Origin of the sequence: Plantibacter sp. VKM Ac-2876, from assembly GCF_015350715.1 — a bacterium.
Taxonomy (GTDB): domain Bacteria; phylum Actinomycetota; class Actinomycetes; order Actinomycetales; family Microbacteriaceae; genus Plantibacter; species Plantibacter auratus.
Genome location: NZ_JADKSI010000002.1, coordinates 740642 through 795731 on the forward strand (window position 1 = coordinate 740642; position 55090 = coordinate 795731).

General features: G+C 65.5%; 60 protein-coding genes, 1 tRNA gene, 1 other RNA gene and 1 pseudogene (1 of these 63 only partly in view). 33 read left to right on the forward strand and 30 right to left on the reverse strand.

The features are described 5' to 3' along the window. The 4 genes in view from ITJ62_RS09855 to otsA are tightly spaced (at most 42 nt apart) and all read right to left on the reverse strand, a layout consistent with a single transcriptional unit that may run on beyond the window. Positions 1 to 1198, reverse strand: the 5' portion of a protein-coding gene (locus ITJ62_RS09855; protein ID WP_085510581.1) for an acetolactate synthase large subunit. The gene continues 608 nt to the left of window position 1, outside the view; the window shows 1198 of its 1806 coding nt (coding positions 1–1198); its start codon is at positions 1196 to 1198; its stop codon lies beyond the left edge, outside the window. Positions 1199 to 1240: 42 nt separating this feature from the next. Beyond that, positions 1241 to 2935 carry a dihydroxy-acid dehydratase gene (gene ilvD, locus ITJ62_RS09860; protein WP_194601480.1) on the reverse strand — a complete coding sequence of 565 codons (1695 nt, stop codon included), beginning with the start codon at positions 2933 to 2935 and terminating at the stop codon, positions 1241 to 1243. Position 2936: 1 nt separating this feature from the next. Continuing rightward, positions 2937 to 3758: a trehalose-phosphatase gene (otsB, locus tag ITJ62_RS09865; RefSeq protein WP_079705605.1), complete on the reverse strand. Its 822-nt coding sequence runs from the start codon at positions 3756 to 3758 to the stop codon at positions 2937 to 2939. Beyond that, positions 3755 to 5338 carry an alpha,alpha-trehalose-phosphate synthase (UDP-forming) gene (gene otsA / locus ITJ62_RS09870; RefSeq protein ID WP_194601483.1) on the reverse strand — a complete coding sequence of 528 codons (1584 nt, stop codon included), beginning with the start codon at positions 5336 to 5338 and terminating at the stop codon, positions 3755 to 3757. The genes otsB and otsA overlap by 4 nt, the downstream gene beginning before the upstream one ends. Before the next feature lie 57 nt (positions 5339 to 5395). Between otsA and ITJ62_RS09875 the strand changes: the two genes are divergently transcribed. The 3 genes from ITJ62_RS09875 (at position 5396) to ITJ62_RS09885 (ending at position 7140) form a co-directional block, all read left to right on the forward strand. Continuing rightward, entirely contained in the window at positions 5396 to 6229 is an 834-nt protein-coding gene (locus ITJ62_RS09875) for a sugar phosphate isomerase/epimerase (RefSeq protein WP_228498143.1), read from the forward strand. Between the two features lie 4 nt (positions 6230 to 6233). Beyond that, positions 6234 to 6422 carry a hypothetical protein gene (locus ITJ62_RS09880; protein WP_079705603.1) on the forward strand — a complete coding sequence of 63 codons (189 nt, stop codon included), beginning with the start codon at positions 6234 to 6236 and terminating at the stop codon, positions 6420 to 6422. 148 nt (positions 6423 to 6570) lie between these two features. Then, a complete protein-coding gene (locus tag ITJ62_RS09885) occupies positions 6571 to 7140 on the forward strand; it encodes a hypothetical protein (RefSeq protein WP_194601489.1) in 570 nt (189 codons plus the stop codon). A 383-nt stretch (positions 7141 to 7523) separates the two neighbouring features. Here ITJ62_RS09885 and ITJ62_RS09890 read toward each other — a convergent pair. Beyond that, positions 7524 to 7599, reverse strand: a tRNA-Lys gene (locus ITJ62_RS09890). 147 nt (positions 7600 to 7746) lie between these two features. On the opposite strand from ITJ62_RS09890, the gene ITJ62_RS09895 reads away from it, so the two are divergent. Continuing rightward, the gene (locus ITJ62_RS09895) at positions 7747 to 8550 is read left to right on the forward strand and encodes an inositol monophosphatase family protein (protein WP_370581886.1); all 804 of its coding nucleotides are present in this window, start codon (positions 7747 to 7749) and stop codon (positions 8548 to 8550) included. 63 nt (positions 8551 to 8613) lie between these two features. After that, positions 8614 to 9597 (forward strand): DNA topoisomerase IB, encoded by a 984-nt coding sequence (locus ITJ62_RS09900; protein WP_192018166.1) that lies wholly within the window; start codon positions 8614 to 8616, stop codon positions 9595 to 9597. On the opposite strand, the gene ITJ62_RS09905 is transcribed toward ITJ62_RS09900, so the two are convergent. The 12 genes from ITJ62_RS09905 to prfB form a co-directional block, all read right to left on the reverse strand. Beyond that, on the reverse strand, positions 9594 to 9962 hold the full coding sequence (locus ITJ62_RS09905) for a hypothetical protein (RefSeq protein WP_137241917.1): 369 nt from the start codon (positions 9960 to 9962) through the stop codon (positions 9594 to 9596). The genes ITJ62_RS09900 and ITJ62_RS09905 overlap by 4 nt on opposite strands. Before the next feature lie 15 nt (positions 9963 to 9977). Further along, entirely contained in the window at positions 9978 to 10355 is a 378-nt protein-coding gene (mnhG, locus tag ITJ62_RS09910) for a monovalent cation/H(+) antiporter subunit G (protein ID WP_064296238.1), read from the reverse strand. After that, entirely contained in the window at positions 10352 to 10615 is a 264-nt protein-coding gene (locus ITJ62_RS09915; RefSeq protein ID WP_064296237.1) for a monovalent cation/H+ antiporter complex subunit F, read from the reverse strand. The genes mnhG and ITJ62_RS09915 overlap by 4 nt, the downstream gene beginning before the upstream one ends. After that, entirely contained in the window at positions 10615 to 11184 is a 570-nt protein-coding gene (locus ITJ62_RS09920; protein WP_194601492.1) for a Na+/H+ antiporter subunit E, read from the reverse strand. Before ITJ62_RS09920 ends, ITJ62_RS09915 begins: the two co-directional genes overlap by 1 nt. Further along, complete coding sequence (locus ITJ62_RS09925; protein WP_079002188.1) at positions 11184 to 12752, reverse strand: Na+/H+ antiporter subunit D; 1569 nt, start codon at positions 12750 to 12752, stop codon at positions 11184 to 11186. Before ITJ62_RS09925 ends, ITJ62_RS09920 begins: the two co-directional genes overlap by 1 nt. Then, positions 12749 to 13228 carry an NADH-quinone oxidoreductase subunit K gene (locus ITJ62_RS09930; protein ID WP_137241919.1) on the reverse strand — a complete coding sequence of 160 codons (480 nt, stop codon included), beginning with the start codon at positions 13226 to 13228 and terminating at the stop codon, positions 12749 to 12751. Before ITJ62_RS09930 ends, ITJ62_RS09925 begins: the two co-directional genes overlap by 4 nt. Then, the gene (locus ITJ62_RS09935; RefSeq protein ID WP_194601495.1) at positions 13225 to 16155 is read right to left on the reverse strand and encodes a Na+/H+ antiporter subunit A; all 2931 of its coding nucleotides are present in this window, start codon (positions 16153 to 16155) and stop codon (positions 13225 to 13227) included. Before ITJ62_RS09935 ends, ITJ62_RS09930 begins: the two co-directional genes overlap by 4 nt. A gap of 137 nt (positions 16156 to 16292) precedes the next feature. Continuing rightward, positions 16293 to 16661: a transfer-messenger RNA gene (gene ssrA, locus ITJ62_RS09940) on the reverse strand. Positions 16662 to 16798: 137 nt separating this feature from the next. Further along, the gene (gene smpB, locus ITJ62_RS09945; protein WP_056007115.1) at positions 16799 to 17275 is read right to left on the reverse strand and encodes an SsrA-binding protein SmpB; all 477 of its coding nucleotides are present in this window, start codon (positions 17273 to 17275) and stop codon (positions 16799 to 16801) included. A 111-nt stretch (positions 17276 to 17386) separates the two neighbouring features. After that, positions 17387 to 18301 carry a permease-like cell division protein FtsX gene (gene ftsX, locus ITJ62_RS09950; protein WP_064296231.1) on the reverse strand — a complete coding sequence of 305 codons (915 nt, stop codon included), beginning with the start codon at positions 18299 to 18301 and terminating at the stop codon, positions 17387 to 17389. Further along, on the reverse strand, positions 18298 to 19608 hold the full coding sequence (ftsE, locus tag ITJ62_RS09955) for a cell division ATP-binding protein FtsE (protein ID WP_194601498.1): 1311 nt from the start codon (positions 19606 to 19608) through the stop codon (positions 18298 to 18300). Before ftsE ends, ftsX begins: the two co-directional genes overlap by 4 nt. Positions 19609 to 19707: 99 nt before the next feature. Further along, a complete protein-coding gene (prfB, locus tag ITJ62_RS09960) occupies positions 19708 to 20817 on the reverse strand; it encodes a peptide chain release factor 2 (protein ID WP_079705593.1) in 1110 nt (369 codons plus the stop codon). A 46-nt stretch (positions 20818 to 20863) separates the two neighbouring features. On the opposite strand from prfB, the gene ITJ62_RS09965 reads away from it, so the two are divergent. Next, a complete protein-coding gene (locus ITJ62_RS09965; protein WP_137241922.1) occupies positions 20864 to 22132 on the forward strand; it encodes an MFS transporter in 1269 nt (422 codons plus the stop codon). A gap of 22 nt (positions 22133 to 22154) precedes the next feature. Here the strand turns inward: ITJ62_RS09965 and ITJ62_RS09970 are convergent, their stop codons facing one another. The 7 genes and pseudogenes from ITJ62_RS09970 to ITJ62_RS10000 all read right to left on the reverse strand — a co-directional run. Beyond that, positions 22155 to 22559 (reverse strand): hypothetical protein, encoded by a 405-nt coding sequence (locus ITJ62_RS09970; RefSeq protein ID WP_194601501.1) that lies wholly within the window; start codon positions 22557 to 22559, stop codon positions 22155 to 22157. Positions 22560 to 22612: 53 nt separating this feature from the next. Further along, on the reverse strand, positions 22613 to 23101 hold the full coding sequence (locus tag ITJ62_RS09975; protein ID WP_194601504.1) for a TadE family protein: 489 nt from the start codon (positions 23099 to 23101) through the stop codon (positions 22613 to 22615). Beyond that, complete coding sequence (locus ITJ62_RS09980; protein ID WP_370581887.1) at positions 23076 to 23501, reverse strand: TadE family protein; 426 nt, start codon at positions 23499 to 23501, stop codon at positions 23076 to 23078. Before ITJ62_RS09980 ends, ITJ62_RS09975 begins: the two co-directional genes overlap by 26 nt. Next, positions 23485 to 23679 (reverse strand): hypothetical protein, encoded by a 195-nt coding sequence (locus tag ITJ62_RS09985; protein WP_194601507.1) that lies wholly within the window; start codon positions 23677 to 23679, stop codon positions 23485 to 23487. Before ITJ62_RS09985 ends, ITJ62_RS09980 begins: the two co-directional genes overlap by 17 nt. Positions 23680 to 23692: 13 nt before the next feature. Next, positions 23693 to 24631 (reverse strand): type II secretion system F family protein, encoded by a 939-nt coding sequence (locus ITJ62_RS09990; protein WP_194601511.1) that lies wholly within the window; start codon positions 24629 to 24631, stop codon positions 23693 to 23695. Then, a complete protein-coding gene (locus ITJ62_RS09995; RefSeq protein ID WP_159878302.1) occupies positions 24628 to 25497 on the reverse strand; it encodes a type II secretion system F family protein in 870 nt (289 codons plus the stop codon). Before ITJ62_RS09995 ends, ITJ62_RS09990 begins: the two co-directional genes overlap by 4 nt. After that, positions 25494 to 26456 (reverse strand): annotated as a pseudogene (locus tag ITJ62_RS10000) (CpaF family protein); the annotation flags it as partial. The gene ITJ62_RS09995 and the pseudogene ITJ62_RS10000, both read right to left, overlap by 4 nt. A gap of 48 nt (positions 26457 to 26504) precedes the next feature. On the opposite strand from ITJ62_RS10000, the gene ITJ62_RS10005 reads away from it, so the two are divergent. The 19 genes from ITJ62_RS10005 to ITJ62_RS10095 all read left to right on the forward strand — a co-directional run bounded on the left by ITJ62_RS10005 (position 26505) and on the right by ITJ62_RS10095 (position 42529). After that, positions 26505 to 27986, forward strand: coding sequence for a recombinase family protein (locus tag ITJ62_RS10005; RefSeq protein ID WP_194601516.1), 1482 nt, complete (start codon positions 26505 to 26507; stop codon positions 27984 to 27986). Between the two features lie 508 nt (positions 27987 to 28494). Continuing rightward, positions 28495 to 28773, forward strand: a complete 279-nt coding sequence (locus tag ITJ62_RS10010) for a hypothetical protein (protein ID WP_194601519.1) — start codon at positions 28495 to 28497, stop codon at positions 28771 to 28773. 61 nt (positions 28774 to 28834) lie between these two features. Beyond that, positions 28835 to 29101: a hypothetical protein gene (locus ITJ62_RS10015; RefSeq protein WP_194601522.1), complete on the forward strand. Its 267-nt coding sequence runs from the start codon at positions 28835 to 28837 to the stop codon at positions 29099 to 29101. Positions 29102 to 30125: 1024 nt separating this feature from the next. Next, positions 30126 to 31331: a hypothetical protein gene (locus tag ITJ62_RS10020; protein ID WP_228498146.1), complete on the forward strand. Its 1206-nt coding sequence runs from the start codon at positions 30126 to 30128 to the stop codon at positions 31329 to 31331. A 317-nt stretch (positions 31332 to 31648) separates the two neighbouring features. Next, positions 31649 to 32437, forward strand: a complete 789-nt coding sequence (locus tag ITJ62_RS10025) for a hypothetical protein (protein WP_194601527.1) — start codon at positions 31649 to 31651, stop codon at positions 32435 to 32437. Between the two features lie 5 nt (positions 32438 to 32442). Continuing rightward, positions 32443 to 32580: a hypothetical protein gene (locus ITJ62_RS10030; protein WP_194601530.1), complete on the forward strand. Its 138-nt coding sequence runs from the start codon at positions 32443 to 32445 to the stop codon at positions 32578 to 32580. Next, positions 32577 to 34181, forward strand: a complete 1605-nt coding sequence (locus tag ITJ62_RS10035) for a hypothetical protein (protein WP_194601533.1) — start codon at positions 32577 to 32579, stop codon at positions 34179 to 34181. The genes ITJ62_RS10030 and ITJ62_RS10035 overlap by 4 nt, the downstream gene beginning before the upstream one ends. An 89-nt stretch (positions 34182 to 34270) precedes the next feature. Then, a complete protein-coding gene (locus ITJ62_RS10040) occupies positions 34271 to 34915 on the forward strand; it encodes a hypothetical protein (protein ID WP_194601536.1) in 645 nt (214 codons plus the stop codon). After that, positions 34912 to 35286: a hypothetical protein gene (locus ITJ62_RS10045; protein ID WP_194601539.1), complete on the forward strand. Its 375-nt coding sequence runs from the start codon at positions 34912 to 34914 to the stop codon at positions 35284 to 35286. The genes ITJ62_RS10040 and ITJ62_RS10045 overlap by 4 nt, the downstream gene beginning before the upstream one ends. A gap of 50 nt (positions 35287 to 35336) precedes the next feature. Continuing rightward, a complete protein-coding gene (locus tag ITJ62_RS10050; RefSeq protein ID WP_194601542.1) occupies positions 35337 to 35960 on the forward strand; it encodes an IPT/TIG domain-containing protein in 624 nt (207 codons plus the stop codon). A gap of 68 nt (positions 35961 to 36028) precedes the next feature. Continuing rightward, entirely contained in the window at positions 36029 to 36532 is a 504-nt protein-coding gene (locus tag ITJ62_RS10055) for a hypothetical protein (RefSeq protein WP_194601545.1), read from the forward strand. A gap of 4 nt (positions 36533 to 36536) precedes the next feature. Beyond that, a complete protein-coding gene (locus tag ITJ62_RS10060; RefSeq protein ID WP_194601547.1) occupies positions 36537 to 38135 on the forward strand; it encodes a hypothetical protein in 1599 nt (532 codons plus the stop codon). After that, entirely contained in the window at positions 38132 to 38488 is a 357-nt protein-coding gene (locus ITJ62_RS10065) for a hypothetical protein (protein WP_194601550.1), read from the forward strand. The genes ITJ62_RS10060 and ITJ62_RS10065 overlap by 4 nt, the downstream gene beginning before the upstream one ends. Further along, positions 38485 to 40350 (forward strand): hypothetical protein, encoded by a 1866-nt coding sequence (locus ITJ62_RS10070; protein ID WP_194601553.1) that lies wholly within the window; start codon positions 38485 to 38487, stop codon positions 40348 to 40350. The genes ITJ62_RS10065 and ITJ62_RS10070 overlap by 4 nt, the downstream gene beginning before the upstream one ends. Positions 40351 to 40352: 2 nt before the next feature. Then, the gene (locus tag ITJ62_RS10075; protein WP_194601556.1) at positions 40353 to 40577 is read left to right on the forward strand and encodes a hypothetical protein; all 225 of its coding nucleotides are present in this window, start codon (positions 40353 to 40355) and stop codon (positions 40575 to 40577) included. Between the two features lie 2 nt (positions 40578 to 40579). After that, positions 40580 to 41431: a fibronectin type III domain-containing protein gene (locus tag ITJ62_RS10080; protein ID WP_194601559.1), complete on the forward strand. Its 852-nt coding sequence runs from the start codon at positions 40580 to 40582 to the stop codon at positions 41429 to 41431. Further along, the gene (locus ITJ62_RS10085; protein ID WP_194601562.1) at positions 41431 to 41997 is read left to right on the forward strand and encodes a hypothetical protein; all 567 of its coding nucleotides are present in this window, start codon (positions 41431 to 41433) and stop codon (positions 41995 to 41997) included. The genes ITJ62_RS10080 and ITJ62_RS10085 overlap by 1 nt, the downstream gene beginning before the upstream one ends. A 71-nt stretch (positions 41998 to 42068) precedes the next feature. After that, on the forward strand, positions 42069 to 42278 hold the full coding sequence (locus ITJ62_RS10090; RefSeq protein WP_194601565.1) for a hypothetical protein: 210 nt from the start codon (positions 42069 to 42071) through the stop codon (positions 42276 to 42278). Positions 42279 to 42280: 2 nt separating this feature from the next. Beyond that, positions 42281 to 42529: a hypothetical protein gene (locus ITJ62_RS10095; RefSeq protein ID WP_194601568.1), complete on the forward strand. Its 249-nt coding sequence runs from the start codon at positions 42281 to 42283 to the stop codon at positions 42527 to 42529. On the opposite strand, the gene ITJ62_RS10100 is transcribed toward ITJ62_RS10095, so the two are convergent. Further along, a complete protein-coding gene (locus ITJ62_RS10100) occupies positions 42526 to 43323 on the reverse strand; it encodes a hypothetical protein (protein WP_194601571.1) in 798 nt (265 codons plus the stop codon). The two genes, ITJ62_RS10095 and ITJ62_RS10100, sit on opposite strands and share 4 nt — an antisense overlap. Before the next feature lie 46 nt (positions 43324 to 43369). Continuing rightward, positions 43370 to 43645, reverse strand: coding sequence for a hypothetical protein (locus tag ITJ62_RS10105; RefSeq protein WP_194601574.1), 276 nt, complete (start codon positions 43643 to 43645; stop codon positions 43370 to 43372). A 387-nt stretch (positions 43646 to 44032) separates the two neighbouring features. On the opposite strand from ITJ62_RS10105, the gene ITJ62_RS10110 reads away from it, so the two are divergent. Next, entirely contained in the window at positions 44033 to 44863 is an 831-nt protein-coding gene (locus tag ITJ62_RS10110) for a hypothetical protein (protein ID WP_228498148.1), read from the forward strand. Between the two features lie 84 nt (positions 44864 to 44947). On the opposite strand, the gene ITJ62_RS10115 is transcribed toward ITJ62_RS10110, so the two are convergent. Both ITJ62_RS10115 and ITJ62_RS10120 read right to left on the reverse strand, forming a co-directional pair. Continuing rightward, entirely contained in the window at positions 44948 to 46090 is a 1143-nt protein-coding gene (locus tag ITJ62_RS10115) for a hypothetical protein (protein ID WP_194601580.1), read from the reverse strand. A gap of 278 nt (positions 46091 to 46368) precedes the next feature. Beyond that, entirely contained in the window at positions 46369 to 47130 is a 762-nt protein-coding gene (locus ITJ62_RS10120; protein WP_194601582.1) for a DUF4238 domain-containing protein, read from the reverse strand. Positions 47131 to 47593: 463 nt separating this feature from the next. Between ITJ62_RS10120 and ITJ62_RS10125 the strand changes: the two genes are divergently transcribed. From ITJ62_RS10125 to ITJ62_RS10150, 6 genes are all read left to right on the forward strand, one after another. Then, positions 47594 to 47872, forward strand: a complete 279-nt coding sequence (locus tag ITJ62_RS10125) for a hypothetical protein (protein ID WP_194601586.1) — start codon at positions 47594 to 47596, stop codon at positions 47870 to 47872. Between the two features lie 175 nt (positions 47873 to 48047). Continuing rightward, entirely contained in the window at positions 48048 to 49652 is a 1605-nt protein-coding gene (locus ITJ62_RS10130; protein WP_228498150.1) for an ATP-dependent endonuclease, read from the forward strand. Then, a complete protein-coding gene (locus ITJ62_RS10135; RefSeq protein ID WP_194601592.1) occupies positions 49649 to 51271 on the forward strand; it encodes a UvrD-helicase domain-containing protein in 1623 nt (540 codons plus the stop codon). Before ITJ62_RS10130 ends, ITJ62_RS10135 begins: the two co-directional genes overlap by 4 nt. A gap of 557 nt (positions 51272 to 51828) precedes the next feature. After that, positions 51829 to 51999: a hypothetical protein gene (locus ITJ62_RS10140; RefSeq protein WP_194601595.1), complete on the forward strand. Its 171-nt coding sequence runs from the start codon at positions 51829 to 51831 to the stop codon at positions 51997 to 51999. Between the two features lie 74 nt (positions 52000 to 52073). Further along, positions 52074 to 52271: a hypothetical protein gene (locus ITJ62_RS10145; protein ID WP_194601598.1), complete on the forward strand. Its 198-nt coding sequence runs from the start codon at positions 52074 to 52076 to the stop codon at positions 52269 to 52271. 464 nt (positions 52272 to 52735) lie between these two features. Next, positions 52736 to 53779, forward strand: a complete 1044-nt coding sequence (locus ITJ62_RS10150; RefSeq protein ID WP_194601602.1) for a hypothetical protein — start codon at positions 52736 to 52738, stop codon at positions 53777 to 53779. Between the two features lie 3 nt (positions 53780 to 53782). Here the strand turns inward: ITJ62_RS10150 and ITJ62_RS10155 are convergent, their stop codons facing one another. Together ITJ62_RS10155 and ITJ62_RS10160 are read right to left on the reverse strand one after the other, a co-directional pair. Beyond that, positions 53783 to 54118 (reverse strand): hypothetical protein, encoded by a 336-nt coding sequence (locus ITJ62_RS10155; protein ID WP_194601604.1) that lies wholly within the window; start codon positions 54116 to 54118, stop codon positions 53783 to 53785. Then, positions 54115 to 54576 carry a hypothetical protein gene (locus tag ITJ62_RS10160; RefSeq protein WP_194601607.1) on the reverse strand — a complete coding sequence of 154 codons (462 nt, stop codon included), beginning with the start codon at positions 54574 to 54576 and terminating at the stop codon, positions 54115 to 54117. The genes ITJ62_RS10155 and ITJ62_RS10160 overlap by 4 nt, the downstream gene beginning before the upstream one ends. 96 nt (positions 54577 to 54672) lie before the next feature. Between ITJ62_RS10160 and ITJ62_RS10165 the strand changes: the two genes are divergently transcribed. Next, positions 54673 to 55065, forward strand: a complete 393-nt coding sequence (locus ITJ62_RS10165; protein WP_194601610.1) for a ribonuclease inhibitor — start codon at positions 54673 to 54675, stop codon at positions 55063 to 55065. The last annotated feature ends 25 nt before the right edge of the window (positions 55066 to 55090 follow it).

Genomic DNA, 55090 nt, shown 5'->3' on the forward strand with positions numbered 1-55090 from the left:
CGCCGATGCGGGAGATCACGTGCTGTGGCGAGAGCAGACCGTCGGTCGGCTCGGCGTAGCCCAGCGGGAACTCCTCGCGGAGCCCGTCGAGGTAGGACCACCACTCGGCGATGTCGGGGGTGACCTCGCGGGCGGCTGCCTCGAACGCCGACTGGAGGTCGACGATGACGTCCTTCGCGTCGCCCACGATGGGGACGTCCGCGATGCGGATCTTCGAGATCTCGGCCGGGTCGACGTCCACGTGGACGACCTTGGCGTTCGGCGCGAAGAGCGAGGCCTTGCCGGTCACGCGGTCGTCGAACCGGGCACCGAGCGACACGAGCAGGTCGGCCTCCTGCAGCGCGAGCACCGCCGGGACCGTGCCGTGCATGCCGGGCATGCCGAGGTGCTGCGTGTGCGAGTCGGGGAACGCCCCGCGAGCCATGAGCGTCGTCACGACCGGAGCCCCGGTCGCCTCGGCCAGCGCGAGCAGTTCCTCGGAGGCCTTGGAGCGGATCACGCCGCCGCCGACGTACAGCACCGGCTTCTTGGCGTTGACGAGCAGCTGCGCAGCTGCCTGGATCTGCTTGCCGTGCGCCTTCGTCACCGGGCGGTAGCCGGGCAGGTCGACCTTCGGCGGCCAGATGAACGGCGCCTCGGCCTGCTGGGCGTCCTTCGTGATGTCGACCAGCACCGGTCCGGGACGGCCGGTACCTGCGATCTCGTAGGCCGCGGCGATGGCCGCCGGGACCTCCTCCGGGGTCTTGACGAGGAAGGAGTGCTTCGTGATCGGCATGGTGATGCCGACGATGTCCGCCTCCTGGAACGCGTCCGTGCCCATGAGGGTCGAGAACACCTGACCGGTGATCGCGACCATCGGCACCGAGTCCATGTAGGCGTCGGCGATGGCGGTGACGAGGTTCGTCGCGCCGGGGCCGGACGTCGCGATGCACACGCCGATCCCGCCACCGGCGGCGGCGTATCCTTCGGCGGCGTGGCCGGCGCCCTGCTCGTGTCGGACCAGGATGTGACGGAGCTTCGTCGAGTCCATCAGCGGGTCGTAGGTCGGCAGGATCGCTCCGCCGGGCAGACCGAATATGTCGGTGACCCCGAGGAGCTCGAGCGATCGGACGATCGCCTGGGCTCCCGTCAGGATCTCCGGTGCGGCCGGGGCCGCAGGTGTTCTGGGATGAGGCACGGGTTGGGATTCCGTGGGCATGATGATTCCTTCAGCGATGAGATGCACGAACGAGATGCTCGGTTATCCCGTGATCGCGCCCTCCGCGGCGGAGTGCACGAGACGAGAGTACTTTGCGAGAACGCCACGGGTATAGCGCGGGGGAAGAGGCGCCCAGCCGTCGCGGCGGGCTTCCAGCTCTGCTTCGTCGACGAGTAGGTCGAGCGAGCGGCCAGCGATATCGACCCGTATCAGATCACCATCGCGCACGAAGGCGATTGGACCTGCGTCCACCGCTTCGGGTGCTATGTGGCCGATGCACAGTCCGGTTGTGCCGCCTGAGAATCGACCGTCCGTCAACAGTAGTACATCCTTGCCGAGTCCGGCGCCCTTGATGGCGGCCGTGATCGCGAGCATCTCGCGCATCCCAGGCCCACCCTTCGGGCCCTCGTAGCGGATGATGACGACGTCGCCCTTGTTGATCTTGCCCTCGGTGAGCGCGTCCATGGCTCCGCGTTCACGTTCGAAGACCCGCGCGGGTCCTTCGAAGACCTCGGCGTCGAATCCGGCCGTCTTCACGACGGCGCCCTCGGGCGCGAACGAGCCCTTGAGGATCGTGATGCCGCCGGTCGCGTGGATCGGGTTGTCGAGCGTGCGGATGACCGTGCCGTCGATCGGGTCGGGGTTGATGTCGGCGAGGTTCTCGGCGACCGTCTTGCCGGTGACCGTGAGGCAGTCGCCGTGCAGCAGACCGGCGTCGAGCAGCGCCTTCATGACGACGGGGACGCCGCCGTGACGGTCGACGTCGTTCATGACGTACTGGCCGAACGGCTTCAGGTCGCCGATGTGCGGCACCTTGTCGCCGATGCGGTTGAAGTCGTCGAGTGTGAGGTCGACCTCGGCCTCGCGGGCGATCGCGAGCAGGTGCAGGACCACGTTCGTCGATCCGCCGAATGCCATCGCGACGGCGATGGCGTTCTCGAACGCCTCCTTCGTCAGGATGTCGCGCGCGGTGATGCCGAGTCGGAGCATGTTGACCACGGCTTCGCCCGAACGGTGCGCGAAGTAGTCGCGACGGCGGTCGGCCGAGGGCGGCGATGCCGAACCCGGGAGGCTCATGCCGAGCGCCTCGGCGACCGACGCCATCGTGTTGGCGGTGTACATCCCTCCGCAGGCGCCCTCGCCCGGGGCGATGGCGCACTCGATGCGCTTCAGGTCCTCTTCGCTCATGTTGCCGGCCTTGCAGGCCCCGACCGCCTCGAAGGAGTCGATGATCGTGACCTCCTTCTCGGTGCCGTCGGAGAGCTTGACCCAACCCGGCGCGATCGATCCGGCGTAGAGGAAGAGCGACGAGAGGTCGAGCCGCGCGGCGGCCATGAGCATGCCCGGCAGAGACTTGTCGCAGCCGGCGAGCAGGACCGTGCCGTCGAGGCGCTCGGCCATGACCACGGTCTCGACGCTGTCGGCGATGACCTCGCGCGAGACGAGCGAGAAGTGCATGCCCTCGTGGCCCATGGAGATGCCGTCGGAGACGGAGATGGTGCCGAACTGCAGCGGGTAGCCCCCACCCGAGTGCACGCCCTCCTTGGCCCCCTGTGCGAGGCGGTCGAGCGAGAGGTTGCAGGGCGTGATCTCGTTCCACGAGCTCGCGATGCCGATCTGGGGCTTGTCCCAGTCCTCGTCGCCCATGCCGACGGCGCGGAGCATGCCCCGCGAGGTGGTCGCCTCGATCCCGTCGGTGACGGCACGGCTGCGTGGTTTGATGTCGATCTCTGGCATTTTAAGAGTCTACGGCTTCCTTGTTGCTTCGATATTCCGCGAGCATGCCGAGGACGCGCGCGATCTCGGAGGGTCCTTCGACCCTGAAGTCGGCGGCGGTCACGCCGGTGCCGCTCTTCACCCCGAGGTCGCCGGGGCCGAGTGCGCCGAACGCGTCCTCGTCCGTGACGTCGTCGCCCGCGTAGAACACGGCATCTGCTTTGGTGTACCGCCGGAGGTGTTCGACGGCTTCGCCCTTGGTCGCGCTCCTGAGCGAGAACTCGAGGACGTTCTTGCCCTCTCGAACCGTCAGGGCGCCGAACTCGTCCTTGGTGTGGGCGAGTGCTTCGAGGTGGGCGATCCTGGAGTCTTCTTCACTGGCGAGCCTCGTGTGCAGGGCGAACCCTGCCGGCTTCCGCTCGATCCAAACATTATCGTAACCCTCCGCGACGTCCTGGAGGATCCGTTGGAGGGTCTCCCGCTGTTCGCGTTCCTCGTCGTCGAGGGCGAGGGCGTCGTCGGGGTTGTCGAGGCGGATCTCGACGCCGTGCGAGCCGGCGAACAGGGCGTGGTCGGGCAGCTCGGCCACGGCCACGAGACTGTCGATCGCCCGCCCGGACACGAGTGCGACGCGCGTCCCGGGCAGGTCCATCAGCGCCAACACGGCCTTGCGAGCCGCGGGCAGCGCGCGCGCCTGATCCGGGTCGTCGACCTCGGGTGCCAGCGTGCCGTCGAAGTCCAGGGCCACCAGGAGCTTCGGGACGTCGGCCAGGCGGCGGAGTTCCGCACGCAGTCCGAGGGGAAGCCCCCCGAGGGTGTCGGTGGGCTCGTCGGTGGTGCTCATGACTGGGTGGTGCTCCCCTGCTCGATGGTCGGTGACTGGTCGCGCACACGCTGCAACTCGTCGAGGAAGGACGCCGACCACCGCGCGACGTCGTACTCCATGACGCGCTTGCGCAGCGCCCGCATGCGACGACCACGCTCGGCCTTCGTCATGTGCACGGCCTGGAGGATCGCCGACTTCATCCCCTCGATGTCGTGCGGGTTGATCTTGAGTGCCTGCTTCAGTTCGTCGGACGCGCCGGCGAACTCGCTCAGGACGAGGACGCCGTCGTTGTCGTAGCGAGCGGCGACGTACTCCTTCGCGACGAGGTTCATGCCGTCGCGCAGGGCTGTGACGAGCATGACGTCGGCGGCGAGGTAGAGGGCAGCCATCTCCTCGCGGGGGTACCCGTGGTGCAGGTACTGGATCGCGGTGTGGCCGATGGTGCCGAAGTCGCCGTTGATCCGGCCGACCGTCTGTTCGATGTCGTCGCGGAGCTGACGGTACGTCTCGACGCGTTCGCGGCTGGGGCTGGCGACCTGGACGAGCGTGACGTCCTCGACCGCGAGCTTGCCCTGTGCGAGGAGTTCGCCGAAGGCCTTGAGTCGGTGCCCGATGCCCTTCGTGTAGTCGAGGCGGTCGACGCCGAGCATGATCGTCTCCGGGTTGCCGAGCTCCTCGCGGATCTGCTTGGCACGGGCAATGATGTCGGGGCGCTGCGCGAGGACCTGGTACCCCTTGCTGTCGATCGAGATCGGGAAGTGCCGGGCGATCACCGTGCGGTACGGGGCGCCGCGCTTCGACGCGACCGGTGCAGCGTCCGTCGTGACCGACACGAGTGCGGCATCGAGCGGGACCTGGATCGCGGCCCCCTTCGTCTCGTACCCGAACAGGCGGCGGACCGCCCGGGAGAAGTTGCCCGCGTCCGCGACGCGCTGGAAGCCGATGACGTCGGCGCCGAGCAGTCCCTCGATGATCTGGCGTCGCCATGGGAGCTGCGAGTAGATGCCGTAGGCCGGGAACGGGATGTGGTTGAAGAAGCCGATCGTGAGATCGGGTCGCAGCTCACGCAGGATCTTCGGCACGAGCTGCAGCTGGTAGTCCTGCACCCAGACCGTCGCGCCGTCGGACGCGGCCGCAGCGGCCGCCTCGGCGAACCGTCGGTTCACGGCGACGTAGGAGTCCCACCACTCGCGGTGGTAGCTCGGCGGAGCGATGACGTCGTGGTAGAGCGGCCAGATGGTGTCGTTCGAGAAGCCCTCGTAGTAGCGGGCGATCTCGTCCTCGGACAGCGGGACCGGGATGATCCACATGTCGTCGTTGTCGAACGGCTCGATCTCGAGGTCGGCGGAGCCGGCCCATCCGATCCAGGCGCCGTCGGCGCCGCGCATGACGGGTTCGAGGGCGGTCACGAGTCCACCGGGTGAGGTCCGCCAGCTCTCGGCGCCGTCTGCATCGACGACGCGGTCGACCGGCAGCCGGTTGGATACCACGATGAAGTCGAAGGTCGACGCTGATCCGCCGTCAGGCGCGGAATATCTGGTGATGATGGCCCTCCCGGGGTACTCGGGTTCGCTGTTCAGGCTAGCAGCGTTCCGCATGGCGAAACCGCGTGTTCAGACGGCGAGCATATGCTTGCGCTGATGATCCGCCATGGCATGAGCACGTCCTGCGTCTACCCGCTGGGAACCCGGCGCGCGTTCGAGTTGGCCGCCGAAGCCGGCTACGACGGCGTCGAGGTCATGGTCACCCAGGACCGCGTGACGCAGGACGCCGACGCCCTTCGCGCCCTCGCCGCCGAGACCGGGCTGGACATCCTCTCGATCCACGCGCCGGTCCTGACCCGGACCGCGTTCGTCTGGGGCCGCGACCATCGGGAGAAGCTCCGCCGCTCGGCGGAGCTCGCCGCCGCCGTCGGCGCGTCGACCGTCGTCGTCCACCCGCCGTTCCGCTGGCAGCGGCGCTACGCGAACGCCTTCGTCGACCTCGTCGCGGAACTGAGCGAGACGCACGGACTCGAGCTGGCCGTCGAGAACATGGCGTGCTTCCAGAGCCGCGGGCTCCGGGTGCAGCCGTTCGCCTTCGGCTACGACCCGGCCCCGCTCGCCTGCGCCGCCCTGACGCTCGACTTCTCCCACGCGGCCCTCGCGGGTGAGGACTCGCTCGAGATCGCGACCCGCTACGCCGGCCGACTGCGCCACGTGCACCTGTGCGACGGGACCGCCCCATCGCCGCGGGGTGCCTTCCTCGACGAGCATCTCCTCCCAGGCGATGGCGAGCAGCCGGTCGCCGAGGTCCTCGAGCTGCTGCGCGCGGCGGACTGGTCGGGAAGCATCGTCGCGGAGGTGCACCTGCCCGCGACCGGCGGCGACGCGCTCCGCCTCGCCCAGCTGCGGGCTTCGCTGGCCTTCGCGAAGCGTGCATTCGCTAGCACAGGCGAGAACCCGAAGGAAAGCCCGGATGCGGGGGACCTCCCCTACCGGCTAGCGTGAAGTCATGCGCAAATTCCTCTTCAACGGCAGCATGATCTCCACGGTCTTCGGTGGGATCTCCGCTCTCCAGGCGACCCGACAGGGACCGCGGGACTGGAAGCTGGCCCTCCTCTGGGTGAGCTGGGGCATCTCGCTCGCCCTCGCGATCAGCTCGGTGCTCGACGACAGCAAGCAGGCGGAGATCGGCCGCTGAGGTCGCGCCGCCCGCGCTACCACGACCGCCCGGAGAACCCGAGAATTGGGGCGCTCACCCGCGTGTCTCCGCGTCGTTCCGCGCCTCGTGATCGACAATGAAGGCAGTCCAGCCTCACGGATGATCCGCTTTCGATGAAGGGCCCGCCATGTTCGGTCGCCGACGCCACGCAGCACCAGTCTCCGCATCGAAGCTGACCGAGAAGCAGCTGTTCGACCTCGTCCACGCTCGACTGGCCAGCGAACTCGGTGCCAACGGCGCCTGGGTGCTGTCGCGCCGCACCCCGAGCTCCGGCGACGAGATCTTCCACGAGGTGTACGCCCAGCAGCTCGCTCACGAGATCGCGACGGACATCGACCTCGAGCAGGCAGCGGTGACGGTTCGTGCCGAGGCAGCTCCGGCACGTGGATGGCGCCTCTGGTCGCGCGGCCAGGAGGAATCCGCGGTCGACGCCGCCGACGATGTCGAGGCCGTCGAGGTCATCGAACCGACCGTCGACGAGGAACCTGCCGCCATCACCGAGACGATCGACGCGCCGTCCGAGGCGCAGGCCGGTGACGACCACCCCGAGGCGGCGGCAGACGACACCGAGCCGACGCTCGTCGAGCGGACCCTCCTCGAGCCGCAGCACTACCCCATCACCGTCTGGGCCGAACCCGAGTTCATCGACGCGAGCCTCGTCAACCCTGTGCCGGCGCGCCGCAGCTCGGTCGCCTGATCAGCGACACACGTCGACAACGGCCGTCCACTCCGGTGGGCGGCCGTTTCGTCGTACCGGGCCACTGAGCGGGCATGACGCCTCATCGAACCCGAATCGATGAGGCGTCACGGCGCTGGTGGGCACGAATGCCCGACCGTCGCTCTGCTCCGCACGGTGGGGTGACCACGCGGAGGCTTTCGTCGGCAAGGGCAGGACCCGATCCCGCCATGCTGCCGACCCTTCCAGGGTCTCATGCCTGCGCCCTGCTCGGTTCCGATGACGCGAATCGGACGGGAGCTGTCGCGAAACGTCCCCGGAGCGTTTCGTCGGGCCGCAGGCGCGCACGCGAGTCGAGCCGAAACGCAGAACGGCCCCGTCCGAAGACGAGGCCGTTGCTAGTGTGGTGCACCCCCCCGGACTTGAACCGGGAACCCACTGATTAAGAGTCAGTTGCTCTGCCAATTGAGCTAGAGGTGCGTGGTTTCGGAGTGTTCCGAACCGAGATATGACACTAGCACCCAACTGGCCCGGGTGCGAAATCGAGCCGGTCGGCGTGTCGCGGTGGCACGTCTCCAGCCCTTCGAGCGTCGTTCGATCAGGCCCGCGCGACCCTATCCTGGAGAGGTGACCGAACCCGTGACCGTCTCCCCCGCCGACCTCGATCTCGCGCTCCGGCTCGCCGACGCGGCCGACCACATCGCGATGGACCGCTTCGAGGCTCGCGACCTCGAGGTCTCCACCAAGCCGGACCGCTCGCACGTCACGGACGCCGACCTCGCCGTCGAACGCGCCATCCGCGGCATCCTCGAGACCGAGCGCCCGGACGACGGCGTGTTCGGCGAGGAGTACGGCGCGCAGGGCCCGACGGATCGACAGTGGATCATCGACCCGATCGACGGGACGGCGAACTTCCTCCGCGGTGTCTCGAACTGGGCGACGCTCATCTCCCTCGCCGTCGACGGCGTTCCGGTCGTCGGCGTCGTGAGCGCACCCGCCATGCACGCCCGCTGGTGGGGTGCCATCGGACACGGCGCGTGGGGCGTCCGGTTCGGCGAGACCACCCCACGCCGACTGTCCGTCTCGGGGGTCTCCGACCTCGCCGACGCGTCCTTCAGCTTCCAGAGCATCGCGCAGTGGGCCTCGGTCGGACGGATCCCCCAGCTGCTGGCCCTGTGCGGCTCGCTGTGGCGCGATCGGGCCATCGGTGACATGTGGCCCTACATGCTGCTCGCCGAAGGCTCGATCGACGCCGTGGCCGAATTCGGCGTGCAGGAGTACGACCTGGGCGCCCACGTGCCGATCGTCCTCGAGGCGGGCGGTCGCTTCACGGACATCGACGGCATCGAGACCATCTCCACGCGGAGCTCCCTCGCGACGAACGGGCGCCTGCACGACGCCTTCCTCGCCGAGCTGCCACCCGTCGGCTGACACGAGCGCACGGCACCGCGCAAGCCCGCCGAGCGGGATCCGGCCGCGTCGTACGCTGGGCGGATGGTACGACTGAGGCGCAGCGACGTGAACGGACAGGGCATCCGACGGGTTCGATCCGGGCGCGGCTTCAGCTATCGGTTGCCGGACGGTTCGCTCCTCGACGATCAGGAGATCCGGGCACGGATCGACGGCCTGGTGGTCCCTCCCGCGTGGAACGAGGTCTGGATCACCCCCTACGCGAACGGGCACATCCAGGCGACCGGCATCGACGCGGCCGGGCGACGACAGTACCTCTACCACCCGTCGTGGCGCGAGCGTCAGGACCGGAGCAAGTTCGACCGCGCCCTGGCCCTCGCCGAGGCCCTCCCGGCCGCGCGAGGTCGGGTCACCCGGGACCTCCGGCTCGAGGGGTACCCGCTTGCACGGGTGTCGGCCGGCGCGTTCCGCATGCTCGACACCGGCTCCCTGCGCGTGGGCGGCGAGCAGTACGCGGAGGCCAACGGCAGTCACGGCCTGTCGACCCTCGAGGGTGCGCACGCTCGCGTGAGCGGCGACACCGTCGCGCTGAAGTTCCCGGCGAAGAGCGGACAGCCTTGGGAGTCCGACATCGTCGACGCCGACCTGGCCTCGCTCATCCGCTCCCTGAAGCGCCGTGGACCGCACGCCCGCCTCCTGGCCTGGAAGGACGGGAACCGCTGGCGTCACCTCCAGGCGAGCCAGATCAACGACTACGTCCGGGCGCAGACGAACGGCGAGTTCACCGCGAAGGACTTCCGGACGCTGCACGGCACCGTCGCGGCCGCGGAGAGCCTGGCGAAGGCCGGACCCGTACAGAGTAAGACGGCACGCTCGAAGGTCCTCGCACAGGCCATGCGCGACGCCGCAGCGGTCCTTGGCAACACCCCGGCGATCGCGAAGTCCAGCTACGTCGACCCGCGGGTCGTCGATCGCTATACGCACGGCGAGACGATCCCACCGGACGGTCGCGGCTCACCGGAGACGGCGCTGCGCGTCCTGCTCGTGGGGACGGACGACCCGTCCTAGCCGTGATCCTGGTCGTGGGACTCGGTGCCCGCGTCGCGCGGCGCTCCGTTCCCCGCGAGGTACCCCTCGACATCGGACTCCGGGATGAGCTGCAGCCCTCGCGGGGTGTGCGATGAATCCGAGAGGACCTCGAGCCACGCGCGGTTGAGTTCCGGCGGGCGGCTCCCGAAGAAGCGGAACTGCAGCGGGATGCTCGGGGACAACCAGAGCGAGCGTCGTCCCGAACCGTGTTCGGGATCGTTCGCCCAGCTGAGGAAGAAACTCTCCTGGCGGCGCAGCTTCGCCCCGATGACGGCCTTCAGATGCGCGAGCGCGCGGTCTTCGATCTCGTACTCGTCGCCGGACCCGTAGATGAGCATTCCCATGGGGACATTCTGCCGCTATTCGGGCGTGTGGCCGGGATGTCGTTCCTCGCCGAGTTCTTCGCGTCCCGCGAGCTCGTCGCGGACGAGGACGGCCTCGTCGAAGTTGCCGCTGCGGTAAGCCGCCCGGGCGACCATGTGCGCGGAGATCGGCGCGGTGAGGCTCTGGAACACGATGATCGCGATCGCGATGGTGATGGTCCCGACCGTCGGGCTCGAGACGGCGACGTCCGCCATGATCGCGATGAGCCCGAGGATCTGCGGCTTGGTCGCCGCGTGCAGGCGGGACAGCACATCGGGGAAGCGCAGCAGGCCGACGCCGGCGGCGAAGCACATGATCGCCCCGACGAGCACGAGGGCCCCGGTGACGATGTCGCGGATCAGCTCGCCGGTCATGCGTCGTCCTGCTTCGACATGAAGCGGGCGACACTGACCGAGCCGACGATCGCGAACATCGCGAGCGCCAGGAGGACCGGCAGGCCGTCCGTGTGACGGTTGATCGCCATCTCGGCTCCGATCGCGCACATGACGGTGGCGACGAGCACGTCGGAGGCGATCACGCGGTCGAGGAGGCTCGGCCCGCGGATGATCCGGTAGACCGCTGCGAGGGCTGCGGCACCGAACAGCACGGAGACGATGATGATCACGACGAGCATCACTGCCCCCTTCCGATCGAGACAGGGTCAGGGTCGTGGCGGAGGGCGTCCGCCTCGGCGCGGGAACCGATCGCGAGGATGAGCCGTCGCTCCGTTCCGAGGACCTCGGCGACGACCGCGTCGATGTCGGCGTCGTCATGCACGTTGAGCGCGTGCAGGTAGAGCGTCGAGGCCGTGCGGTCGAGGTCGACCACGATCGAGCCTGGGACGATCGAGACCGCCTCGGCCGTCCAGCTCATGATGAGGTCGGAGGTCGTCCGCAGACGGACCGCGATCACCGCGTTACTGGACCGGAACCTCGGCTTGAGGACGAGCCACGCGATCTCCGCACTCGCCCGCACGATGTCGACGAGGAGCTTGCCCAGGAAGATCGCGGTCCGCCAGAGGTTGATGCGGCCGCTCAGCTCGACGGCCGGCAGGTAGAACAGGAACGACACCAGCAACGCGACCCCGAGGCCGGTCACGAGCGTGAGCAGGTCGAACATCCCCCAGAGGAGACACCAGAGCAGGATGAGACCGGCCAGGAGGAGGGCCTGGCTGAACAGCGCGCGACGACGTGACGGTTGCATTACTTCAGGTGCTCCGTTCCGTCGGGGAAGACCGCGGTGATGTAGTTGTCCGGGTCCTCGATGTTCTCCGCCGCGCGCGTGGCCAATCCGAAGAGGGGCCCCGCGAAGACCGTGAGGGCGAGGGTCAACGCGACCATGCCGGTCGTGGCACCGATCATCGGGCGCGAGATGGTCTTAGTGTCGACCGAGCCCGAGTCCTCGGGGCTCTCCGCGAGCTGGTCGAGCAACGGCGACGAGTATCCGGCGACCTCGTCCTTCCCACGCCAGAAGCCCATGTTCCACACGCGCGCCAACGCGTACAGGGTCAGGAGCGAGGTCGCGGCTCCGGCCGCGATCAGGATGTACGACAGCGGGTCGCCCAGGGCGACACCCGCCTGGAACAGCCCGATCTTGCCGAGGAAGCCGGAGAACGGCGGGATACCGCCGAGGTTCATCGCTCCGATGAAGAACAGCACACCGACGATCGGCGAGGCCTTCAGGATGCCGCCGAGCCGGGAGATGGAGGTCGTCCCACCGATCCGCTCGACGAGACCGGTGGTGAGGAACAGCGTGGTCTGGACGACGATGTGGTGGACGATGTAGTAGATCGTCGCGGCGGTCCCGGCGACCCCGCCGACGGCGATGCCGAAGATCATGTAGCCGATGTGGCTCACGAGCGTGAACGACAACAATCGTTTGATGTCGGCCTGGGCGACCGCGCCGAAGATGCCGATGAGCAGGGTCAGGAAGGCGATGACCATCAAGGGTGTCGCCAGCGGCACGTCCTTGAAGATGAGCGTGTCGGTCCGGATGATCGCGTACACACCCACCTTCGTCAGCAAGCCCGCGAACACCGCCGTGACCGGCGCCGGCGCGGTCGGGTAGGAGTCGGGCAACCAGAACGACAGCGGGAACACCGCAGCCTTCACCGCGAACCCGAGCAGGAGTGCGGCGCAGAGGATCGCCTGCACCTCCATCGGCAGGTCGCGCACGCGGTCGGCCACGAGGGCGATCGTCACGGTGCCCGTCGCGCCGTAGATGAGGGCGATCGCGGCGACGAAGAGCAGCGACGACATGAGGCTGATGACGATGTAGGTGACACCGGCGCGGATCCGCGCTCCCGTGCCGCCCAGGGTGAGGAGGACGTAACTGGAGGCGAGGAGCATCTCGAAACCGACGTACATGTTGAAGAGGTCGCCCGCGACGAAGGCGTCGAACAGCCCGGCCGCCAGGACCAGGTACGTCGGGTGGAAGATCGACACCGGCGTCTCGCGGTCGCCGTCGACGATGCCCTGGCCGATGGCGAAGATGAGGACGCCCAGCAGCATCAGGGCGGCGACGAGCAGCATGATCGCGGAAAGCCGGTCGACGACGAGCACGATGCCCCACGGCGGGGACCAGCCGCCCAGCTCCACGACGATCGTGCCGCTCTGGTCGACGGCCGCGAGCAGGATCGCACTGATCACGGTCACCGCGGTGAGCGCGATGACGCTGATCGCCACCTGCGTCTTGCGGCGGTTGCGGAACATGAGCGCGATCGCCGAGCCGATCAGCGGGATCATGACCACGAGCGGGACGAGTGCGTTCATTCGCCTGCCCCCTTCCTGGTCGTCTTGCGATCGTCGCCGTGCTCGTTGCTCTCGTCGAGGACCCGTTGGATGGCCTCGTCGTCCAGGTCGACCTGGTTGAAGACCGCCTCCGTCGCCGCCTCCGTGTCGTCGGCGTGCTCGTCGCTGAGGGTGTCGCCCTCGTCGCCGAGTTGTGCCAACCACCAGGTCCGGTAGATGAGCGCCAGGATGAAGGCGGTCACGCCGAAGTTGATGACGATGGCCGTGAGCATGAGCACCTGCGGCACCGGGTCGACCATGCGGTCGTCGGAGGCGGTGCCCGTGACGAGCGGTGCGGTGCCGCTCGGGCCGCTCATGATCAGGATGAGCAGGTTCGTCGCGTTGCCGACGAGCACGAACCCGATGAGGAACCTGGTGAGGCTCCGCTCGAGCATGACGTACACCCCGGTGCCGTACATGACGGCCATCAGGACGACGAGGGTCAGTGAGGCGCTCATCGTTCGGCCTCACTCGCCGAGAACTCGTCCGTACTCTGCTCGTCGATGTCGGCTTCCTCCTGTTGACGGTCGACTTCGGCCCCGAGACTGCGCAGGATGTCGAGCGCCAGTCCGACGACGACGAGGTAGACGCCGATGTCGAAGATGCTGGACGTGCCGAACGAGAGGTGTCCGAGGATCGGGACGTCGGCCGAGAAGTACGCGGACTGGAGCGCTTCACCGCCGAAGAACAGGGAACCGACCGCCGTCCCCACTGCGAGCAGCAGTCCGACGCCGAGCACCTTGCCCGCGTCGATCGGCACGGCTTCGCCGAGCTCGTAGCGTCCGCCGGCGAGATACCGCATCACGAGCGCGAGGCCGGCGAGCAGACCGCCGGCGAAGCCGCCGCCCGGCTCGTTGTGGCCGACGAAGAGCAGGAAGACGGAGACGACGATCGCCGGGTGGAAGAGGAGCCGCACGAGGACCTCGAGGAGGATTGAACGGTTCGCCTCGGCGATCGCCCGGCCACCGATGAGCCATGAGTGCCGCCCCACCGCGTCGCGAGGTGCTTCCATCTCGCTGTCCGCGAGGTGGGGGTCCGACACGACCTGGGATCGGAGGCCCGGGATACGTCGGCGCCGCGCACCGCTGAGGCGCGGGACCTCGGCGCCCCGCTGTGAGACGAAGAGCAGGCTCGCGATACCGGTGGCCACCACGACGAGCACGGAGATCTCACCCATGGTGTCCCAGGCTCGGATGTCGACGAGCATCACGTTGACGATGTTCTTGCCGTGGCCCTCCTCGACGGCGAGCCGGGGCAGCTCGGTCGCGATGCTCTCGGCCTGTCGCGCGCCCAGGGCGATGACCCCGATGAGCCCCATGACCAGGCCGGTCAGCGTCCCGATGACGACCCGACGGACACGGTGGACCGGGGCGTTGCGCTGGGCGATCTTGGCCGGCAGTCGACGGAGCACGAGGACGAACACCACGATCGTGATCGTCTCGACGAGGGCCTGGGTCAGCGCGAGGTCGGGAGCGCCGTGCAGGGCGAACAGAGCGACGAGCCCGAAGCCGGTGACGCCGACGAGGAGCACAGCGGCCATGCGCTGCTTCGCCCGGGCGGCCGCGATCGCCGCGGTCGCCATGATGAAGGCGATGGCCACCTGGGCGGGATAGTCCCACAGCCGGATCTCGCTCGGCCAAGCGCGCCCGAGGAGGGCGATCGTGCCGAGGGTGAGGACGAAGACCACGAGGATGGTGGACAGGTACTGGACGAGCCCGCCGCGCTGGGCGAACAGGGTGACCTTCGCGGAGAGCCGGTCGATGCCCTGGGTCGCCGCCCAGTAGCCCTTCGAGGAGTCGATGAGGGGTGGCAGGCGGTCCTGCAGACGCGCGACCGGGAGCCTCCAGCGGAAGAGCAGCAGACCGAGCAGCACCACGACGGCCGAGATGCCGAGCGCCGGCTCGAGGCCGTGCCAGAGCGCGAGGTGGTAGTCGCCCTCCCCCACGGAGTCCGCGTACGGCGCGAGCACCGTGTCGATGGGCTTCGTCGCGAAGCCGAGAGCGATGGTCGCGACGGCGAGGATGCCCGGCGCGATCATGATCGTTCCGGATTCGGCATGCAGTTCGGTCGGCGCGGCGCCGCGTCGGTCTCCGAAGGCGCCCCAGAGGAATCGGGCGCTGTACGCGACGGTCAGCACGGACCCGACGGCGGTCCCGATGATCGCGACCCAACCCCACACGTCGCCCTCGAGCGCGCCCTCCAGCAGTGAGGTGAAGACGGCCTCCTTCGCGACGAACCCGAAGAGCGGTGGGATACCGGCCATCGACGCGACCGCGATCGCCGCGATGACGGCGAGCACCGGCGTCTGGCGTCCCAGACCGGAGAGGTGCCGCCAGTCACGCGTCCCAGCACGGTGGTCGATGATGCCGACGACGAGGAAGAGTGCCGCCTTGTAGATGGCGTGGGCGAGCAGGAGTGCGACGGCGGCCAGGGCCGAATCACGGGTGCCGTACCCCGAGATGACCATGAGGAATCCGAGCTGGCTCACCGTCCCGTAGGCCAGGACCAGCTTGAGGTCGTACTGACGCAGCGACCGCCAGGCGCCGGCGACCATGGTGAGGACGCCCAGACCGACGAGCATCGCGTCCCAACCCGGGGTGTCGGCGTAACCGGGAGCGAGCCTCGCGACGAGGTAGATCCCGGCCTTCACCATGGCCGCGGCATGCAGGTATGCACTCACGGGCGTCGGTGCGGCCATCGCGGCGGGCAGCCAGAAGTGGAACGGCACGAGCGCGGACTTCGAGATGGCGCCGACGAGGATGAGGAGGATGGCGACCGTCGTCGCGGGGCCGGTCAGGCCCTGCTCGACGATCGAGGCGAGCGAGGTGCTCTGCGCCTGCACGGAGATCATGATGACGCCCACGAGCATGACGAGCCCGCCGAAGGTGGTCACCAGGAGCGCCTGGAGCGCGGCACCGCGACTCTCCTTGCGATCGGTGTAGTGCCCGATGAGCAGGTAGGAGAGCACACTCGTGATCTCCCAGAACATGAACATGACGATGATGTCGTCGGCGGTCACGAGGCCGAACATCGTGCCAGCGAAGGCGAAGAGGAGCGCGGCGAAGCGACCGAGGCCCGGCTCGGTCGACGAGAAGTAGCGGCCGCAGTAGAGCAGTACGAGGGCACCGACGCCGGTGACGACGAGGGACAGCAGCCAGGCGAGCGTGTCCATCCGGAACGAGAGCGCGATGCTCAGTTGCGGGATCCACTCGATCGTCTCGACGACCGTGCCACCGGCCGTGACCGTGCCGGTCTGGAGGAGCGTCCAGACGAATGCCGCCGCGGGCATACACGCGATGACGTAGAAGACCTTCGTCGACAGCACTCGAGTGAGTGTGGGCGTGGCGACGGCGATCGCAGCAAAAACAAGCAGGATTGTCGCCATGCAGGTCTCCCGGGTGGTGGCGGCCTCTGGACTCCCAGGTTAGCAGCCCGTCGGTACCCCTCCGACCCCAGGAACGACGACAGGCCCCCGCCGAAGCGAGGGCCTGTCGTCGACTCGGCAGCGTGTGACAACGTCCGGAGTGGAGATGGGGGGAATTGAACCCCCGTCCACTGCTGTGATTCTGCGCCTTCTACGGGCGTATCCCTTAACACGTTCTACTCGGCCCCGACCATTGACAAGGGCATCTTGGTCGACGGGCCCAGCCGAAGAAAAGTCCCGGATGACGTCGCGGCTCCGTCATCCAGCAAGTCCCCTAGATGACGCCAGGATCCGAGACGGGGACACGCTCGGTCTGACGGACTATCGGGCTCGCTTAAGCAGCGAGGGCGAAGTCAGTGCGCTTAGAGTTGGCACTTGTTGTTTTGCAGAGATCGTTAACGAGATAACCCTGCATCCTCGACCCGCTTCTCGCAGTTTCGCAGGCAATGTCGAAACCGATCATCCCCATGGACTCAGCGCCTCGGAGAACGAGGCGAAGAGGGTCGTTGTCACACGCTGTCGAGTTGTCAATCCACCGCGAACGGTGAACGAGCACCTTGCGGTGCAGCTTTCAAGTGTACCGCGCCCGAGGGGCACCTGTCACCTATTCGCCGAGCCGGTTCCTGGTGGCCATCGCACGCGCGGCCTCACGGGTGTCCTGCTTCTCGCGGAGGGCATGCCGCTTGTCGTATTCCTTCTTACCCTTCGCCACGGCGATCTCCACCTTGGCCTTGCCGTCCTTGAAGTAGATCTTCAACGGCACGAGGGTGAAGCCACCCGGGGCGATCTTGTGGGCGATCTTGTCGATCTGCTCGCGGTGCAGCAGCAGCTTGCGCTTGCGCCGTGGCGGGTGGTTCGTCCACGTGCCCTGACCGTACTCGGGGATGTGCACCGCGTCGAGCCACGCCTCACGGCGGTCGATGAAGGCGTACCCGTCGACGAGCGACGCCCGCCCGGCTCGCAGCGACTTCACCTCGGTACCCGTCAAGACCATGCCGGCCTCGTAGGTGTCCTCGATCGTGTAGTCGTGGCGGGCTTTGCGGTTCGTGGCCACGACGTTCTCGCCCCGTTCCCTCGGCACGGTGTACTCCTGACGTTCTGGTTCGGATCCATCGGAACGGACCGGCCGCGATCGCGGCAGCCTGTCAGTCTAACGCAGTGCGAGCGGTGCGGTGGCCGCACTGCCTCCCCGCTAGACCTTGAGGTACCGCGAGATCGCGAAGTTGGCCGAGATCGCCGCCAACAGCACGCCGACGAGCAGCAGGATCGGGAGGACCACGAAGGCGTCACCGAGATCGACGAAGTTGACGTACCGCATGCGGTCCGCCAGGTATCCCTGGACGAACACCTGGACGATGGTGATCACCGCCCCGGCCGCGAGGATGGAGCCGATGAGCGCGGCGAACACACCCTCGAGGATGAACGGTGTCTGGATGAACCGGTTCGATGCACCGACCAATCGCATGATGCCGAGTTCCCGGCGTCTCGAGTACGCCGACAATCGGATGGTCGTCGCGATCAGCAGGGCTGCGGCGACCAGCATGAGTGCTGCGATCCCGATCGCCGTGTAACTGGCGATGTTCAGGACTGAGAAGATCTGGTCGAGGTACTGGCGTTGATCCGTCACCTGCTCGACGCCCGCGACGCCGGAGAACGCCTCGACGAGCACGTCGGACTGCGAGGCGTCCTTCATGTTCACCCAGAAGGTCTCGGGCAGCTGGTCCGCGGTGACGAACTGTGCGATGTCGTTGCCCTTGAACTGCTCTTGGAAGTTCGTGAACGCCTGCGCCTGGTCCTCGAAGTAGAACTTGTCCACGAAGGGGGCGAGGGTCGACGACTCCAGGGCGCTCTGGACGGCGGCGCGCTGCTCCTCGGTTGCGGCGCCGGCGGCACAGGTGTCGCCCGCGCTGTCGGCGGTGCAGAGGTAGATCGCGACCTGCGCGCGGTCGTACCAGTAGTTCTTCATCTGGCCGATCTGCATCTGCAGTAGGACGGCCGTACCGACGAAGGTGAGCGAGATGAACGTCACGAGCACGACGGAGACGACCATCGAGACGTTGCGACGCAGGCCGTTCCAGACCTCGGACCAGATCAGTGCGAGTCTCACTTGGTCGGCCCCACGTTCTGCTCTCCGTCTTCAGTGCCGCGCGCCGCGGCACGCAGGCCGAGTCGCTCGGCGAGCGACAGGTGTTCGACCTCGATCGGGTCGATCTCGTTGCGTGCCGGGAGCCCGATGGGGCCCGTGGCGTTGCTCAGGCGTTGCGGAGGCGCGACCTCCGGGACCGCAGCCGCCGGCGGTACGGCGGGCTCCGCTTCCGGTGTCGTCGGCTCGGCCTCGGGCGCTTCCGGTGTCGATTCCTCGGCTCGCGTCGCCGGGGTCTCAGGCTCGGCGACGGGAGCCGCGGCCGATTCCTGGATCGGCGTCGCGCCGGACACCCGGGTGACGACCTCGTCGGTGTCGGCCTGTGGCGTGGTCTCACGTGAGACCGCGGCGGGCGCGGTCGGTGCGGCTGGAGCTGTCGGCGTGGCCGCGGTGGCGGCGACCGCGGCGGCGGCAACGGCACTCGTCGTGGGCTCGGTGCGGGCAGCGACGGATGAGGTCGTGGTCGTCACCGGGACCGATGAGGTCTCGACAGCGGGTGCGACCGGAGTCGAGGCCGTTGCGGGGGCCGTCTGTGCCGACGGAGCGGCGGCCTTCGAGGATCCTCTGACGAGACCCGGGATGGCCGCTGTCGTGCCGTATCCACCGTGGCGTTCGTCACGGACGATCTGACCGTCCTGCAGCTCGATCACCCGGCGCTGCATCTGATCGACGAAGCCGGCCTCGTGCGTGGCCATGACGACCGTCGTCCCACCCGCATTGATGCGCTCCAGCAATTGCATGATGCCGGCGCTGGTGGCGGGGTCGAGGTTACCGGTCGGTTCGTCGGCGAGCAGGATCTGCGGCTTGTTGACGATCGCGCGGGCGATGGCGACGCGCTGCTGCTCACCACCGGACAGCTCGTGCGGCAGGCGCTGCGCCTTGCCGTCGAGTCCGACCATCTTGAGGACGTCGGGCACGGCCTCCTGGACGAATCCGCGCGACTTGCCGATCACCTGGAGGGTGAAGGCGACGTTCTGGTAGACCGTCTTGCTCGGCAGCAGACGGAAGTCCTGGAACACGACCCCGAGGCTGCGCCGGAAGTACGGCACCTTGCGGTTCGAGATGGAACCGAGGTCGTGGCCGAGCACATGGATCTTGCCCTTGCTCGGCTTGTCCTCCTTGAGCATCAGGCGGAGGCAGCTCGACTTCCCCGACCCCGAGGCACCGACGAGGAAGATGAACTCTCCCCGCAGGATCTCGAAATCGACGTCGTTGAGCGCGGGACGCGAGGTTCCCGGATACTTCTTGGAGATGTGATCAAACCGAATCATGGCTCCTTGAGCTTAAGGAGCGACCTGCCGATTACGGGCAGGACACGCCCGCGATCCGTACCCTGTACGAGGGCTGGGCGAACACTATGCCGCGCCGCGCTACTCCGGCTTCGACATCGACCGCCAGCGGATGCCCGCGGCGATGAACCCGTCGAGATCGCCGTCGAACACCGCTGCGGGGTTCCCCTGCTCGTGCTCGGTCCGCAGGTCCTTCACCATCTGGTACGGCGCGAGCACGTAGGAGCGCATCTGGTCGCCCCAGCTCGCCGTGATGGTGCCGGCCAGCTCTTTCTTCGTCGCGGCCTCCTGCTCCTTCTGGATGAGGAGGAGTCGCGACTGGAGCACGCGCATCGCCGCGGCGCGGTTCTGGATCTGGCTCTTCTCGTTCTGCATCGAGACGACCGTGCCGGTCGGCAGGTGGGTGATGCGAACGGCGGAGTCGGTCGTATTGACCGACTGGCCACCGGGGCCGCTGGACCGGAAGACGTCGACACGGATGTCCGACTCGGGGATCTCGACGATCTCCGTCTCCTCCATGAGCGGGATGACCTCGACGGCGGCGAAGCTCGTCTGTCGCTTTCCGGCGGCACCGAAGGGGCTCATGCGCACCAGGCGGTGCGTGCCCGCCTCGACGCTCAAGGTGCCGAAGGCGTATGGCGCGTCGACCTCGAAGGTGGCCGACTTGATGCCGGCCTCCTCCGCGTAGCTCGTGTCCATGACGGTGACCGGGTACTTGTGCTGCTCGGCCCACCGCAGGTACATGCGGAACAGCATGTCGGCGAAGTCGGCGGCGTCCACACCGCCGGCACCGGCGCGGATGGTGACGACGGCGGGGCGCGGGTCGTACTCGCCGCTCAGCAGCGTCTGCACCTCGAGGTCGCCGAGCACCTTCTGCAGGCTGATGAGCTCCTGGCGGGCCTCTTCGGCCGACTCCTCGTCCTGGGCGTCGGTCGCGAGTTCGATGAGCACCTCGAGGTCGTCGAGCCGGTTCGCGATGCTGGTGATGCGGGCGAGCTCGGACTGACGGTGGCTGAGGGCGCTCGTCACCTTCTGCGCGTTCGTCGTGTCGTCCCAGAGATCCTGGGCACCCGCCTGCTCGCTCAGCGTCGCGATCTCGGCTTCGAGACGGTCGACGTCGACGACGGTGCGGATGTCGTCGAAGGTCGAGCGGAGGGTACTGATCTGTGTGGAGAGGTCCAAGTCAAACATTTGGCTTCAGCCTACCGCGCAGGGCCGCGGGCGTACGATCGAGGGGATGACTTCCGACGAACGCCCGTTCCAGCTGCGCTCCGTGGCCGTCTCGGTCTTCCTCCCCACACTGTTGTTCTCGATCGGTGAAGGCGCCATCATCCCGATCATCCCGGCCGTCGCCGGGAACCTGGGGGCGACGCTCGCCGTCGCCGGCGTCATCTCCTCGCTCATCATGCTCGGCGAACTCGTCGGCGACGTCCCGTCCGGGTGGATCGTCAGCCGGATCGGCGAACGCTTCGCGATGATGTGGGCGGCGCTGCTCGCGGTCGTCGGGGTCGCGACGGCCGCCATCTCCCCCAATCCGTTCGTCCTCGCCGTGGGCATCTTCTGTATCGGGCTCGCGACCGCCGTGTTCGGTCTGGCACGGCACGCGTTCATGACGACGTACGTGCCGATGCGGTACCGGGCGAGGGCGCTCTCCTCCCTCGGAGGTGTCTTCCGCGCCGGCACGTTCATCGGACCGTTCCTGGCCGCAGGCGTCATCCACCTCACCGGGACGTCGCAGGCGGCGTTCTGGGTGATGGTGATCTGCTGTGCCGGGTCGGCGGTCACCCTGCTCGTCCTCCCCGACCCGGCGGAGATGTTCGGACGACCGCCGTCGACGCGCACCGCCGACGGCGAGGAGCGGACCGAGGGTGAGGAGCTCGCGTCCGAGGAGTCGAGCGGTCTGATCGCTTCGATCCGAGCCCACGGCGCGGTGCTCACCAGGATGGGGACGACCGCTGCACTCGTCGGCGCCCTGCGCTCGTGCCGCGCGGTCCTGCTCCCGCTGTGGGCCGTCAGCATCGGCGTCTCGGAGACGGACACGGCGCTCATCATCGGCGTCGTCGGCGCGGTGGAGTTCGCTCTTTTCTACGCCAGCGGTCAGGTCATGGACCGCTGGGGGCGGATCTGGACCGCCGTCCCGTCGATGATCGGGCTGGGCTCCGGCTTCATCGTCCTGGCCTTCACGCACGACCTCGACGAGGCGCGGGTCTGGTTCATCGCCGTCGCGCTCGTGCTGGCACTGTCCAACGGCCTTGGCAGCGGCATCCTCATGACCCTCGGCTCCGACCTCGCGCCGCCGGACCGTCCCGCGCCGTTCCTCGGCGCCTATCGCTTCCTGGGCGACGCGGGCACCGCCGCCGCTCCCCTGGCGATGTCCGGGATCACCGCGGCTGCGTCGATCTCCCTCGCCGCCGGCACCATCGGCGGTGTCGGGCTCATCGGCGCGTTCCTCCTCTTCCGGTTCATCCCCCGGTTCATCGATCGCGGCACCCGCCCCTTCCCCTGATCGTCGGGAGGCCCGTCCGCCGTCACCAGAAGACACTTCGAGCACTCGCGGTCGCCTCGATCCGGAGGCCCTGCGGGACGAACAGCGTCAGCATAGGTGGCCGCCAATCCGACGCCAGCGAGACCTCCGCGCTCCGGCCGTCCGGGGTCCGCGCCGCGACGATCTCGACGCCGGTGAGCGCGCCCGCACCGCCGGTGCTGAGGTCGTCGCGTGCACTCGATCGGACCGAGTCGTCATCGAGGACGGGTCGGAAGGTCCCGTCGGGCTGGATCGCGACGTCGTCGATGGAGAAGGACTCCGCAGCGGTCGCGGCCAGGCGGTCGGCGAGGTCGAGGAGCCGCTTGTGCTCCACGTACAGGGACGTGGCGGCGCTCCCGACGAGGACCACGGCGAGCGCCACCACGGCGAATCCGATGGTCAGCAGCATGGTGGACCCGTCCTCTTCGCCGACGTCCAGATGTCGTCGTCCGCCCGGCACCCTCATTCCACCTCGCTGAACCGGTCGTCGAACCGGGAGATCGGGGCCGTGGCGGCGCCGGTCACGGGGACCGCGGCTTGGACGCCGAGGATCTCGGGCATCAACGGCAGGACGACGAGGATGTCGACGGTGACCGTGACGGCACCGCCGCGCTGCCCGCACGGGAAACCGGCTGGTGCGCAGTCGAGCGTGACGGACGACTGGGACCGGTCGAGCCCGAAGTCGTCGAGCGCGAGTGCGAGCGCGTCCTCGACGCGGTCGCGACCCGTGGCGTCGTCGTCGGCCCGCGCGTAAAGTTTCGCCGCCTGTGCCGCGGCCCCGCCGGCCGCGAGCACTGCGGCCTGCACCTCGGCGAGCGCGACGATGAGATAGACGATCGGCACGAGGAGGACCAGACCGACGGTGATGAACTCGAGGGAGGCCGATCCGTCGTCGTCCAGTGCGGTCGGTCGGTGACGCAGCTCATCACTCGAGTGTCTCGAGGACCGCATGACCTTCCACCTCCAAGACGCCGGGCAGTCCGATCAATCCCACGACCGGAAGCGGTGCGCGGACGGTCACGGTCACGATGCCGGCTCCGCGATGATCGGCCAGCGTGGCGCTGACGTCACCCGTGTAGCCCTCCCCCACGGCGACGGCGATGAGCTGGCGTGCTCGGTCGGCGCCGTCGAGCAGTTCGGTGTCGGCCAGCGCTCCGAACCGGGCTCCCTCCGCCGCCGCGTCGATGAGCGTGTTCCGGACGTGCAAGGCGAGCGCGAGCTGGACCACGGACATCATCAGGACGGTGAGGATCGCTCCGACGAACACGAACTCGGCGACGGCTGATCCGTCCTCGCCGCGCACGAGCCTCGTCCGCCATCCGCCGATCTCGGGCTCAGATGCCGGAGACACGGTCGATGGCCTGTTCGAACACCTGCGTGAGCGCCGGGCCCGCGACACCCCAGATGAGGAGGACGAGCCCGGCCGTCATGAGCGTGATGAGGACCCAGCCGGGGACGTCGCCGCGCTCCTCGGCGACGAGGGAACGACTCCGGTGAAGCGTGCGGTCGAGGAAGGAGGGGGAGGACATGTGGAACCTTTCGTCAGAAGCCGGTCCGGAGCACGAACACTCCGGGGAAGACGGCGATGATGATGGACAGGGGCAGGATCAGGAAGACGAGGGGCACGAGCATCGCAACCTCCTTCTTCCCGGCGGATTCGAGGAGACGGCGTTTGGCGGTGTCACGTCCGTCGTGTGCGTGGTCGAGGAGCACGGCTGCGACCGGTGTGCCGCGTTCGAGCGCGCCCAGGATCTGGTCGACGCATCGCGACAGCATCGGCATCGCGAGTCGGGCCTCGAACTGCCGGAGTGCGGTGGCGAACGGGATACCGGTGGAGACGTCCGCCATCACCCGGCGGAACTCCCTGCCGAGCTCCCCGCTGGACCCGATGCGCGCCACGCGGTCCATCGCGTCCGTGATCGCCTCGCCGGCCGCGAGACTCAGACTGAGGAACTCGAGCACCGTCGGCAGCTCCTCCTCGATCCGCGCGAGGCGGCGACTGGCGGCGAGTGCCAGCAGCTGGTCGCGGAGGACGATTCCGGCCACCGCCCCGACCGCGGGGAGCGGTGCTGCGAACGGGAGCGCCAGTCGTCCGTTGCTGAAGGAGAACACGGCGAGCGCCGCGGCGACCGCGAAGCCGCCGAGCCCCCACAGGAGTTGCAGCAGTCGGTACCGCTCGAGCGTCGGTCCCCCGGCTTGACCCAATCGACGGATGACGAGTTCCTGATCGGCGCCGACCAGGCCGAGCGACCATCGAACGGCGCGGAGGACCGGGACCAGCAGGGTGCCGAGGACCGGTAGCGGGTCGGTCGAGCGGCGCGCGGCTTGCGAGCGGGCGTCGCTGGAGAGGTCGGCGACGTAGGGGGCGATGCGGTCTCCGAGCCGCGGTCGTCCGAGTGCCGGCAGGAGCATCGCGAGCGCCCAGAGGCCGACCCCGAGGATCGCTCCGAGGCTGAGGGCCCACGCTCCGTCTGCACTCACCGGAACCACCGTCGTTCGGGCTGGAGCCGTCCGACACGGAGCATCGCCTGGTAGGCGAGAGCGGAGACCACGACGCCGGCGATGATCAGGACCGCTCCCTCACGGGAGTTGTAGGCGGCCGACGCCTCCGGCCGGGACGACAGGAGCAGGAGGATCGCCCAGGGTGCCGCGACGCCCAGCCTGGCGGCGTTCACCACCCAGGACTGCCGCGCCTCGGCCTCGGCTCGGATGGCCGACTCCTCGCGCAGCCCCGCGGACAGCGCTCGGAGCACCGCCGGCAGTTCCGTGCCTCCCACGTCGCGGGCCATGCGCACCGTCTCGAGGATGCGGTCGGCGACCGGGTCGGCGAGCGCGGTCTTCAGGTCGTCGATGCCGTCGGCGAAGCGGCCGGCAGCCCGGTAGTCGGCGCTGAACGCGGCGAACGCCGGGCGGAGCGGTGCGGGTCCGACGGTGTCGAGCGCGGCCACCGCATCCGGGAGCGAGAGCCCTGACCGGATCGCGGACAACAGGTGGTCCACGACATCCGGCCACAGTCCCCGCTGCAGGCGACGTCGAGAGGTGGCACGGGCTCGGAGCACGATCACCGGAGCGACGAGTCCGGCGACGGCGACGACGGCGCTCAACGGCAAGACCCGGCAGAGCGCCTGGACCACTGCGCCGGAGACCAGACCGGCGAGGACGGAGACCACGATGGCGGCCGCCCAGTACCGACCGGGCAGACCGGCCAGGATCAGGAGTTCGCGGAGCGCAGCGACCGGCCTCCACCGCTCCAGGGTGTCGCGCAGCGGCTCAGGGTCCGGCCACCACCAGGGTGCGACGGTGAGGAGGAGGCCTGCGGCGAGGACCGCTCCGACGACGAGACTCATCGCTCGCCGACGGCGAGGATCGATGCGAGCGAGATCCCGGCCGCACGATACTTCGCGTCGTTCAGCGGGAAGCGACCGGTGGCGCGGAGCTCTCCGTCGCGCTGCTCGAAGAGGGTGGAGGCCTCGATCGTATGGGACTCCCCGCTCCCGCCGACCGCGATGATCTCCGCCACCCGCCGGCGTCCGGACCGGTCGAGCTCACAGTGCACGACGAGGTCGACACATGATGCGACGGCCGGGCGAACGAACCCCGAGTCGATGTTCCGGCCCGCCAGCAGTGGCAGCGTGCAGAGCTTGCCGATCGCGTCGCGCGCGGAGTTCGCGTGGATACTGCAGAGCCCCGGCAACCCGCTGTTGAGGGCGATCAGGAGGTCGAGGCTCTCCGCCTCCCGGACCTCGCCGACGACGATGCGGTCCGGCCGCATCCGGAGCGCCTCCTTGATGAGCCGCCGGAGGGTGATCTCTCCCGTGCCTTCGAGGCTGGCCTGCCGACATTGCATCGCGACGACGTCGCGGTTGCCCGGCGCGAGCTCGAAGGTCTCCTCGACGGTGACGATGCGGAGGGCCGGGTCCAACGAGGCGATGAGGGCGCCGAGCATCGTGGTCTTGCCGGCCTGCGTCGCCCCCGACACGAGCAGGTTCGCCCCCGCGGTCATGCTCGCGCGGAGGAACTCGGCGGCCTGGTAGCTGATCGACCCGGCGGCCACCAGCTGACCGAGATCACGGATCCGTGCGGAGAACTTGCGGATGTTGATGGACATGTGCCGACGCGTGACGTCGGGGATGACGACGTGCAACCGCGAGCCGTCCGGAAGCGACGCGTCGACGAACGGGTTCGCGAGGTCGACCCGACGACCGGTGGCGCGCAGCATCCGCTCCACGAGGTCGCGGACGTCACCCTCGCCGAGGACCACGTCCGTGAGCTCAGACACCCCGCCGCGTGCGACGAACACCTTCGTCAGTCTCTTGAGATGACACAAATCGTTGACTCAGGCGTAGAAAAACCCATGAGCAAGTCTGAGACCGCCGTCATCTACGCACGAGTTTCCAAGCACACGTCCGAGGACGAGTCCGTCTCCATCACCACCCAGCTCCAGGGTCTCCGTTCACTGGCCGCAGCCAAGGGGCTGACCGTGGTCAAGGAGTACGTGGACGACGGCATCAGCGGTTTCAAGAATGTGCACCGGCCAGCGTTCTCCAGCCTGGTGGCAGACATGAGTAAGCAGCAGTTCTCGACGATCCTGGTCCGGCACTTCGACCGACTCGCTCGCAACGATGAGGACAGCAGCCTCATCCGGGTCGGGTGCGCTCGGTACGGCATCAAATGGATGACCCAGAGCGGTGAGCTGACAGACCCAGCAGCCGCCCAAGGCGGTCTCCTGGCCTCAATCACGGGCGCTGTGGCTCTCTACGAATCCAAGGTGAAGAGCGAGCGGCTGAGAGCCCGCTACGCCCACAACCGGAGCCGAGGAGTCAGCAACACCGGGCGGCGTGCATTCGGCTACTCGATGGACAAGCAGACGCCCCACCCGACTGAGGCGCTGGAGCTGCAGAAGGCATTCGCTCACATCCTCGACGGTGGCAGCATCTTCCAGATTCTGAAGGACTGGAACACCCGGGGTCTGCCGACCATCGGCAAGTCGAAGTGCTGGAGCTATCCCGCCATCCGGACCATCCTGACCAATCCCCGGTACGCGGCCCTGATGACCTACCAAGGGCAGATCATCGAGGACACTCCCGGCGACTGGACACCCCTGGTCAGCCGACAGGACTTCGACGACGTCCAGGCGATCCTCAACGATCCGAAGCGGCGCACCTCCCCCGGCTCAAAGACCCGCTACTTGGGTGGCGGCATCTACACCTGCCAGGTCTGTGGCTCCCCCATGCGGACCAACACCAGCAGCGACCGTCAGACCGGTGAGCGCCACGTGTACTACCGGTGCAGCACGAAGCTCGCGTACGACGGCGACACGACCAAGCATGTGACCGTGAAGATGACCCTGGCTGACGAGCTGGTCCGCTCCGCTGTCGTTGCCGCGTTCGCATTCGGGACGGCCGACCTCTTCCCCACTCAAGCAAGCTCTTCGCGATCCCTCAGCACGCTTCAGGCAGCTGCTAGCCGGGTCAGGGAGACCAAGGGCAAGGTGCTACGGCTCATGACCCAGGAGCTGGTCTCAGAGGAGGAGGCGACCTCACAGTTGCAGGAGCTGAAACGGCAGGAGCTGGCCCTGGAGCGTGACATCCAGGCGGCTATCCAAGCCGAAATGCAGTCGGACCTCACCGTCGATCTACGGGCCGGAATGTGGACCGGTGGGCTGCAGAAGGTGGCGGACGTGAAGCGAGAGCTGGGTGAGCGCTTCGATGCTCTCGGCGTGGACAAGAGGCGTGAGCTGGTCCGCACGCTACTGGACGTCGTTGTCAACGGCGGCCGTGGTGAGAAGGTGACGATCACTCATCGCGTGGTGACGAGCTTGAATAGAGCCGAATAGCTCTAAGTGATTACCTTTACTCTGAGTAAAGGTAATAGGGAACGCCCCCGGTTCGCAGGACAGCACCTGAACCGGGGGCGTTTGTGTCATAAGACTTGACCTCAATGACGATGTCAATGATATCAACCGGGAACGTGTCACGCTAGTTCACCGTGTCTACCTATCCGGTCCTCAAATCATGAAATGAGATTGCTCCAAACTTTGTCGCCACTTCGCCCGATTCGGTCAAATCCATCTGGTAATGTCTGTATCAGCAAGGACAGCACCCTGCGCAACACTAAGCTCCGCTGTTCCGAGGCTCCGTATGAACAACACACGTAGAGCACGGATCACATTCACTGAGCGAAACTAGCTACTTCGCCGGACACACTCTCAACATCTGCCCAAACAGGGTAGGTGCCCTTGGAGTATCCAAACCCCTGAATTCCTAGCGAATCTCAGCAGGGGGGACTCCAGGGGGGTGGATGTCCGGCGAGAGCTATACCGCTCCTCAGAGCAGGGACAGCGCATGATCACGAAGGATCACGTCCACCAGCACCAGGTAGACGAACTCACCACCAAACAGACTCACTCGGCACGACTCCGTGAGGCCGCATCGCGGCTATCCCGGCGAGCAGGCCACGACGTCACTCCTCATCACTTCATCGGGAGAACAGACGCACAGCTGGTCAGTGTCATCCAGGAGCTGGAGAACTTCCTCAACAATGCGGAAGCACTCCCCCAGCCGGTCCAGCCACCCAAGCGCAGCGGCTCACGCGGCAAGCGCAAGACGGGCGGTCAGGGCTGATGGATATCGACTACTTCGCTCAAGAGCTTGAACAGGCCTTCGGAATCCCAGAGGACAACTCATGACCGCACGTATCGACACAGGAGGGCTAGTGATCGTTGTTCATTGCCCTGAGCATCCGTGGTTCAGCGAGGCGGTCGATTGGGCCTCACAGGCCAACAAAGTCCGAATCGCACACAACAACGAGTTCCACCCTCGCAAGGACAAGACGCCGGATATCGAGTGCTCCAAGCCTGGATGCATCAACGAAGCACAGAGCTTGAAGTCGGGCCTCTGCTACACCCACTACCGCCACCACATGAAGACACAGGGAAAGGCCACACGATGAGCAAGCACCATCGCGCGGCGGGCTGGGCCAATATCTCGAAAAAGGCCCGGCCCAAGATCGAGGCAGCGCTCCCACTCCCCTGTGCCAGATGCGGCCGTGTCATCTACCCGGGCGACAGCTTCGTCGTGGGCCACCAACACGACCTCGCAGTACACGGACAGATCGAGGCCTACCAGCCTGAGCACCCACGCTGCAGCTCCGAGTCAGGTGGACGCCTCGGCCGAGCGATGCAGCTCAACAAGCAGCCGGAGCAGACAGGTGGATTCCACCATGACGTGTAGGTACTGGCTCCGCATCTCCAACCTGAGTGGAACAGACCGGGAGCTGGTCTTCTCATCCCTCACAGCCATGGTCGGGTTCATCCAGTCCGGCGTCCGCATCCGTCGCATCGGGGTTCAGACCCCGGGCCGACCCATCCATTGGGAGTAACCATGACCAGACCACTCTGCATCGTGGACACCTGCGACCGGCAGCGCACCACCCGCGACGACATGTGCTCCATGCATAACCGGAACCGGCGTCGAGCTGAAGAGGCTGGCCACGTCTACGCTCCCGGCGTCAAAGGCCCGAAGGGTCGAGCACCAGTCCCTACACAAGAGGGCATCAGCGACTACATCGCTCGTCTTCATCGCGAGTTCGGATTGGAATCATCGTGACTGTCATTCAAGAGTCTTCATCGAGTTCTTTTGACGAAAATCACCACAACCCACCCGAGGCGGGCAGCAGTTTTTCTCTCTCTGACTGGGTATTGATTCGGGATGCAGGCATTACGCCAACGGTTCTCTCGGATACGACCGGGTGTGAGCGGTATCGCTCCGAGTTCATCGACGGGCTCGAACTGCTGGGGATGCACGGGCGCTGGCAGCACGCGCGGAAGTCAGTTCTCCCGCAGATGCTGTGGATCGCGGATGCTCTCAACGCCTCGAACGATGACGGCACACCTCGGCATCCGCTGACCGGCGTACTGGTCCCCCGGCGAAGCTCGAAGACCACCAGCATCGTGGCGCTGCTCCTGGGTCGCTGCATGAACCGTCCGGACTACCTGGTCGCGTTCACCCTCGCCACGAGCCGGGTCATGGCGACCAAGCGCTTCAAGAGCGACATCGTCGCCCCGCTGGAGCGCGCCTACCCCGATAAGGCCACTCGGCCCTTCACCATCCGCCTGTCCCAGGGCTCGGAGTCGATCACGTGGCCGAACGGCTCCAGCATCGTCGTGGTCACGCCGGACTCCGAGTCCTTCCGCTCGGAAGCGTTCGACGCCATCCTCATCGACGAGTCCGGAGAGGCATCGCCCGAGAAGTCTGAGGACCTGCTGGCCGGTGCGCTCGCCACCATGGACACCCGGCCGGATGCACAGTTCATCGTCGCTGGGACCGCCGCCGACTTCCGCACCGGCAACCTCCTCTGGGACACCGTGAGCGACGGCAGGAAGGGCGCACGCAAGACGGGGGTCATCGAGTACAGCGCGCCGGACACCGTGACCGCAGACGACCTGGAGGACTGGGACATCACCCGAGAGCTGGTCCTGGCTGCACACCCCGGGATCGGCACGCTCACCACACTGGAGGTCATCAAGGACCGCTTCAACCGGCTCAAGCCTCGCCAGTTCGCACGTGAGTATCTGTCGATCTTCGGCACGGCTGGACTTGGCACCTCGATCCTCGACATGGAGAAGTGGAACGCGGGAGCGCTGGAGGGGAAGCCCACCTCGATCCCGACGCGGGTGGCGTTCGCCATCGCGGTCCACCCTGACCAGGTCTCGGCATCGTGCGTCTTCGTGTGGCGCTCCAGAGGCACGGCTCACATCTGGGTGAGCGACCACGACACGGGCACTCGCTGGCTCGCTGAGTCGGCTCTCAAGCACGCCCGCAAGCGGAAGCTCGGCATCGTCCACGACGACAAGGGAACGGTGCTCGTCGAGGTCGAGGAGCTGGCACGAAAGCGGCCCAAGCCGAAGCTCCTCCCCCAGACCATGCGGCACGTCACCACAGCGGCAGCGCTGCTCGTCAAAGAGGTCCAGGCGGGCAAGGTGAAGCACTGGAACCAGGAGCCTCTGAACCGAGCCGCAGTGCTGGCCAGGAAGCGACGGATCGGTGTCAACGGCTGGGGCTTTGGGCGCGGCACTCCGGAGGACGACATCACCAGCATCGAGGCTGCAGCCATGGCGCTCCGTGTCTACGACGACACCAAGCCCCAGCAATCCGTGGGAGTCATCATCGCTGCAAAGTAGTTCCCAGTTTTGGTCGGAATCACGTTATTGAGTGAGCCGATAGAGGTATGGGAATCAGGGACCTACTTCGCGGCACGAGCACTCGTGTGCGTCCTGATTACCTCGCCGGACCCACTGCTGTCTCGAACGCTGGCATCCTGTCGCCGTGGTCCGACGGTGAGCTGAACAAGTTCGTCTGGGCTGACATCTTCGGTATCGAGTCCATCCCGGTGACCCGGAAGGAAGCGCTCAGCGTCCCTGCCGTCGCTGGGGGTCTGAACCGCATCATCGGAGAGCTGGCACACCGCCCGCTTCGGTGCTTGGACGCCACTGGGTTGATGAAGACGCAGCCATCCTGGCTCTACCGCACCGACACCGGAGTCAGCCCGTACCACCGGATGGTCGGCATCCTGACCGACCACGTCTTCGACGGGGACAGCCTCCTGAGCGTCAAGCGCGGCACGGACGGCAAGACGATCCTCGACGCCATCCGCATCCCCTACGAGCAGTGGCGCATCGACCCGGACACATTCGAGTTCTTGGTGAACGAGCAGCCCGTCGAGCAGGGCTCCGTCGTCTACCTCCCCGCCGCCTTCCCTGGACTCCTGAACATCGCTTCCGAGAAGGTCCGCGCGGCCAAGAACGTGGAGCGCGCCGCAGCGTCTCGCGTCCGCAACCCTACGCCGACCATCGTGCTGCAGGGCGATAAAGAGTCGAACCTTGGCCAGAAGGAAGTGCAGAAGTACGTCTCAGCCGTCTCTGCTGCTCGCCGCGATCCCGATGGTGCAGTCATGTACCTGCCCAACGAAATCACCGCATCCTTCCACGGCGACTCCGCCTCCGACCTCTTCGCTGACGAGCGCAACCAGCTCCGCCTCGACTTCGCCAACTTCTTGAATTTGGACCCCGAGTCCATCGCCGGTTCCAAGAACGCCTCGACTTTGAAGTATGAGACGGACGGCTCCCAGCAGACCGCGCTGGCGAACCGGCTCACCTTCTGGACCGCCCCCATCGAGGCCGCGCTGTCCATGGACGACGTCGTCCCCCGTGGACAGCGCATCCGCTTCGACTTCGCCAACACTCCGACCGCAGCCGGTGGCGACACCGGCCCCTACTCCGAGGACTGAGACCCATGACTGAAGACACGGAACTCCGCATCGAGGCTGTGCGCTTCGCACGCGAGACCGAGGTGGACAAGGACCTGGTCCTGGCAGCTGCTCGGGCCTATCACGCGTTCCTCACCGAGACGCCTGAGGAGGCCTCCGAATGACCACCGTCACCATCGACGCGGGGACACTCACCGCATCCAAGGAAGATCGTACGATCACCGGCCTGTTGGTCCCATACGGCGAAGAGTGCCGCTCCAACCTCGGCAAGTTCAGCTTCGACGCCGGAGCCGTCACGATCCCGAGCGACCTCGGCGGCATGTCAATCAACGTCGAGCACCAGCGAGAGAACGTCGTCGGCCAGTTCAGCACGGCACTGGAGACGGCTGCAGGCATCGTCGCCACGTTCAAGGTCGCCAAGACCCCTCAGGGCGATCAGGCCCTAGACGACATCGCTGCAGGGCGCCGCAAGCACCTGTCGGCCGAGGTCGCTGGCGTGAAGATCAAGGACGGCAAGGGCATCGCCGGGAACCTGTTCGCCGCAGCTCTCGTGGCCGCTCCCGCGTTCCCCAGTGCCACGCTCCTCGCCGCTGCTGCAGACACCGAGGACGAACAGCCGGCCGAATCCTCCGAGCCCGTCACGACCACGGACAAGCGCACCGAGGTCCGCACCGACGAAGACGGCAACGAGACCAAGTACACGATCACGACCACCACGACCGTGGATGGCGACACCACCACGATCAAGACCACCGAGGTCATCGAGGCCCCGGACGAAACCCCCGAAGAGAAGGAGCCCGACGTGGCCACCGCAACCGCACCCGCAACTCTCGCCGCAACGGCTCCCGGCGCGTCCACCAAGGACAAGGCCCTGGACTCAACGGCCCTGTTCTCGATGATCAGCAACGCCATTCGCACCCAGGACCCGACGCTTCTCGCGGCGCTCAACGACGTCAAGGTCTCCGGTACCGGTGCCGTTGGTACCAACACCGTCGTCCCCCAGTACGTCGGCGAACTCTGGTCCGGCCGAGGCTTCGCCCGCAAGGTGATCCCGCTCCTGCAGTCGGCTCCGCTGACATCCTTCGAGGTCAAGGGCTGGCGCTGGGGCACCAAGCCTGAGGTCGCGGAGTGGGCGGGCAACAAGGCAGCGATCCCGTCGAACACCCCGACGACCACGCCCTACAGCGTCGGCATCACCCGCTTCGCTGGTGGCTGGGACCTCGCTCGCGAGTTCTCGGACTTCGGTCAGACCGAGGTCCTGGACAGCTTCGTCCGCGCCATGATCGACTCCTACGCCAAGAAGTCCGACGAGAAGGTCCTCGCTGACCTCCTCGCCGCAGCGACCTCCGCACCGGTCGGCACGATCCCGACTGGCGTCGGCCCTGGTATCGCGAAGATCGTGCGCGGTGGCCTCCGAGTCATCGCCAACGACGCGACCCCGAGCTTCGCACTCGTCGCCCCGGACGTCTTCGAGAGCGTCGCATTCACGAAGGACAACGACGGTCTCAAGTTCCTGTCCATGTCGCTCGGTCTCGAAGAGGGATCGACCGAGGGCTTCAAGGTGGTGCCTCACACCGGCCTGGCTGCTGGCTCGGTACTCGTAGGCGCACGAGAGGCCGCGACAACGCTGGAGCTTCCTTCCTCGCCCATCCGCGTGTCGGCCATCGACATCGCTCGCGGTGGCCTCGACGAGGCAGTCCACGGGTACATCGGCACCAAGGTCGATTACCCCGCAGGCCTCCAGCTCGTCACGAACGCCGTCTAGTCGTGAGTGGCGGGGAGCACCTTGTTCCCGCTGTTTGACCACAGCGCTCCCCGCCACTCGCTCCACCCGACTTCAGAAAGGAGCCGATCATGACCTACGAATTCGCTGACCAGCTCGGCCCCTTCGGTCGCTTTGACCGCCCCCTCTCGGCTTCCACCGTCGTCCTCACTGAAGACGAGAATCCCGTGGACCTGGACTTCCTCCAGACAGTGACGGCCTCGGTCATTCGACCCGATGGCGTGGAGGTGGACGGCATCGACGTCAACGGAGTCGCCTCCAACTTCAGCGCCTCAGTCGTGGCCGACACCATCAAGGTCACCTGGCCGACGACATCCGTACTCCTCGACTCTGGGGTCTACCAGCTGAAGCTCCGGCTCAACGATTCAGAGTCCGTCCTGTCGCCCTTCGTCGTCGAGGAGCAAGACGGCTGGCACACGCTGACCTCAGCTCGTCGGGAGTGGCCTCGCTGTCCCGTGGAGGATGACGTCCAGCTCTGGGAACTCCTCGCCATCGCCCGTGTGCAGTGTCTCTCGTACGCCGAGGAGCTGGAGACCAACGCTGTCCCACTGAACTTCAAGACGGCTCAGCTCGTGCAGGCCCGGAACATCTGGAACGCCTCCATCGCAGACCCGACCGGCGACTCCTCGGGTGAGTTCTCCTTCCAGCCTCGACCGATGGACTGGCATGTCAAGAACCTGCTCCGTCCCCGACGCGGATTCCCGGTGGTGTCATGAACTCCCCACGCCAGTACCTCGCAGACACCATCAAGCCGCTGCTCCCGAAGCGCTGGAACCTGGTGCCGTATCAGGCCCCGAGCCTGGACAAGCTCGCAGTCCCCACCGTCGTCATCTCGACCAAGAGCTTCACCCCCACGCCGACCGCTCCCCGCAGCTCGCTCACCCACACCTTCACCGTCACGGTCATCGATCCCGCGACGGATAACGAGAAGGCGGAGGAAGCGCTGGAGGACGAGGTTATGGAACTGGTCTACGCCCTCGAACAGCTCGACTCGTTGGTCTGGGAGAACGCCGAACGCGTCCAATGGGCAGACCGACTCATGGCCTGGGACATCACCCTCACTCTCATCACCACTCGAAAGGACTGATCCACATGGTTCAGGTTGCACACACTCCCCTCGTCCTCAAGGACATGCTGATGTCCCTCGGAGACAACTCCTACGAGAAGGCCATTTCGGGAGCCGTCTTCACCCCCACCGCCGCCACCATCTCCTGGCAGGGCGGAACCCCTGACAGCTCCTTCACGGACACCGGGCGGGCTACATGGGTCTGTGCCCTGACCTACGCGCAGGATTGGGACACGGTGGGCTCGCTCTCCGAATACCTCTTCGACAGTGAGGGAGCCGTCGTCCCGGCGCTCTTCCGTCCAAAGAACGGCAAGGGGTCGAGCTTCAGCGCCACGCTGGTCATCACGCCCGGCTCCATCGGAGGCACGACCAACTCCGTCGCGGAGGCAACGGTCAACCTGGGTGTCCAGGGCAAGCCTGTTCGCATTCCGGCAGCGGCCTCCATCCCCGTCATCGCAGCAGCGACCCCGGCCACTGGTCCGGTCGCGGGGAACAAGCTCGTGAAGATCACCGGCTCCGGCTTCACCGGTGCCACCGCAGTCGTCTTCGGCGCTGTCGCGGCCGTGGACTTCAAGGTCGAGTCGGATGGCGTCATCTACGCCACGGCCCCGGCTCAGGCTGCTGGCTCGAAGCCGGTCAAGGTCACCAACGCGGTCGGCATCTCGACGACCACGGGCGCATACACCTACGCCTAACCAAGACCTCCCGGCCCGCTGACTTACTCCTTGATCGGCGGGCCGGGAGCACCACAAGGAGCAACACCATGCGGATCGATATCTACGGCTCACGCGAGCTGCAGGCGACGGTCCTCAGCATCCGCCGCGCAGAACGCGACATCCAGACCAACATCCGCAAGTTCACGAAAACGCTGCTGATGCCGGAATGGAAGAAGGCCCTGGCCGAGCGAGCGGAGACCCGACTGGAACACCGAGCCCTGGTGTCTACTGCTCGCATCACGATGTCGAACCAGAACATCAAGCTCAAGAGCGCCGGTCTGAACCGGAAGCTCTCGGGCGGGATGAACCCGAACGTCGAGGGCCATGCCGTGGAGTTCGGTGCCAACCGCGAAGAGAAGACCACTTACGACGCGGTCTCCAAGAACGGCACTGGCTACCGCATCACGCGCCGCACCCGCCGCCAGCTCCGACCGAAGACCACCCAGGGCTACGTCTTCTACCCGGCCGTTCGGGCGATGATCCCCCGCTTCGCATCGCTCTGGGTGCAGACCACAGTCCGAACACTCGCAGACGCTCTAGATAGGCGGTGACACCATGGCACTCGAAGTAGACATTGTCGCCAACGCTCGGGACTTCCAGCGCACCACCCGCGACGTGGCGGAAGGCGTCAACGATGTAGCTGACTCCCTCGACGACCTCGCACGGGACGCGCAGCGCTCCGGTGACCGCATGGGAGACGGCATCACGGACGGTGCCCGAGAGGGTGAGCGTGGCCTGGAGCGCCTAGAGCGGTCCTTCAGAGAGATGTCCGACTCTGCTCAGCGAGAGAGCCGCAGCGCCGGACGAGACATCGACCGGAACGTCCGGCAGGGATCAGACAGCGCACGCGACGGAATTCGAGAAATTGGCGACGAGTCGGCCTCCACGGCCAAGGAAGCCGCAGCGAGCTTCGACGGCTCCGCGGAGTCCATCGGAGACGCGTTCCAGGAGGTCGCGGCCAATGCGTTCGCCGGGTTCGGTCCCGCTGGCCTAATCGCTGGTGTGGCCGCTGCAGCCGGTATCGGTCTCGTGTTCTCGAAGATCGAAGAGGGCGCGGAGTCCACCGAGGCGTTCAAGGAGCGAGTGGCGGAACTCGCCGGAGAGTTCATCGAGACAGGCAAGAGCGGCGCGGTCTCGCTGGAGTTCATCATCGACAAGCTCAAGTCGATGGCCACTGAGACCGAGGACAACGCCACCGGCCTGGAGGACCTTCGGGACGCCTCTGACCGCAGTGGCTCGAGTTTCAAGGATCTGGCCGACGCATACTCCGGCAGCACCGACCAGCTGAAGGAGCTGGTCAAGGAGGGCAAGGACCACCTCCGGAACCTGCAGGACGAAGCCGACCTTGTAGACACCACCACGAACGCTGGCGTCAAGAAGTACAACCAGCTCATGGACCAGATCGCTGGCCAGGAGCAATACAACGCCTACATGGGTGAGGCGAAGACGGCAGCGGAGGAAGCCGCCGAGGCTGAAGCCAACTACGCCGCAGCCGGTGGTCCCGAGATGGAGCTCAAGGCAGCTCGGCTCGAAGCACTCAACGACAAGTACGACGAGATTGCTGGCAGCGCCTCAGAGTTCATCTCCGAAGAGACCGGCCTCTTCGATGTCTCCGGGTACATCGCCTCCATGGATGCCCGCATCGCCGCGCTGCAGAACTACAACACCCAGATCGGTGAGTCCGCCCTGACCGAGGAGGCCAAGAGCTTCCTCGACAGCCAGGGGCAGGACGCTGCAGCCTCTTTGTTCGCTGGCTACCAGACCGCCACGGACGCCGAGAAGGCAAAGCTCAACGACATCTGGAGTGAGGCCGGTTCCGAGAACTCGGGCAGCTACACCAACACCTTCACTGAAGGACTCCCCGACGACGTCAAGGGACCGGACGTGAAGGTCGAGGCAGACACAAAGCAGGCCGAAGCCGATATCGAGAAAACGACCAAGAAGGAGCGGAAGACCGAAATCAAGGTCACCGCGAACATGTCCGACGCCAAGAAGGACATCGACGCATTCCTCGCCAAGGAGCGCTCACTCTCCCTGAAGGTCGGGCTGGACCTCTCCGGCGCGGAGCAGCAGATCAGCAACTTCGTGAACCGTTCCCGCACCACCACAGTCTCGGCTCGCGTCATCGACAAGAACGGGAAGCTCATCCCATGACCGCCTCAGTGCAGCACGGCACCACCACTATCGGCGTGGACTTCCTCCTCGGCTTCGTCAGCGAGCGCGAGCACGGCAACATCCTGCACCCGGTCCTGGGACGCGGAGATGTGGAGGTCACCTTCAAGGCCGCTGGCCTCCGCAAGGGCACGCTCAAGTTCCTCTGCGACACCTACGAGAAGGCAGCTGCGCTCGACGCAGAGCACGCCAAGATCGGCTCCTTCCAGCTCCTCGACGATGAGGTCCCCCCGCCCGGCGTCTCGATGACCTACGTCCCGGCCGGCCGAATCACAGTCGAGCTGGACCAGACCCAGTACGTCGTCTCGGTGGACTTCCAGGAGGTGCTTCCGTGACCTTCACTCGCCACACCATGACCGGCTCACTGGAGCTGACGGACGGGACTCGTCTCGCCCTCGACATCACCGATGCTCGCGCCGCGCTGGAAGAAGCTCGGTCGCCGTACTCACAGATCGACCTCACGACCCCCATCCCAGAGTCAGACGTCCTGGAGAGGATCGACCCACGAGCAGGGCTCCGCGCTCAGATGACGCTCCGCAGCGACTTCGGAGAGGGCGCACTGGCTTCAGTCCTGTCGGCCACGCTCCCCGCAATCCCCCGGGCCTACGAATGGGAGGGCGCGCCCAACGCCTCCAGCTCCGTGCTCAAGGTCGATGGAGTGGCCACGCTCCGGAACCAGTGCACGAATCCCGGCTTCGAAGTCTCGACCTCCGGATGGACGCCTGTCAGCGGCTCAGCCAACCTCTCCGTGTCAACGGTGTGGAAAGAACGCGGCACGCGATCCGGCCTCATCAGCCCGACGAGCACCGGCACGAACTCATACATCTACGCAGGAGGGGCATCCTCCTTCGCTTTCGGTATGCAACCGGGGAAGACCTACGCACTCGGCAGCACGCTCTACGTGCCTGTGGCGCAGACCGGCACCCTCAGCGCGAACGCCCGAAAGATGTGGGTTCAGATCACCACCCCGGCAGGTACCACCAACCTGTTCTCGGCCGCAGGCGCGGCGACTGGAACCACCATCTTCGGCATGTCCGTCACGGTGCCCTCTGACGCCCTCGGTGTATTCGTCATCCTGATGAACGGCGCGACGAACAGCGCAGCCAACCTCACGTACTGGGACAGCGTGTACGTCATCGAGGGCTCAGGGCAACAGGGCTACTTCGACGGCTCCACTCCGACGACTCCGGTCTACAAGACAGCGGCAGACCTCACTTCTAGGTACGGAGGCAAGACGGCCGCAGCTGTCAGCGCCGACTACTTCACCCCATGGAACTCATTCGGCGTTCGTCCACCCACGATCAGGAACTTCAACGTCGGTCTCCGCAGCTTCGAAGCAGACCGAAGCCGGGGTGACTTCCGGCTCGTGTTCAACACCGATGAAATGCTGATGCAGGACTACGCCCTGGTATCTCAGACTTCGATAGCTCCGACTACCAGCACGGTCCGAGGAGCCGTCAATCTCGCGCTGTCGAAGATCGGTGCAGCGCTGTCCAGCGATTCGCTCGACGCCACGGTCCAGGACATCGAGTCCCTGAACTGGAACCCAGGCGTCACCGCTTGGGACTACGTGGAGCCTTTGGTCCAGAAGGCAGGGCTTCGGCTCTACTGCACCGAGCAGCGCGTCTGGCAGCTCGTGGAGCCCCAGAAGACCGTGGACGGGTTCCTGTCGCTCGCCGCCGAGAACAACGTCACACGGGGCTCGGACAGCATCTCGCTCGACGCTCGCCCGGAGGACTCGTACTACGACGCGGTAGTTGTCGAGTACAAGTGGACTGACGTCAACAAGGTCTCCCAGGTGGCCTACGACGTGGCCGGTGAGAAGGAGCGCGCTCGCAAGGTCTACACCGTCCGATACAGCGACGTCCCCTACCCCGGGCCTGGTGCAGCAACCGCAATCCTTCGACGGTCCCAGGGGCGCGGCCGGGTGCTCAACGTGGACGCCATCAGCGACTACTCCACAGAGCCGGGTCTCGGTCTCGGCATCTCGCTCCCGAACTCGATCACCCAGACCGGCTACGTCTCAGCTGTCGATTGGCAGTTCCCCGAGGGCGTCATGTCGGTGAAGTCTCGCGGTCTCGTCGAGACTCCGCCCGACTCCTGGACGCTCGCACCACCTGAACTCCTCTGGTCCACCGTGGCCGACGACACCACGTGGCTCAACTACCCGAACATTTCACTAGGCGGAGGTTCCTAATCATGGCCATCGGAGACAAGGCAGCAGCAAAGGGCCTCGCGGTCTACCCGCCGAACCAGAAGGTCGGCAAGGGCTACGAGAACGACAACCAGCGCGGCGACGAGCTGGCCGACGAGATGACCGCTCGCGCCGCAGCGGACCTCACCAAGTTCGACAAGGACCTCCTCAAGGTTCAGCAGGCCGACCCCGGGCACCTCCCCGGTCGCGTCTGGGTGAGCTGGGTGTAGCCATGGTCTACGGCGGAGCAATCAACGGTGTCGGGCTGAGTAACCCGAACGCGTACCGGCTGGGCGGAGGTGTCGTCTATTGCGTGATGGGCATCCCGAACGGTCGCGTGGCAGCAAACGGGCTCCAGCCGGTCCGCGTCACTCAGGTCGGCATCTACGCAGGCGGGCGGAACGGAGCCGTCACCGCAAACGTCACAGTCGGCACCGGGCAGACCGGGAACTTCGCCATGCCTGGAGGCGGCGGAGGCACCTACGGGCTCTACGGCCTGGGAGCGGCCCCGGCCTACTTCAGCGGCACACAGCAGACCACCCTGGCGATCAACCACGACGGCTCACTCAACTACGGCCGAGGCGGCGTGGGCGGGGTGAACATCTACGAATCAGGTGCCCTCGCCTGGTCAGACGCCACGCTCGTGGGCGACTACTGGTACGAGCAGGTGCCCGCAGCACCGTCCATGATCGCAGCTACCCCTGGACCGGCCGGACAGGTAACGGTGCAGTTCGGAGGATCGGGCGACACCGGGGATGCAGCGATCACAGGGTGGCAGCTCCAGTACGCCGACAACCCCGGCTTCGGTGGAGCCGTCACGGTCGGCAGCAGCGGGACCACGAGCTTCAACCTGACCCCCGGCAAGACCTACTGGTTCCGCGCGGCAGGCCGCAACAACGTCTCTGACGCCTACGGGACGACCGGCCCGTGGTCGGGATCGATCGCGGCCACCATGCGCTCAGGCGGCAAGGTCTCTGTCAACGACCAATGGCGCTCCGGCGTGGTGAAGGTCTCGGTCAACGACCAGTGGCGCGACGGCATCGTCCGCGTCTCAAACGGAACAACTTGGAAGGACGCTCTCTGATGCCTGGACTCATCGACACCAACGGGGTGTACCGCTACGCGGAGGACGACGAAATCCCCACCCTGTCCGCCTTCATGGACAAGGGTCAGGCCGCGCAGTCTGTCGCGTTCAGCTCGGCACGTGCACGGCTCGCAGCTCTCGAAGCGGCGGCACCCCTTCCGGTCCTGACTGGTCGCTTTACTGGAGGACAGACGGTGGCAACGTCCAGCGTGGTCGGCTCGGGCACCTGGACGCCGAATGCCACATACTCTTCGACGGGCTCCACGACGCTCTGGACTCCGATTGCGAACGGGCTCCGCTTCAACCAGAAGGGCATCTACTTCCTGACGGTTCAAATCAAGATCACGGGTGGTGTCTCGGGCCGGTGCTTCGTGGACGTCGTCGTCGGCTCGGAGAATCGTCGTCTCGACTACTCGCCCATTGGTGAGGACAACATCACCCTGGCCACGGAAATCACGATCATCAACCCGAACACCTCGGTCACCCTGGCGTTCTTCCAAGCCTCTGGATCGAGCAAGGCCCTGACTGAGGTTGTGGACATCGTCCGCCTGGGCGGGCTGAGCTAGCTGTAACTACCCGTTCACGACACGTCGGCTGAATGGGACCAGCATTTTCAAATCGCCCTTACCGTCAAGGCATGAAAGACATCAAGGAAGCCTGGCCCAAACTCTCGCCTGACGTTCAACGCGAGCTGAAGAGCAACATCGGATCGCTGTCCACGGATGCGTTTGTGGCTTTGACGCACGCTGGTCGAACATTCGCGTTCGCTCACTTCGTAGGTACCGAACCGACCGGCGCACCAAATCTGGAACCCGAAGAGTGGGAGTGGATCGCCCTGCAGGCGTGACCATGGACACCCTCATTCTGGTTCTCTACATCGTCGCCGCAGCTTTGCCGCTCCTGGCGCTCGTGCTGTCCCTGGCCGAGTTCAAGAAGCAGACGACGGAGCACGAGGGCTACGGCTTGAACGACTTCCGCGTCAGCAAGAAGGGCGTGCGCGCGGAATTCATCGCAAAGCAACGCGACATCTGGCTCGTCGGCGGTGGCGTGGTAATCGCTTCGGTCGCGGGGGTTCTCTCCATACTGCCAATTGGCTAGCTCAGGTCGAACTTCTCCTTGCGCGAGCGAGACCGCCAGTACTTTCGGGAACTGGGTGAGACGACAGCCCGCATGTCGTTCCAGTACTCGTGTTCCTTCCAACTGCCTCGCCGCGCCGGATCCTCCACAAGAACTGAGTTGTAAACGCGCAAGACATGGAACTCTTCGACGTCGGCGTCTCGCGGCCCCTGGTACACGATAACCAGCTCGGCAGCGTCGGCTGGTAACCCCCCTGCCGCCTCTACCTCAGCAATCTTGATCCATTCATCTACAGGCTTAAACAACTGGTAAGTAGCGTCGAAGGTCTCACCTGCCGAGAGGATCGCGCTCCGCACAGGGTGGGAGGTGCCTTTCTTGATCAGGAACATGTTGAAGCGGACCTCCGCAGCCCCGGGGCCGTCGTTCCTGATCTTCACATCCCCGGTCGCCGAAATCACCCTGTCGGCGTCGCTCGGGAGGTTGAACACGTCGGTCGAGCCCAAGAGCACGTCCTGTCCCTCACGGCGCTCGGCGACGGTATAGCCGACCGGGCCAGCAGTGACCCAGATGCGAGGCACACTTGCCTCCAGACGAGCAAGCTGATTCTCAGTGAGCGAGCGCTGGGCGACCTCGACGGCTGCGCGGGATGCTTCGACGCCTTCTCGGGATGCCGCCACACCGTCACGAGCAGCGTCAACCGCTTTTTTGGACTCCTCCAATGCCCTCCTCGTGAGGAACGCCTGCCACGCGATCACGCCTGCAGAGAGCACCGTTGCTCCAGCCGAGATATATCCGGGGATGTTTGGATCAGCCATCCCCCAAATATGGCAGACGCACTCGGCTCCCCTTGTGATTGGTCAACTATTCTGTCGGCTCGTTGATCCAGATCTCCTCGACACCCGGATCGTCGAGCAACGGCTGGATCGCGCCGAACCCCGTCACCGCGGCGAGCACCTCGCTCGTCATCCCGTGCTCGTCGTCGATGAGCGGCGTCGTATCGTTCAGCGCGCGCTCGTTGTAGCGACGCACCTCCTCGCGGGCGATCCGCCCCGCTCCCCCACGCCGACCCGGCTCCCCGAACTCCTCACGCACCCGGTCGCGCACGCGCGCCGTGATGATCTCCGCCGCTGTCCCCATGCCGCCATCCTGACGAACACCGGCCACGCCCCGCAGAAGTTATCCACAGCACCACCCGCTCGACTGGCTCGACAACGCGCTTCACTCCACGACCACGAAAGCGCGCACTTCGTCTGGGCGGAGCACGCCGAAAATCACGTAGCACTCGACATAGAGACCAAACCCCCTACATTTCTCGGTCTGAAAACCATCGAGGATCCGGGGTCTATTGAGTGCTCGGTCCACGCATGAACTTGCCTCGACGCGCATCGTCATCCCTGACGCACCAGTGCACGGGGAGCGGTCTCCACCCATCAGCTCTTCCCCAGCGCCGCCGTCTGCAGACCGCAGTGGACGCGCTAAGTTCTCCGCATGGTGAATTGCGTTATCTGCGGGATCAGGCCCGCGGTGGGCAAGGGAGAGCATGTTTGGCCGGCGTGGTTCCTCAAAGACGCCGACGCCGCCGGGCCGCCGTCCTTCAGGTGGTCATCCAACGGAGAAGCCCTCCTCAACCGTGACGACGCGCCGCTGCATTTCACCGAGCGTCAACGCTTGCTCGTGCCCGCTTGTCGGAGTTGTAACGCGACGCTCGACACCCGTCTCGAGAAGCCGGCGAAGCAGATCGTCCGGCGGTTGGCACCGAACTCCTGGGCCGGAGATGCAGAGGCGCACGAATGGGCTGCCGTAGGGCTGTGGTTCGCAAAGATCCTTCTCCTCGCTACCCATCCACTCGCTATGCACCAACACCCCAAGATCAACAAGCACCGGATCATCGGAGACTGGGAGACGGAAGACTTCTTGTGGCTCATTGACGGCACTCCCCCACCGTCAGACCTATCGTTGTGGGCGTTTCGCGCCGAGCAGGAGAAGGGGACTCCAACCGCACGCGTACTGCTTCCCAAGGTGGTTCAACTCGATGACGGCAGCACCACCCGATTCCCGATGACCCTGATCACTCTGGACGGCATTTGTTTGACGCTCGTTTACCATCCTGGATGGGCGATCGATCACCCCCTGGTCGCTGAGGGCGCGGCGTGGGAACTCCTTCACAACGCTCCCGAAGGCGATCTCGCCGACCTACCAATCTTGCCGTTCAACGCGATCAACTGGCGTCGACCAAACATGGTGGTGCTCGCGGACGGGCTCCGCCTCGACGGCACACTTCCACCACTGGGAACCATCACCGACTCTCCCATTCCCGGCAGCCTCATCGACGTGATCCGGACGGCGTCGTTCTGACCTCAGCTCACCCCACGTCGTGAAAATGAGGTTGAGCAGTACCTGCACGAAGCGGAGTCTCAGCCGGCTTAGGACCGACGGACCTCATATGAATGTCACCAGCTCAGAGGCGCGAGTCTCGGGGTCGTACTTCAGCGCGAGAGTGTGGAGACGAGGGCCCGTCGTCGTGTCGATCTCGACTAGCGAGTTGTACATGAGCACTTCGTCACCCGTGTTGGCGTGACGCTCGTACCGCAGGTTGTACATATGCCCCTCAGCGCTGAGCTCGGTGAGAGTCATCTCTAGCGCCTCGCGCTCGAGATGCACCAGTTCCGCCAGCGCGAGTGCGCCACGGTGCTGTCCGGAGTGAGGGTATTCGAACCGGGAAGTGGTCATCCAGACATTCGGAGTTTCTACCGCGCCTGCATTCGGATCCAGCGCCCCGAACGCGAGTTCGCTGTCAGAGAAGTTCCGGCCCGTGAGCCGCGTGTTGATGCGGAAGGTGAGAAACGGGAGATAGAGCTCCGATGGCACTCCGATCGTCTTGAATCCCGCGGCCTCGAACGGATAGCCAAGCGGATTGGGGACATCGTCGTATACGCCATCCAGGACCACCGATCCGACTCGCAGTCCGAGTTGCGGCAGTGAAAGCGCGATGTGCTCTTTGAGCGCGCTGTGGGTGGTGCAGTCGGCGTGTCCTACGTAGGCGGGGTCGGTCCGCACCTCAGCAATCAGTGCCTCTGCCTGAGCGCGCGACAGGTTCGAGACATAGACCACATAGATCTGGTCTGTGCTCAGATAGTTCGGGTTCACGAGCTCGCCCCGCTCCAGCAGCGCAGCCCTCAGTGTCGATCCGCCGCCGCCCTCCAAGAGGTCTCCGTGCAGGATCGCATTGAGACCGCTGTTGCGTGCGGGGCGCGGTAACGCGGGAATCCACACCTCCGCGAGGTGATAACCATAGAACCCGCCCGAAGCTCGGGACGCCACACCCCAATCGAACAGCAACGCGATCTCACGCCTCCCGGCATGAGGCACAAGCGCACGCGCAATGTGGTCGTAGTTCACTCCCACTGCCGCGAGTTCGGCAACGAGTGACGAATGCATTGACCGAATCCAGTGATAGAGCTCTTCAGAGCGGACCCCGTACAACGAGCCACCCTGACGAAGGATGCTGCTGTTGAGAGCAGTCACGGCATGAATCCGGAACGGCCCGCTGCTGAGATCGTCCCACGACAGGTTTGAGGCCACCTGCTCAAGTTAGCGGGAAGGTCCAGTCCCGCGGCGCCACGGCAACCAACAGGATCATGTCCGGCGCGTGTGGTGGTGCGCTCCGTCGGTGTTGAGAATGTTGCGGCCCGTGGTCCTCGGAGCGGACGCACCGTCCCGGTTGCGCCGCAGGATCACCCTTTCGACTCGGCACCTCCCTGGCCAGCTGCAGAGCTTCAGCGAGCATCTTGTCGACGCCTACCCGCACGGAGGCCAAGCCTCCCCCAAGCGCCCCCGAGGCACCGCTCAACGATGCGTCGTCATGCAGGACCTTCGGCGCGCTCTCTATCGCGCTCAGCGGCGATGATGGCGGCCTGCTTGAAGTTCAGTGTGCCCTTCTTGCCGACGATCCAGCGCCGGCAATTCATCGCGAGCCGCATCTTGAAGGGCACACCCTCTGGGAGCTCGTCGCCGATCAAGAGCAACTGAGTCGGCGACAGCGGAAAGGTCACGACGGAGACGCGGCCGGCGCTGGATCCCCAGAGCATGACCGCGCCGTCGCCGGTTGGGAAGTCGTCGACCTCCCACATAGTCCACTCCCACTGCTCAAGCCCCAGCTCGGTGAGCTTCGGGCCCGGCTCCCGATCGCGTGTGAGCAGCGTCATGTCGCCAAGCCTGAGCTCGATATCCCTCGCGGCACCGTCGGACATCATCGCCACGCCGGGAACCCCTACCTCAGCGCGATCGGCATACCGCCCCCGATAGCGATGCATCTCAAGGAACTCAATCAGCTGCGTCCGCTCTTCGACGGTCAACTCGAGCCCGTCCCGCAGCATGCGGATCACGCGGATGCCTGCACTCTCGATACGCGCGTACTCGCCCTCAAGGTCGTAGTTGAGCAGGGCGGGCTCGTAGACGTAGTTCACCACCGTCGCCTTCTTGTAAGACTTGTGGTACCCGATCCCCTCCTCCAGATCGAGCACAGCGATGACGTTCTTCGTATCGGCCCACGCGCTGATATACCCGCTGGACACCATGTGAGCACCCTTCACCTGGCTCCTGTCGGGCTGGCTGGCAGTCATGACCTCAGCGTAGCTGCGGCGTCAGGCATGACTAGTTCGGCCCTAGACTCACGACTCGCATCGACAGGCCAAACCAACCGAGGCCACGCGCTCCAGGGACCCAAGTCAGGCTGCGATAGCCCAAGATCGAAGCGCCTGCGAGGCTCCGAGCCGGGATCCCTCAACCGTTGCCTAGAAACGCTGTCTTGAAGAGCTCTCCGGCATCTGCGGCTTTGGCGGTGGGCAGTTCGAGCTCACCAGTGGTGATGGCATCGTTGCCGTCCTCGGTCAGCACCCACGTGAGCCTCACCGCTTCAGCCCGCGGGTCCCGAGCCAGGAGCACGTAGTCATCTTGGCCGCTGCTCCATGGGACCTTCGGACGCCGGCTCAGCAACGACTGTGAACGGAGACCGATATGGACAGGAATGAGAAGAGGCATCTACGTGACCGCCTCGCTCAACACCTGGACGTCTCACACGTCTGCATGACTGATGATGAGGGGCTTACCCTGTCTCGGTTTGTCGATCAGTATGACGAGAGATATCGCGGGACCAGCTTTCCTCCGCGAACGACCACACATTCGGGGTGGGGTTCGGATGGCAAGTACATCGCCACGGAGCCGTACGCGAACTCCTTCCCGACGGAGAAGGCCGGTATCCGGCAGGCCTATGAGTACAGCGACGACAATGGCGTTCACCGTTCAACGGTGACTGACATCACCGATGCTCGTGGGGTGCTCAACTGGTTGCGCGATTGGCACTGAGCACGCTGTCGGCGGGCATCCCCGTGGGCGGCCCTACCGAACTATTGAACTCGCGAGAGCTGACGCGAGAGGCTCTGGGCGTGGTGCGTGCGTTCACTCCCAATCGCTGCCATGGTTAGATCAGGGCGGGTGCACCGAGGCACCTCGATTCTCGTCAAGCTGTCGAGGGGAACTGATGAGGCTGAGTTCATTGCGCATCGCCAACTACCAGCGACTGCCTGATCTCGAGATTGAGGTACGTGAACACCTCGTACTGGTAGGTCCGAATGACGCGGGCAAGACGTCAATTCTTAGTTGCGTCAATCTCCTGCTGGGCGCGTCGATCCAGCAGATATACGCCTCGATCGGAGTACGAGACCTCGCCGACACGTCCGCCCCGCTGATCGTGCGTGGGGTACTGGTCGACTTCTCCGACGAAGAACGCGCGACCTTCCCAGATGAGATCGAGATCATTGACGGTTCCGAGAGCCTAACGGTCGAGCTGGCGGTCAGCGCCAGCGAAGACGACGACCAGTCCGTCATTGTCCGGCGGCACTTCCCCGAGACGAGCGGGCGGAGCGTCAGCCGGGAGCAACTCGAGGTCCTCAGCTGGCACTACCTGCCGGCTGGTCGCTCCGCCGCCGCCGAGTACATCACCGGGCGCCGTGGCCCGCTGCGCACACTGCTCGCAGCAGCGGAACTCGGCGGCGAAGGTGATGAACTCAAAGCCTCACTTGAGACCTTCAATAGCGGTCTCGACGCGAGCACTGTACTGACAGAGTTGCGACGCAAGATCGCAGAGCACCTCTCTCAGTCCATGCCACGAGGTCTCGCCGTCGACGACCTAGCGCTTCGGACTGCGGCTGACCCCGCTGAGGACATGCTCGAGGATGTCGATCTATTCCTGAAGAAGGAAGACGGCTCACATGCTGCACTCATGGAACAATCGGATGGGGTGAGGCAGCTCATGACCATGAGCTTCTTCGACCTCGCGCGCGATGCGGCCAACATCGTCGCGGTCGACGAACCCGAGCTTCACCTGCATGCTTCCAGCCAGCGAACGGTCGCCGACCTATTCGCTCGCGGGAGCGCTCAGCGTCTCCTCGTCACCCACTCGCCCTATGTCATGCAAAGGTTCGAGCCTCCGCACATCGCCGTGGTCAAGGCCGATCGGTCCGTTCATCAGATTCCCGCGGCGAGCTTTAGCGCCGTGCAGAAGGAGATGGCCAACTGGTGGTCACCTCACCTGCTCGAGGCTCTTACGGCCCGTCACACTCTGCTTGTCGAGGGAGCCGCGGACAAGGTCATCGTCGAATCCGCGGCGCGCGTACGAGGAGTAAACCTAGATCGCCTCGGTGTCTCGGTCCTGGACATCGGCGGTGCCGAGAAGTTTCGGCACGTCAATCGGCTCCTGGGTGCCGATGGCTTCGCTTTGGACCTGATCGGCCTCGTCGATAAGGCAGAAAGCTCGCCGTGGGTAAACGGTCTCGGGATGAAGCCGAAGGACGTCAATATCCGCAAGGTGTTCGTCTGCGCGACAGATCTAGAGGATGAGTACGTCGCGGCGATGGGAGCACCGGCCGTTGCGGCCGCGCTTATCGCCGAAGGTGTCAGAGAAGACTCAATCCTGCAGTCCACTGGCGCAGTCGATGTGGCAAGTATCCAGGCGAAGCAGATGGCCGCGTTCGTCAGGAAGGACAAAGTGACCTATGCAGTCGCAGTGGGCAGCCGCTTGTCTGATACGCAAGTGAAGGCCATGCCTGCGATCGACGGACTGCTGAACTACATCACCCAGCTATGACCGAGATACTCGCCGTCGGACGGCAGCTGGAGGCCGTCGAGAGCCGTGACGACCACACCCTGGTGATCGCCCCGCCTGGCTGTGGGAAAACCGAGCTCCTCGCCATGCGCGCGGAGTTCCTCGTACGCAACGGCCTAATTCGCCCACATCGGCGTCTGCTCGCGATCACATACTCCAAGCGAGCGCGCGACAACATGCGGCAGAGGATCGAACACCGGCTCGGCTCGGACCGGGCGGGCCGCTTTGTCACTGTCCTCAACTTCCACGGTCTTGCTGGCCGTATCGTCCGAGCACACGCTGGCACGATCGGACTCCCCCACGACTTCGTCCTGCCCACGAAACGATGGTTCGCTGACGCCGCAACCTCGCTTGGCGCCGGATGGGAGTCCCGGAAGGCGGCTGAGGACAGGCTTCTGGAGGTGAAGTCTGGGCCAATCACCGACGAGGACGTCCAGCACCAACTGAGCAACAGCGGTGACGAACTCGCTTTGGCTATCGAACGCGTCCGCGTCGAGTCGAATCGGCTGGACTATCAAGACCTCATCCGTCACGCACAACGGCTCCTCCGCGTACCAGAGGTGGCGAACCTCTACCAACAGCACTTCGACGCCGTATTGGTCGACGAGTTCCAAGACCTCTCCATGCAGCAGTTCGACCTACTCTCACGTGCCTGCGTGCGCAGTGGCACGTACGTCGGCGACCCGCTTCAAGGGATCTACTCCTGGGCAGGGGCGCAACCCGAGGAAGTGATCGCGATGCTGAAGACTCAGTGCACGTCTCGAGTCGACCTAGACGTCTCGTATCGTTCGTCGCCCGAAGTCCTCGCTATGGTGAACGCCGTAGGCGTGCCGATCGGTGCCACCAAACTGCAGGCAGCCGACCCAGCCTCCTGGGGTATTGGGAAACGGACGCGCGCGCTTATCTTTGACGACGAAGCTGCCGAAGCGGAGGCCGTAACGAAGCTCGTAACGAAGCTGGCCCGAGAGCGGCCCTCTAATTCTGTCGCGATCATCGCACGCTCGGGACCGCGACGCGGACTCATCGACGCTGCCCTCGCACCCGTAGATGACATTCCCATCCAGTTCTGGGATATGGCGCTCGACCATCCCGGCCTGCTCACAGCGTTCCGTACGGCCGCGGCCGGAATCTCAGCGGCTGCGCCACTAGAAGATCAGTTGACCGCATTGCGGGAACGCACTCTGGCCACGATGGGTGGCGATGACGTAGACACCGCCAACGTGGTCGAAGAGGCAATCGAACTGCTGCGACACCGAGCGACTGCCGGCGAGGGTGTCCGAGACCTTCTAAGGCGCACGAGGGCGGTGGACGTCGCGGACGTCGCACCACCCGGCGTCCACGTCATGAACGCCCACCTCGGAAAGGGACAACAATTCGACTGGGTCTTCGTCATCGGCCTCGAGGAGGGGCATGTCCCCGACTGGCGGAATCCTGATGATCCAGAGGAAGCTCGAGTCCTCATGGTGATGCTCTCGCGCGCAAAGCGCGGGCTGATCGTCTCGCGTGCGAAGTCGGTGAAGACCAAGTTCGGGACAGTGAAGCACCCGCCAGCAAGCCGGTGGTGGAGCTCCCTCGAACAAGCAGCGCAGAAGACCAAGTAACTGATCGTGCCGACCAGATCAGGGTAGCCCCTGAGCCCGTCAGGGCTTGTACTTCCAAGCTAAGGAGCGGCGATGGGCACAACGTCAAGAACCAGTGCCTCGATCTTGGGAAGGAACGTCTTCTGCTCGAGTTCCGCCCTGATGAGCTTGCGTGCCGCCTGGAACGTCTCAGCACCGCTGACGTCGACTTTGCTAGCGGCGCCTTCCGCTTCAGCAACTGCCTTTACGAGGGCGACGTGGGACTCGTTGCGCGCGTCGTATGGCTGGATTAGTGCGCGGAACACATTCTTGTCGATGTCTGTCCCGCTCCGCGATGCTCAGCGGCCCCTAGCGGTCCCGTGCGGGTCTCAGCGAACGGAATCGACCGTGACCGGAAATCCTAGACCCCCGTTTGTTGATTTCTTGGTAACACGACACGGGGCGTGTCGTCGCATCGGTGTCCGTCGCCGGACGTACGTTCTTAACTAACGAAGCCTCAACCAGGGGCTGAGGCAACGTTGGAAGTCAGAGGATTGCGGCCTCTGAACTTCTAGCAACCACATCAAGGAGGTCGCACTTTGTTCGAAGGCAACGTTACACACGGAGAGAGGTTGTGGGTTAAGGCTCGCGCGAGAATCGAGGAGTTCAACGCGGTTGCACATGCCGCCCTGAAGGTGCTCACGACCCTCGCCAAGATCGGATCAGTCGTCCTGGGAGCGGCGCTCGCCATCCAGAAACTTCTGAGCTGAGACCCGCCGGAGGAGGCGCCGTCAGAGATGGCGGGGCCTTCGTGTTTCCCTACTGCTCTAGTAGGGTCTGCCGCATGGGAATCAGCTACAGCGGTTTTGACGATGTACAGAACATGCTTAACAACCAACTCGTGGAGTCGTTGGCGGAGAAAATAGCCAGTATCGCTCGGGAGAGGGGTTTGACTACAACCGAGAGCATTAACATCAACGCCGAAGAAGGCGTCGATGTGGAGGCCGTACGGAAGCGCGCGGAGGAAATCCTCAAGGGATAAGCTCTCATCGATCCGTGACGCACAGCCAGTGCGCGCGGGGCGAACACGCGAAAACAGGACTAGACACTGAGAAGGCCTCACCGCTACAGGTGGGGCCTTCGTGTTGCATCCTTCCATGGCCATGCGGGTATGTGTTTCTGTGGTCGACCGGTGGCACGCAGCATCCGCTCCGCGAGATCGCGGACGTCACCCTCGCCCAGGACCACGTCCGTCAGCTCCGACACCCCGCCACGGTCCACGTACCACGAACCACGAACCACGAACCACGAACCACGAACCACGAACCACGAACCACGAACACCTTCGTCGAAGAGTTCACATCTGATAACCCGGCACGCCGTCGCCGATTCACCTCGTCACCACGGAATAGCTAGCCGAAGGAGGGTAAGCCGCCAGCTGCCAGGGTACGAGGAGGCGTGTGCCATTGTTGACCCATGGGGAATCAGTACCGTTCCGAAGCACGGATGGACTTCGCAACGCCGAAATCGCTCTGGGATGCCGCGCAGAGACTGTCCACCCTGCTGAGCGAGCGAGCGGAGGGGCTCGGGGGAAAGCTCATGGTGGACAGCACCATGATTCAGACCACCGACGGGTCGTTCATCAACGGAGATTCTCTCCTTGAAGCCATGGAGCAAGTCGAAGCCGATCGATTGATTGCCCGGGACGTGGCGGTCTTCCGGTCTGTCGACACGCCGCCGGTCAAACCTCTCTTGCACGACTACGACCTGAATCTGCACGCTTTCCCCTTGTCAGGCGTAATCCGCCTCGACTTCAAAGCTCCGACCAAGGCTGAAGCAGACGGGCTTCAAGCGTGGGCGCAGGCGGAATTGGAGATCACGGAGCTGATCACCCGGACCTTCGACGCAGTTCCTGAACCGCCAGCGGTCCCGGATGCTCCGCTAGAGATCGAGGAGGTGCAGCAAGAGAACGTCCATGGCAACAGTGTCGAGGTCTCTAGCACTGAGTCGTCCTCCTTAGCGGCTGACAGGTTTGGCGGAGGGTCCGAGAAAAACTACCGACGGGGCACCGACCTCTGGGCTGTGCTAGAGACGCTGGCAAACCTTCACACGGCGGCAGTTCGGGAAGTTGCCCCGCACATCGAAGTCACGTTCCGAGCGGCAGACAAGCACGACACTCGCATCCAGCGTCCTTCGCTTGCCGAGCTTCGCGACGCCGTTGCCGAGCACAACATGACTACGCGCTGGATCGGAATCCATGTCAAAGGGAATGCTTCGAGCGCCCTGACCCTCACCCCCGACGTAGACGTCCAGATCATGGCGCACTCCTTCATCAAGCGCATCACTGTTGGCGTCAAGAGCAATTCGAACTTGGTCACAAAAGGCCTGGAGCGTCTCGGGGAGGATTACTTCAAACGACGCCTCCCGCGACTGCGTGACGGAGAGTCGAGGTTCCGCCGATTCGTCGTGCACCCTGCGACAATCGCGTTCGGTGCCACAACGATCGGCGGGCTGATCGTATTGGGAATTGCCAAACTACTCGGGTGGTAACCGTCATGCCTTGTGCTTCGGCTCGTCCTCGTTGGGGTTGATCCCCTTCTCGATGAGGACGTTCGTGAGCCGCTGAACCTCTGCGTCCCGGGAGCGCAGACGCCCGTTGGTGTTCCGCTCGATGACCGCCAGCTTCGATTTCTGAGCTTCCGTCTTCTCGTTGGGCTTGCCGAACCCGTAGAAGGCCGCGGCTGCGAGCGACACCAGTCCCAGGATTTGGATGATGAAGCTCGTGAACGTCGCCGGCGCGTCCGGACGGTGAATCTGAAGGATGAGCGTCCCCGCGATTCCGAGCGCGGCGAGGTAGGCGAAGGTGATGAAGATCGCGGTCTTGTTCATGAGGTGAGTCCGTTCAATGGGTCGGTGTTGAGTTCGGCCCAGGTGCGGGTACCGAGGAGGGTGTTGAGCTGGGCGTAGGTGCGGGTACCGATTGGGTCGTTCAGCTCGTCGTATGTGACCCCGGCGCGAACGTCGGTGAGAGAGGCGTCGATCATCCAGCGGGTGGCCGTGATGGAGTGCTTAAGTCCGATGATGCGTCCAGTGACGGGGAGCTTTCCTCGCTCGACTCGGACTGCGTCGTAGATGTCGAGGGCTAGTGCCTGCCGGATGTCCTCTCTCGCGTTCCACCTGAAGCCCGTGATGGTGCGCTGAGAGTTGGAGTAGTCCGTGAAGACCTCCTGCGCCCGTCTGAGCGGCGACTGCTCGAACCCCTGCCCCAGTACAGGGAGGTCGTCAGCGAACTCCTCACGCACCCGGTCACGCACGCGCGCCGTGATGATCTCCGCCGCTGTCCCCATGCCGCCATCCTGACGAATACCGGCCACACCCCGCAGAAGTTATCCACAGCACCACCCGCTCGACGCCTCACGAACCCATCAGTAGGCTCGGGGACCGTGCCGACCACCTTCCGCATTGACGGATCCCGCATCCACGACATCGTCTCGTTCTACGAGGTGATGAACGAGCTCGTGATGCAGGACGAGGACTGGGACCTCGGCCCGAGCCTCGACGCCCTCGACGACGTCCTCTACGGCGGGATCGGCGCGCTCCGCGAAATCGACGACGTGCACTTCGTCTGGACGGAGCATGACGCCAGCCGCACCGCACTCGGCGTCACGGCCACCCGCGCCTGGTTGCAGGAGAAGCTCGAGCGGGGCGCACCGTTCGACACGGCCCGGATCACCGCGCAGCTCGACGATCTCGACGCCGGCCGCGGCAAGACCTACTTCGACCTCCTCCTCGAGGTCTTCGCCGGCCACCCGGACATCCGACTCGAACTCGCCTGACCAGGTTGTGACGCGGCTCTCGCAC

What these genes read in the sequence shown, in the direction of transcription:
- ilvD (WP_194601480.1), bottom strand. Translation starts at nt 2,935, where the DNA reads ATGCCAGAGATCGACATCAAACCACGCAGCCGTGCCGTCACCGACGGG.
- otsB (WP_079705605.1), bottom strand. Translation starts at nt 3,758, where the DNA reads ATGAGCACCACCGACGAGCCCACCGACACCCTCGGGGGGCTTCCCCTC.
- otsA (WP_194601483.1), bottom strand. Translation starts at nt 5,338, where the DNA reads ATGCGGAACGCTGCTAGCCTGAACAGCGAACCCGAGTACCCCGGGAGG.
- ITJ62_RS09875 (WP_228498143.1), top strand. Translation starts at nt 5,396, where the DNA reads ATGAGCACGTCCTGCGTCTACCCGCTGGGAACCCGGCGCGCGTTCGAG.
- ITJ62_RS09880 (WP_079705603.1), top strand. Translation starts at nt 6,234, where the DNA reads ATGCGCAAATTCCTCTTCAACGGCAGCATGATCTCCACGGTCTTCGGT.
- ITJ62_RS09885 (WP_194601489.1), top strand. Translation starts at nt 6,571, where the DNA reads ATGTTCGGTCGCCGACGCCACGCAGCACCAGTCTCCGCATCGAAGCTG.
- ITJ62_RS09900 (WP_192018166.1), top strand. Translation starts at nt 8,614, where the DNA reads ATGGTACGACTGAGGCGCAGCGACGTGAACGGACAGGGCATCCGACGG.
- ITJ62_RS09905 (WP_137241917.1), bottom strand. Translation starts at nt 9,962, where the DNA reads ATGGGAATGCTCATCTACGGGTCCGGCGACGAGTACGAGATCGAAGAC.
- mnhG (WP_064296238.1), bottom strand. Translation starts at nt 10,355, where the DNA reads ATGACCGGCGAGCTGATCCGCGACATCGTCACCGGGGCCCTCGTGCTC.
- ITJ62_RS09915 (WP_064296237.1), bottom strand. Translation starts at nt 10,615, where the DNA reads ATGCTCGTCGTGATCATCATCGTCTCCGTGCTGTTCGGTGCCGCAGCC.
- ITJ62_RS09920 (WP_194601492.1), bottom strand. Translation starts at nt 11,184, where the DNA reads ATGCAACCGTCACGTCGTCGCGCGCTGTTCAGCCAGGCCCTCCTCCTG.
- ITJ62_RS09925 (WP_079002188.1), bottom strand. Translation starts at nt 12,752, where the DNA reads ATGAACGCACTCGTCCCGCTCGTGGTCATGATCCCGCTGATCGGCTCG.
- ITJ62_RS09930 (WP_137241919.1), bottom strand. Translation starts at nt 13,228, where the DNA reads ATGAGCGCCTCACTGACCCTCGTCGTCCTGATGGCCGTCATGTACGGC.
- ITJ62_RS09935 (WP_194601495.1), bottom strand. Translation starts at nt 16,155, where the DNA reads ATGGCGACAATCCTGCTTGTTTTTGCTGCGATCGCCGTCGCCACGCCC.
- ftsE (WP_194601498.1), bottom strand. Translation starts at nt 19,608, where the DNA reads ATGATTCGGTTTGATCACATCTCCAAGAAGTATCCGGGAACCTCGCGT.
- prfB (WP_079705593.1), bottom strand. Translation starts at nt 20,817, where the DNA reads ATGTTTGACTTGGACCTCTCCACACAGATCAGTACCCTCCGCTCGACC.
- ITJ62_RS09965 (WP_137241922.1), top strand. Translation starts at nt 20,864, where the DNA reads ATGACTTCCGACGAACGCCCGTTCCAGCTGCGCTCCGTGGCCGTCTCG.
- ITJ62_RS09970 (WP_194601501.1), bottom strand. Translation starts at nt 22,559, where the DNA reads ATGCTGCTGACCATCGGATTCGCCGTGGTGGCGCTCGCCGTGGTCCTC.
- ITJ62_RS09975 (WP_194601504.1), bottom strand. Translation starts at nt 23,101, where the DNA reads ATGCGGTCCTCGAGACACTCGAGTGATGAGCTGCGTCACCGACCGACC.
- ITJ62_RS09985 (WP_194601507.1), bottom strand. Translation starts at nt 23,679, where the DNA reads ATGTCCTCCCCCTCCTTCCTCGACCGCACGCTTCACCGGAGTCGTTCC.
- ITJ62_RS09995 (WP_159878302.1), bottom strand. Translation starts at nt 25,497, where the DNA reads ATGAGTCTCGTCGTCGGAGCGGTCCTCGCCGCAGGCCTCCTCCTCACC.
- ITJ62_RS10005 (WP_194601516.1), top strand. Translation starts at nt 26,505, where the DNA reads ATGAGCAAGTCTGAGACCGCCGTCATCTACGCACGAGTTTCCAAGCAC.
- ITJ62_RS10010 (WP_194601519.1), top strand. Translation starts at nt 28,495, where the DNA reads ATGATCACGAAGGATCACGTCCACCAGCACCAGGTAGACGAACTCACC.
- ITJ62_RS10015 (WP_194601522.1), top strand. Translation starts at nt 28,835, where the DNA reads ATGACCGCACGTATCGACACAGGAGGGCTAGTGATCGTTGTTCATTGC.
- ITJ62_RS10020 (WP_228498146.1), top strand. Translation starts at nt 30,126, where the DNA reads ATGAACCGTCCGGACTACCTGGTCGCGTTCACCCTCGCCACGAGCCGG.
- ITJ62_RS10025 (WP_194601527.1), top strand. Translation starts at nt 31,649, where the DNA reads ATGAAGACGCAGCCATCCTGGCTCTACCGCACCGACACCGGAGTCAGC.
- ITJ62_RS10030 (WP_194601530.1), top strand. Translation starts at nt 32,443, where the DNA reads ATGACTGAAGACACGGAACTCCGCATCGAGGCTGTGCGCTTCGCACGC.
- ITJ62_RS10035 (WP_194601533.1), top strand. Translation starts at nt 32,577, where the DNA reads ATGACCACCGTCACCATCGACGCGGGGACACTCACCGCATCCAAGGAA.
- ITJ62_RS10040 (WP_194601536.1), top strand. Translation starts at nt 34,271, where the DNA reads ATGACCTACGAATTCGCTGACCAGCTCGGCCCCTTCGGTCGCTTTGAC.
- ITJ62_RS10045 (WP_194601539.1), top strand. Translation starts at nt 34,912, where the DNA reads ATGAACTCCCCACGCCAGTACCTCGCAGACACCATCAAGCCGCTGCTC.
- ITJ62_RS10050 (WP_194601542.1), top strand. Translation starts at nt 35,337, where the DNA reads ATGTCCCTCGGAGACAACTCCTACGAGAAGGCCATTTCGGGAGCCGTC.
- ITJ62_RS10055 (WP_194601545.1), top strand. Translation starts at nt 36,029, where the DNA reads ATGCGGATCGATATCTACGGCTCACGCGAGCTGCAGGCGACGGTCCTC.
- ITJ62_RS10060 (WP_194601547.1), top strand. Translation starts at nt 36,537, where the DNA reads ATGGCACTCGAAGTAGACATTGTCGCCAACGCTCGGGACTTCCAGCGC.
- ITJ62_RS10065 (WP_194601550.1), top strand. Translation starts at nt 38,132, where the DNA reads ATGACCGCCTCAGTGCAGCACGGCACCACCACTATCGGCGTGGACTTC.
- ITJ62_RS10075 (WP_194601556.1), top strand. Translation starts at nt 40,353, where the DNA reads ATGGCCATCGGAGACAAGGCAGCAGCAAAGGGCCTCGCGGTCTACCCG.
- ITJ62_RS10080 (WP_194601559.1), top strand. Translation starts at nt 40,580, where the DNA reads ATGGTCTACGGCGGAGCAATCAACGGTGTCGGGCTGAGTAACCCGAAC.
- ITJ62_RS10085 (WP_194601562.1), top strand. Translation starts at nt 41,431, where the DNA reads ATGCCTGGACTCATCGACACCAACGGGGTGTACCGCTACGCGGAGGAC.
- ITJ62_RS10090 (WP_194601565.1), top strand. Translation starts at nt 42,069, where the DNA reads ATGAAAGACATCAAGGAAGCCTGGCCCAAACTCTCGCCTGACGTTCAA.
- ITJ62_RS10095 (WP_194601568.1), top strand. Translation starts at nt 42,281, where the DNA reads ATGGACACCCTCATTCTGGTTCTCTACATCGTCGCCGCAGCTTTGCCG.
- ITJ62_RS10100 (WP_194601571.1), bottom strand. Translation starts at nt 43,323, where the DNA reads ATGGCTGATCCAAACATCCCCGGATATATCTCGGCTGGAGCAACGGTG.
- ITJ62_RS10105 (WP_194601574.1), bottom strand. Translation starts at nt 43,645, where the DNA reads ATGGGGACAGCGGCGGAGATCATCACGGCGCGCGTGCGCGACCGGGTG.
- ITJ62_RS10120 (WP_194601582.1), bottom strand. Translation starts at nt 47,130, where the DNA reads ATGACTGCCAGCCAGCCCGACAGGAGCCAGGTGAAGGGTGCTCACATG.
- ITJ62_RS10125 (WP_194601586.1), top strand. Translation starts at nt 47,594, where the DNA reads ATGACTGATGATGAGGGGCTTACCCTGTCTCGGTTTGTCGATCAGTAT.
- ITJ62_RS10130 (WP_228498150.1), top strand. Translation starts at nt 48,048, where the DNA reads ATGAGGCTGAGTTCATTGCGCATCGCCAACTACCAGCGACTGCCTGAT.
- ITJ62_RS10135 (WP_194601592.1), top strand. Translation starts at nt 49,649, where the DNA reads ATGACCGAGATACTCGCCGTCGGACGGCAGCTGGAGGCCGTCGAGAGC.
- ITJ62_RS10145 (WP_194601598.1), top strand. Translation starts at nt 52,074, where the DNA reads ATGGGAATCAGCTACAGCGGTTTTGACGATGTACAGAACATGCTTAAC.
- ITJ62_RS10150 (WP_194601602.1), top strand. Translation starts at nt 52,736, where the DNA reads ATGGACTTCGCAACGCCGAAATCGCTCTGGGATGCCGCGCAGAGACTG.
- ITJ62_RS10155 (WP_194601604.1), bottom strand. Translation starts at nt 54,118, where the DNA reads ATGAACAAGACCGCGATCTTCATCACCTTCGCCTACCTCGCCGCGCTC.
- ITJ62_RS10160 (WP_194601607.1), bottom strand. Translation starts at nt 54,576, where the DNA reads ATGGGGACAGCGGCGGAGATCATCACGGCGCGCGTGCGTGACCGGGTG.